This is a genomic window from Sinorhizobium sp. RAC02 (assembly GCF_001713395.1).
In the GTDB taxonomy this organism is placed as follows: domain Bacteria; phylum Pseudomonadota; class Alphaproteobacteria; order Rhizobiales; family Rhizobiaceae; genus Shinella.
Map to the genome: position 1 here is coordinate 57,672 of NZ_CP016451.1, position 56,379 is coordinate 114,050.

53 protein-coding genes and 3 pseudogenes (1 of these 56 cut by a window edge) are annotated in these 56,379 nt (G+C 59.4%); 30 read left to right on the forward strand and 26 right to left on the reverse strand.

The window, feature by feature from the left end; all coding sequences use genetic code 11:
- Window positions 1–195: 195 nt before the first annotated feature.
- Window positions 196–540 carry a hypothetical protein gene (locus BSY16_RS20115; protein WP_069061689.1) on the reverse strand — a complete coding sequence of 115 codons (345 nt, stop codon included), beginning with the start codon at window positions 538–540 and terminating at the stop codon, window positions 196–198.
- A gap of 75 nt (window positions 541–615) precedes the next feature.
- Between BSY16_RS20115 and BSY16_RS20120 the strand changes: the two genes are divergently transcribed.
- The 3 genes and pseudogenes from BSY16_RS20120 to BSY16_RS33275 all read left to right on the forward strand — a co-directional run.
- On the forward strand, window positions 616–969 hold the full coding sequence (locus tag BSY16_RS20120) for a EutQ-related cupin domain-containing protein (protein ID WP_069061690.1): 354 nt from the start codon (window positions 616–618) through the stop codon (window positions 967–969).
- A 5-nt stretch (window positions 970–974) separates the two neighbouring features.
- Window positions 975–1,460, forward strand: coding sequence for a hypothetical protein (locus BSY16_RS20125; protein ID WP_150130073.1), 486 nt, complete (start codon window positions 975–977; stop codon window positions 1,458–1,460).
- A gap of 40 nt (window positions 1,461–1,500) precedes the next feature.
- A pseudogene (locus BSY16_RS33275) lies at window positions 1,501–1,640 on the forward strand (IS110 family transposase); the annotation flags it as partial.
- Between the two features lie 230 nt (window positions 1,641–1,870).
- On the opposite strand, the gene BSY16_RS20130 reads toward BSY16_RS33275, so the two are convergent.
- The 5 genes from BSY16_RS20130 to BSY16_RS20150 are packed head-to-tail and all read right to left on the reverse strand — an operon-like array spanning window position 1,871 to window position 12,359.
- Window positions 1,871–3,808, reverse strand: coding sequence for a YehQ family protein (locus BSY16_RS20130; RefSeq protein WP_069061692.1), 1,938 nt, complete (start codon window positions 3,806–3,808; stop codon window positions 1,871–1,873).
- A 1-nt stretch (window position 3,809) separates the two neighbouring features.
- Window positions 3,810–4,952 carry a VWA domain-containing protein gene (locus BSY16_RS20135; protein WP_069061693.1) on the reverse strand — a complete coding sequence of 381 codons (1,143 nt, stop codon included), beginning with the start codon at window positions 4,950–4,952 and terminating at the stop codon, window positions 3,810–3,812.
- The gene (locus BSY16_RS20140) at window positions 4,949–8,929 is read right to left on the reverse strand and encodes a WGR and DUF4132 domain-containing protein (protein WP_069061694.1); all 3,981 of its coding nucleotides are present in this window, start codon (window positions 8,927–8,929) and stop codon (window positions 4,949–4,951) included. Before BSY16_RS20140 ends, BSY16_RS20135 begins: the two co-directional genes overlap by 4 nt.
- Window positions 8,930–8,965: 36 nt before the next feature.
- Complete coding sequence (locus BSY16_RS20145) at window positions 8,966–11,296, reverse strand: DUF5682 family protein (protein WP_069061695.1); 2,331 nt, start codon at window positions 11,294–11,296, stop codon at window positions 8,966–8,968.
- Window positions 11,268–12,359 carry an ATP-binding protein gene (locus BSY16_RS20150; RefSeq protein WP_069061696.1) on the reverse strand — a complete coding sequence of 364 codons (1,092 nt, stop codon included), beginning with the start codon at window positions 12,357–12,359 and terminating at the stop codon, window positions 11,268–11,270. The genes BSY16_RS20145 and BSY16_RS20150 overlap by 29 nt, the downstream gene beginning before the upstream one ends.
- 256 nt (window positions 12,360–12,615) lie before the next feature.
- Between BSY16_RS20150 and BSY16_RS31470 the strand changes: the two are divergent.
- Both BSY16_RS31470 and BSY16_RS33280 read left to right on the forward strand, forming a co-directional pair.
- Window positions 12,616–12,855 (forward strand): annotated as a pseudogene (locus tag BSY16_RS31470) (transposase domain-containing protein); the annotation flags it as partial.
- Window positions 12,856–12,924: 69 nt separating this feature from the next.
- Window positions 12,925–13,116: a hypothetical protein gene (locus BSY16_RS33280; RefSeq protein ID WP_150130074.1), complete on the forward strand. Its 192-nt coding sequence runs from the start codon at window positions 12,925–12,927 to the stop codon at window positions 13,114–13,116.
- Window positions 13,117–13,220: 104 nt separating this feature from the next.
- Here the strand turns inward: BSY16_RS33280 and BSY16_RS31475 are convergent, their stop codons facing one another.
- Window positions 13,221–13,643 carry a YcxB family protein gene (locus tag BSY16_RS31475; RefSeq protein ID WP_171902455.1) on the reverse strand — a complete coding sequence of 141 codons (423 nt, stop codon included), beginning with the start codon at window positions 13,641–13,643 and terminating at the stop codon, window positions 13,221–13,223.
- 241 nt (window positions 13,644–13,884) lie between these two features.
- On the opposite strand from BSY16_RS31475, the gene BSY16_RS20165 reads away from it, so the two are divergent.
- From BSY16_RS20165 to BSY16_RS20195, 7 genes are all read left to right on the forward strand, one after another.
- The gene (locus BSY16_RS20165; RefSeq protein WP_069061699.1) at window positions 13,885–14,349 is read left to right on the forward strand and encodes a hypothetical protein; all 465 of its coding nucleotides are present in this window, start codon (window positions 13,885–13,887) and stop codon (window positions 14,347–14,349) included.
- Window positions 14,350–14,642: 293 nt separating this feature from the next.
- Window positions 14,643–15,086, forward strand: a complete 444-nt coding sequence (locus tag BSY16_RS20170) for a DUF6389 family protein (RefSeq protein WP_069061700.1) — start codon at window positions 14,643–14,645, stop codon at window positions 15,084–15,086.
- Window positions 15,087–15,093: 7 nt separating this feature from the next.
- A complete protein-coding gene (locus tag BSY16_RS20175) occupies window positions 15,094–15,939 on the forward strand; it encodes an alpha/beta hydrolase (protein WP_286157254.1) in 846 nt (281 codons plus the stop codon).
- A gap of 196 nt (window positions 15,940–16,135) precedes the next feature.
- Window positions 16,136–16,579 carry a hypothetical protein gene (locus tag BSY16_RS20180; protein ID WP_083243021.1) on the forward strand — a complete coding sequence of 148 codons (444 nt, stop codon included), beginning with the start codon at window positions 16,136–16,138 and terminating at the stop codon, window positions 16,577–16,579.
- A 108-nt stretch (window positions 16,580–16,687) separates the two neighbouring features.
- Complete coding sequence (locus BSY16_RS20185; RefSeq protein WP_150130076.1) at window positions 16,688–17,188, forward strand: hypothetical protein; 501 nt, start codon at window positions 16,688–16,690, stop codon at window positions 17,186–17,188.
- A 119-nt stretch (window positions 17,189–17,307) separates the two neighbouring features.
- Entirely contained in the window at window positions 17,308–18,126 is an 819-nt protein-coding gene (locus tag BSY16_RS20190; protein WP_069061703.1) for a hypothetical protein, read from the forward strand.
- A 257-nt stretch (window positions 18,127–18,383) separates the two neighbouring features.
- On the forward strand, window positions 18,384–19,184 hold the full coding sequence (locus BSY16_RS20195) for a hypothetical protein (protein ID WP_150130077.1): 801 nt from the start codon (window positions 18,384–18,386) through the stop codon (window positions 19,182–19,184).
- Between the two features lie 477 nt (window positions 19,185–19,661).
- Here the strand turns inward: BSY16_RS20195 and BSY16_RS20200 are convergent, their stop codons facing one another.
- Window positions 19,662–20,153 carry a DUF6985 domain-containing protein gene (locus BSY16_RS20200; protein ID WP_069061705.1) on the reverse strand — a complete coding sequence of 164 codons (492 nt, stop codon included), beginning with the start codon at window positions 20,151–20,153 and terminating at the stop codon, window positions 19,662–19,664.
- A gap of 333 nt (window positions 20,154–20,486) precedes the next feature.
- On the opposite strand from BSY16_RS20200, the gene BSY16_RS20205 reads away from it, so the two are divergent.
- The 5 genes from BSY16_RS20205 to BSY16_RS20225 all read left to right on the forward strand — a co-directional run bounded on the left by BSY16_RS20205 (window position 20,487) and on the right by BSY16_RS20225 (window position 25,453).
- Window positions 20,487–21,260 (forward strand): SMI1/KNR4 family protein, encoded by a 774-nt coding sequence (locus BSY16_RS20205; RefSeq protein WP_171902456.1) that lies wholly within the window; start codon window positions 20,487–20,489, stop codon window positions 21,258–21,260.
- Window positions 21,261–21,481: 221 nt separating this feature from the next.
- On the forward strand, window positions 21,482–22,000 hold the full coding sequence (locus tag BSY16_RS20210) for a hypothetical protein (RefSeq protein WP_150130078.1): 519 nt from the start codon (window positions 21,482–21,484) through the stop codon (window positions 21,998–22,000).
- Entirely contained in the window at window positions 21,997–23,208 is a 1,212-nt protein-coding gene (locus BSY16_RS20215; protein ID WP_171902457.1) for a DUF1963 domain-containing protein, read from the forward strand. The genes BSY16_RS20210 and BSY16_RS20215 overlap by 4 nt, the downstream gene beginning before the upstream one ends.
- Before the next feature lie 265 nt (window positions 23,209–23,473).
- Window positions 23,474–24,610, forward strand: coding sequence for a hypothetical protein (locus tag BSY16_RS20220; protein WP_069061708.1), 1,137 nt, complete (start codon window positions 23,474–23,476; stop codon window positions 24,608–24,610).
- A gap of 135 nt (window positions 24,611–24,745) precedes the next feature.
- Window positions 24,746–25,453, forward strand: coding sequence for a DUF4166 domain-containing protein (locus BSY16_RS20225; protein WP_286157255.1), 708 nt, complete (start codon window positions 24,746–24,748; stop codon window positions 25,451–25,453).
- Window positions 25,454–25,547: 94 nt separating this feature from the next.
- On the opposite strand, the gene BSY16_RS20230 is transcribed toward BSY16_RS20225, so the two are convergent.
- Both BSY16_RS20230 and BSY16_RS20235 read right to left on the reverse strand, forming a co-directional pair.
- Window positions 25,548–25,829, reverse strand: a complete 282-nt coding sequence (locus BSY16_RS20230; RefSeq protein WP_069061709.1) for a hypothetical protein — start codon at window positions 25,827–25,829, stop codon at window positions 25,548–25,550.
- Window positions 25,830–25,973: 144 nt separating this feature from the next.
- A complete protein-coding gene (locus tag BSY16_RS20235; RefSeq protein WP_150130079.1) occupies window positions 25,974–26,297 on the reverse strand; it encodes a hypothetical protein in 324 nt (107 codons plus the stop codon).
- Window positions 26,298–26,882: 585 nt separating this feature from the next.
- Between BSY16_RS20235 and BSY16_RS20240 the strand changes: the two genes are divergently transcribed.
- On the forward strand, window positions 26,883–28,919 hold the full coding sequence (locus BSY16_RS20240) for a hypothetical protein (protein WP_069061711.1): 2,037 nt from the start codon (window positions 26,883–26,885) through the stop codon (window positions 28,917–28,919).
- 48 nt (window positions 28,920–28,967) lie between these two features.
- The gene (locus BSY16_RS20245; RefSeq protein ID WP_069061712.1) at window positions 28,968–30,092 is read left to right on the forward strand and encodes an MFS transporter; all 1,125 of its coding nucleotides are present in this window, start codon (window positions 28,968–28,970) and stop codon (window positions 30,090–30,092) included.
- A gap of 10 nt (window positions 30,093–30,102) precedes the next feature.
- Here BSY16_RS20245 and BSY16_RS20250 read toward each other — a convergent pair whose 3' ends face one another.
- Window positions 30,103–31,632 (reverse strand): DUF1963 domain-containing protein, encoded by a 1,530-nt coding sequence (locus BSY16_RS20250; RefSeq protein WP_069061713.1) that lies wholly within the window; start codon window positions 31,630–31,632, stop codon window positions 30,103–30,105.
- 149 nt (window positions 31,633–31,781) lie between these two features.
- Between BSY16_RS20250 and BSY16_RS20255 the strand changes: the two genes are divergently transcribed.
- From BSY16_RS20255 to BSY16_RS20275, 5 genes are all read left to right on the forward strand, one after another.
- Complete coding sequence (locus BSY16_RS20255; protein ID WP_069061714.1) at window positions 31,782–33,041, forward strand: hypothetical protein; 1,260 nt, start codon at window positions 31,782–31,784, stop codon at window positions 33,039–33,041.
- A gap of 143 nt (window positions 33,042–33,184) precedes the next feature.
- Window positions 33,185–34,636, forward strand: a complete 1,452-nt coding sequence (locus BSY16_RS20260; RefSeq protein WP_069061715.1) for an SMI1/KNR4 family protein — start codon at window positions 33,185–33,187, stop codon at window positions 34,634–34,636.
- A gap of 444 nt (window positions 34,637–35,080) precedes the next feature.
- Window positions 35,081–36,019 carry a tetratricopeptide repeat protein gene (locus tag BSY16_RS20265; protein ID WP_069061716.1) on the forward strand — a complete coding sequence of 313 codons (939 nt, stop codon included), beginning with the start codon at window positions 35,081–35,083 and terminating at the stop codon, window positions 36,017–36,019.
- A gap of 270 nt (window positions 36,020–36,289) precedes the next feature.
- Window positions 36,290–37,276: a DUF3396 domain-containing protein gene (locus BSY16_RS20270; RefSeq protein ID WP_150130080.1), complete on the forward strand. Its 987-nt coding sequence runs from the start codon at window positions 36,290–36,292 to the stop codon at window positions 37,274–37,276.
- Window positions 37,277–37,737: 461 nt separating this feature from the next.
- The gene (locus BSY16_RS20275) at window positions 37,738–38,157 is read left to right on the forward strand and encodes a hypothetical protein (RefSeq protein WP_150130081.1); all 420 of its coding nucleotides are present in this window, start codon (window positions 37,738–37,740) and stop codon (window positions 38,155–38,157) included.
- 378 nt (window positions 38,158–38,535) lie between these two features.
- On the opposite strand, the gene BSY16_RS20285 is transcribed toward BSY16_RS20275, so the two are convergent.
- The 5 genes from BSY16_RS20285 to BSY16_RS20310 form a co-directional block, all read right to left on the reverse strand.
- Window positions 38,536–38,841 carry a hypothetical protein gene (locus tag BSY16_RS20285; RefSeq protein ID WP_069061720.1) on the reverse strand — a complete coding sequence of 102 codons (306 nt, stop codon included), beginning with the start codon at window positions 38,839–38,841 and terminating at the stop codon, window positions 38,536–38,538.
- Entirely contained in the window at window positions 38,838–39,503 is a 666-nt protein-coding gene (locus BSY16_RS20290; protein WP_069061721.1) for a YcxB family protein, read from the reverse strand. Before BSY16_RS20290 ends, BSY16_RS20285 begins: the two co-directional genes overlap by 4 nt.
- Before the next feature lie 187 nt (window positions 39,504–39,690).
- A complete protein-coding gene (locus BSY16_RS20295) occupies window positions 39,691–40,494 on the reverse strand; it encodes a tetratricopeptide repeat protein (RefSeq protein WP_069061722.1) in 804 nt (267 codons plus the stop codon).
- Window positions 40,495–40,801: 307 nt separating this feature from the next.
- Entirely contained in the window at window positions 40,802–41,914 is a 1,113-nt protein-coding gene (locus BSY16_RS20305) for a hypothetical protein (protein ID WP_069061724.1), read from the reverse strand.
- Between the two features lie 450 nt (window positions 41,915–42,364).
- A complete protein-coding gene (locus BSY16_RS20310; protein WP_069061725.1) occupies window positions 42,365–43,306 on the reverse strand; it encodes an AraC family transcriptional regulator in 942 nt (313 codons plus the stop codon).
- Window positions 43,307–43,397: 91 nt separating this feature from the next.
- On the opposite strand from BSY16_RS20310, the gene BSY16_RS20315 reads away from it, so the two are divergent.
- Both BSY16_RS20315 and BSY16_RS20320 read left to right on the forward strand, forming a co-directional pair.
- A complete protein-coding gene (locus tag BSY16_RS20315; protein ID WP_069061726.1) occupies window positions 43,398–44,375 on the forward strand; it encodes an oxidoreductase in 978 nt (325 codons plus the stop codon).
- A gap of 282 nt (window positions 44,376–44,657) precedes the next feature.
- Window positions 44,658–45,146, forward strand: a complete 489-nt coding sequence (locus BSY16_RS20320) for an Rrf2 family transcriptional regulator (RefSeq protein WP_069061727.1) — start codon at window positions 44,658–44,660, stop codon at window positions 45,144–45,146.
- Here the strand turns inward: BSY16_RS20320 and BSY16_RS20325 are convergent.
- From BSY16_RS20325 to BSY16_RS20340, 4 genes are all read right to left on the reverse strand, one after another.
- Window positions 45,129–46,154: a mechanosensitive ion channel family protein gene (locus BSY16_RS20325; protein WP_069061728.1), complete on the reverse strand. Its 1,026-nt coding sequence runs from the start codon at window positions 46,152–46,154 to the stop codon at window positions 45,129–45,131. The two genes, BSY16_RS20320 and BSY16_RS20325, sit on opposite strands and share 18 nt — an antisense overlap.
- A 72-nt stretch (window positions 46,155–46,226) precedes the next feature.
- Entirely contained in the window at window positions 46,227–46,652 is a 426-nt protein-coding gene (locus BSY16_RS20330) for a cupin domain-containing protein (RefSeq protein WP_069061849.1), read from the reverse strand.
- Between the two features lie 32 nt (window positions 46,653–46,684).
- On the reverse strand, window positions 46,685–47,437 hold the full coding sequence (locus tag BSY16_RS20335) for an SDR family oxidoreductase (RefSeq protein WP_069061729.1): 753 nt from the start codon (window positions 47,435–47,437) through the stop codon (window positions 46,685–46,687).
- A 67-nt stretch (window positions 47,438–47,504) separates the two neighbouring features.
- Window positions 47,505–47,984, reverse strand: coding sequence for a carboxymuconolactone decarboxylase family protein (locus BSY16_RS20340; RefSeq protein WP_069061730.1), 480 nt, complete (start codon window positions 47,982–47,984; stop codon window positions 47,505–47,507).
- Between the two features lie 137 nt (window positions 47,985–48,121).
- On the opposite strand from BSY16_RS20340, the gene BSY16_RS20345 reads away from it, so the two are divergent.
- On the forward strand, window positions 48,122–49,033 hold the full coding sequence (locus BSY16_RS20345) for a LysR family transcriptional regulator (protein WP_069061731.1): 912 nt from the start codon (window positions 48,122–48,124) through the stop codon (window positions 49,031–49,033).
- Between the two features lie 241 nt (window positions 49,034–49,274).
- Here BSY16_RS20345 and BSY16_RS20350 read toward each other — a convergent pair whose 3' ends face one another.
- The gene (locus BSY16_RS20350; RefSeq protein WP_069061732.1) at window positions 49,275–50,261 is read right to left on the reverse strand and encodes an NAD(P)H-quinone oxidoreductase; all 987 of its coding nucleotides are present in this window, start codon (window positions 50,259–50,261) and stop codon (window positions 49,275–49,277) included.
- A 15-nt stretch (window positions 50,262–50,276) separates the two neighbouring features.
- Window positions 50,277–50,813: a hypothetical protein gene (locus BSY16_RS20355; RefSeq protein WP_069061733.1), complete on the reverse strand. Its 537-nt coding sequence runs from the start codon at window positions 50,811–50,813 to the stop codon at window positions 50,277–50,279.
- A gap of 118 nt (window positions 50,814–50,931) precedes the next feature.
- On the opposite strand from BSY16_RS20355, the gene BSY16_RS31480 reads away from it, so the two are divergent.
- Window positions 50,932–51,846: a LysR family transcriptional regulator gene (locus BSY16_RS31480; RefSeq protein ID WP_083243025.1), complete on the forward strand. Its 915-nt coding sequence runs from the start codon at window positions 50,932–50,934 to the stop codon at window positions 51,844–51,846.
- 136 nt (window positions 51,847–51,982) lie between these two features.
- Here the strand turns inward: BSY16_RS31480 and BSY16_RS20365 are convergent.
- From BSY16_RS20365 to BSY16_RS20380, 3 genes and pseudogenes are all read right to left on the reverse strand, one after another.
- Window positions 51,983–52,204: pseudogene (locus BSY16_RS20365) on the reverse strand (transposase); the annotation flags it as partial.
- Window positions 52,205–52,550: 346 nt separating this feature from the next.
- Window positions 52,551–53,300, reverse strand: coding sequence for a pirin family protein (locus BSY16_RS20375; protein WP_062609425.1), 750 nt, complete (start codon window positions 53,298–53,300; stop codon window positions 52,551–52,553).
- Window positions 53,301–53,371: 71 nt separating this feature from the next.
- The gene (locus BSY16_RS20380) at window positions 53,372–53,947 is read right to left on the reverse strand and encodes an isochorismatase family protein (RefSeq protein WP_062594212.1); all 576 of its coding nucleotides are present in this window, start codon (window positions 53,945–53,947) and stop codon (window positions 53,372–53,374) included.
- A gap of 139 nt (window positions 53,948–54,086) precedes the next feature.
- Here BSY16_RS20380 and BSY16_RS20385 point away from each other — a divergent pair, with 139 nt between their 5' ends.
- Window positions 54,087–54,977, forward strand: coding sequence for a LysR family transcriptional regulator (locus BSY16_RS20385; RefSeq protein ID WP_062609427.1), 891 nt, complete (start codon window positions 54,087–54,089; stop codon window positions 54,975–54,977).
- Here the strand turns inward: BSY16_RS20385 and BSY16_RS20390 are convergent.
- Window positions 54,974–55,303: a winged helix-turn-helix transcriptional regulator gene (locus tag BSY16_RS20390; protein WP_062609429.1), complete on the reverse strand. Its 330-nt coding sequence runs from the start codon at window positions 55,301–55,303 to the stop codon at window positions 54,974–54,976. The two genes, BSY16_RS20385 and BSY16_RS20390, sit on opposite strands and share 4 nt — an antisense overlap.
- 106 nt (window positions 55,304–55,409) lie before the next feature.
- Here BSY16_RS20390 and BSY16_RS20395 point away from each other — a divergent pair, with 106 nt between their 5' ends.
- A protein-coding gene (locus BSY16_RS20395; RefSeq protein ID WP_062609435.1) for an NADPH:quinone reductase crosses the window boundary here: on the forward strand, window positions 55,410–56,379 show its 5' portion. 17 nt of this gene lie beyond the right edge of the window; 970 of the gene's 987 nt are visible here — the first part of the coding sequence; it begins with the start codon at window positions 55,410–55,412; the stop codon falls past the right edge of the window.

Consider the following 56,379-nt stretch of genomic DNA (forward strand, 5'->3'; position numbering starts at 1 on the left):
GCGGATGTGATTTCACCATATTTACAAGGCATGGATCTTCGCAGTTTCCACAGGCCGGCCCGACTGGACGGAGATTACTCAGTCGCGGCGTCTGCATGGGGCTTTGGAAAGACCGTTCGGGCTGATTGAACCTTCCCTCTAAAATTGGGGCGGATAATGACGGTCAGTGAAAGCGCGTTCGCCGCAGGCCGTCGGCTAATTATCGGGTATGTTCAAGTCCCCAGAGCCTTTCCAGTAGTGATCGATGATGTGCCTACAGTTCCTGACGACGCGTTCGCCGATTTCGGGATCGCCGCCTTCGAGGGTATCAGGATTGCCGCCGCTCAGGCGCACGAAGGTCACCTGCTGGACGGTGAAGGTGAAGTAGTCGGAGCTCGTAGGCTCGAATTCCAGCCCGGCTTCGCGAAACTTGTCGGCCACTTCGGCGGCCGCATCCTCTATGGCTTTGAACACCTTTTCGAGCATCGTGCGCTCGGCCGCTTCTCTGATCGCGAGGGATTGCCGCTGTTCCGGTGTTGGAACGGAGCAAGTCTTGGTCATACGTGTCTCCATATCGGTCGCTCTTGGCGGCTTCGGCGTTTGCCCTACCTTCAATCTAGAAAAAGGGAGGAAGCAATGGTGGTTCAGAAATTCAGCCTGTCCGACGTCGAACTGGTCAAGTCACCAGGACAGGATGCCGATATCTATGTCGGAAATCTGGTCGACGAACAGCATGGCGGCCCGGTCACCATCGGATACGGACGCTACGCGCCCGGCCAGTCGCTCACCGAGACGATGGCCGTACACGACACGATGATCGTCCTTGAAGGTCGTCTGTCCGTTTCGACGGGCAATGGCACCGTGACGGCTGGACCGGGCGACATTGTCTATATGCCAAAGGGCGAATCCGTGACGATCACCACGGAAGGCGAGGGCGCGTTGACGGCCTACGTGACCTATCCGCATTGGGCTGAGGCGCACGAAGGATGATAGAGATGACCGCCTCACCAAAAGGCTGGGCGACATTCGCCTGGCAGTCCGACTACGGCCAATTCTACCTTGTGGACCGAGAGGACGAGGCTTTCGAGCCCCCCACGGAGATCACGCCCGAGATGGAGGCGAGATGCCTTTTCGTGATGCCATCAGGTATCACAATATATACGCAGTCCTGCCTGCAGCAGCATATCCGGATCGCTATCTACGACCACGAGCCGACGCACCCACTGACTGAGCCGATGAGCGACAAGCCTTGGACCCATACAGAGACGGTCGAGGTTCGATTTCCCTCGAAGAGCTTCGCGATCTCCAGCCCGTCGATGCCCGACCCTCTGCCGAACGGACCGATCTTCCTGGTCGACAGTGCCCTTTGCAGTCTGCGGATCAGCTGGATGGAGTTCGAAGGCGCCAGGGACGACAGCGTTCCGATCGAGCCAGATGTCATTGACATCGCGATTTGGCCGGGTCACCCGCCAGAAACCTGACGTCTCATGCAAAATTCCCTCAACAGCCTCATTTTCGCAAGGGCTACGCATGGCTCGGCGTGGCGGCTATCGAAAAGCAAAGGTAGCCGTGGCCCGAAAGCTGGCCGTGATCCTTCACGCAATGAGAAATCCGGTGAACCCTTCCGTTGGTCATCGCAAGAGCCGAGCGAACTAGCATGATTAGAATGATGTTCATGATAAGCTGAGATCAGCGAGATCGTCCGGTCAGGACGGTGGCGCAATCAAGCCCGATCCCGGAATGCGAATGCCGGCTCATGCAGGTAATCGCGAACACCACATTGGTCGACTGAGCCTATCCAACGCCACGATGACGCGACCAAGGTGTCGACCTCGAAGAGAACCATGAGCCTGACCTGTGACGACCTATGCGAGCCAGTTGACAACCGCGATTAGACGACGCGATGGGACACGATCTTCGTTTCTCCGAGTTCCCTGAGTGCAAGCAGCCAGATGGCCACGTCGTAGAAGGCGTTTGGTTCAATCGCGATATCCGCATCGAACCAGACGTCGAGGCGGGCGGCGAGCGAGAGAAAGCCTGCAGTCTCGATCCTCCTCTTCAACGGCTTGCCGATCGCCTCTCGACTGGAGCGCGCCCTGCCTCCGGCATGGATCGCGCCGGACAGCAAACGTTCAGTCTCATCCAAAATGTCAGACAGGCGGCTGACGGACGGGGGCGTTGCCGTAGCCGCGGCCTTGTCGAGGGAATCGAGGTCCGGAACGATGAAACGATCAGCCGAGAGCGACCAAGGTTCGCAGATCAAAAAGCCACCCTGCATCCGCACCGGCCCGGCGACCCGATGGATAGCGCCCCAGCGGCCATCGAGTGCCGCGGCAAGAGTTGCGGTTGCGGCCGGCGCACCAGAATCGAATTCCCGTTCGAGATAAAGCGTGCCGCCATCATCAGTAAGTTCGACGGCGCCCTCCCATGACTGGGTGCCGGCCGACCAGGTCTGGCCAAGCACCGCCTCGATCTTGAACACATGCACGTCGTCGACGCGTTTGCGCGGCCGCACCAGCGAGATCGGCCGCTCGGTGAAGTCCCCGGCGATCGTCTCGACACGTCGTGCGGCAACCGGGGGCGGGAAGGAAAAATTGCCGTCGCGCGGCATCACCTGGGTCTTTCCGCCGGCGCCGCTGCCGAGCGCCAGAAGTCCGTCGGCCCGCCGGCGTGCGACGCTGGTGAGAATTTGTCCCCGTCCAACCGCCTGGACCGGCAGTCCTTGTCCGAACTGCCGGCGCAGCACCGAGGCATGGAACTCCGTTTCATTGGGTAAAGGAGAAAAAAGCTTTTCCATCAGCATGGTGGCGCCGGTATCGCTGTCGGCCAGAAGGACCGACGCGCGGATGTCCTGCCCCTCCTGGCGCAGCCGGGCGCCGAGCGAAACCAGGCGCGACTTTGCCATCGCGGTCTCGAACGGCTCGCCCATCCCGAGCGCCATGGCGGCATCGCTCGCCCTGGTACGGGCGATCAGTTCGACCGCAAGACGAAAGGCTGCATGCTCATCATGGCGCGCGCTACGTGCCTCATAGGCTTCGATCTGCTCGGTAAGCGCTTCGATGACGAGCAGCGCCTGGGAGGCGCCCAGAAGCTCCGCCTGCCTGCGGCTTCGTTCCAGCGGTTGCGCGTGCGCCGACATTCCGGCTGTTACGCCGGCGTCGAGCAGATGCCGAAGGAGATCGACGCAGGCGGCAGTCAATGATGCCTTGTCGACAGTCTCGGTCATGCCGCCATTCCCGCCGATCGTTACGTCGGAGGCACCATCCGCTGCGCGGAAAGCGCGGATGGCCAGGGCCGTGTGAACGCAGCCGCGTCCCTGGGCGCAGTCGCAGCGCGCATAGCCAAGATCGTTCGGCACGAGAAAGCGAACGCTCGCCATCGGCAGGCGCGCCGCCGGAACCTGCCCGTAGTCGAGCCTCACCGTATGGCGGGCCGAAAGCAGTCGGGTCAGTTCCGCCTTGGCGGAGGTGCCAAGCGCAGTCTCGAAGCTGTCGAGGTCGAGAGAGGCAGGGGTCCAGCTTTTCGTTTCTTCAGATACGGCATCCGTGCTTCCGGTCCCTGCCGCCCGATAGGTGATCGCCAACAGGATGCGATGGCGACAGACCCCGGACGAGGGGCAGGTGCAGCTTGCTTCGGCAAGTTCCTTGCCCGGCGGCAGACGCGTGAACGTCGCGTCGGCAAAGCGTGCCTCGATCGTCCCATCCTCAAGCTCCCTGATCTCCGGCCCGGCGCCAGCCGCCAGCTCCCGTTGCGCACGTTTGACGATGCCGGCATTGGAAAGCTGGGTCAGCCCGTCGTCGGTGAGGGCCAGAAGGTCGGACCTTGCCATGCTACCGCCCGATCTTTGCAGCCAGCCAGCCGGCCAGCTCGCCCGGCGTCATCGCCCCCACCTCCGCACCGGCTGCCACGAGTTTGCGCGCCATATCGCGGTCATAGGCCGGCTCGGCGGTGGAATCGAGCGCGGCAAGGCCGAGCACCAGCGTTCGTTGGGCGGTCAGTTCCGTGACGCGCTGGATCAGCATCGCCGGGCTCGCACCCTCGTAGAAATCCGAAATCAGCACGACGATCGCCTGTTCCGGCTGGCTGATCAGCTCGGCGGCATAACCGACCGCTTTTTGAATATCGGTCCCCCCGCCAAGCTGAACCTTCATGAGAAGTTCGCAGGGGTCGTCGACGTCATGGGTGAGATCGACGACATTGGTGTCGAAAGCGACCAGATGGGTCTTCACGCCCGGAAGCGCCCAGAGGCATGCGGCCGTGACCGCGGAATGAATGACCGAATCCAGCATTGAACCGCTCTGATCGACCAGAAGGATGATCTGCCACTGTTTCATGTGTCGCTGGTTGCGGGCGAAGAAGTGCAGCTTCTCGACGGTCAGGCGCCGAGTTTGCGGATCGTAGTGCTTCAGATTGTCCTTTACCACCCGGCGGAAATCGAGATCGCTGGCGATCTTGAAACGGCTGTGGCGCCGCCGGTCGACGACACCGGAAAAGGCCAGTGCCATTTCGCGCGACAGCCTCTCCATCAACTTTCGAACCACCTCCTGCACCAGCTTGCGCGCCATCACCAGAATGTCCGGCGACATCAGATGCTTGGTGCGCAGTACCGCCTTCAGCAGCGTCTCGTTCGGCTCGGCGCGCGAAAGTACGTCGGGATTGGTGATGATGTCGTCGATCGCATACTGCTCGATCGCGTCACGTTCAATCCGTTCGATGGTTTCCTTGGGGAAGAGCCGATGGATGTCGTTGATCCATTGCGGCGTCGTCAGGGCGGAATCGCCGCGCCCGCCCTGACGGCTGATATTGCGGGAACCGTCCTCGTCGTCGCGCCCGTAGAGCCAGTCAAGCGCCGCATCCATGGCGATGGCATCGGCCGATAGGGCGCATCCCGCCGACCGGCAGGCGCCGTCCGAAGCCTCGCCGAGGATGAGACGCCAGCGCGTCAGCGGATCGAGACCGGTCACCTGGCTCATTTGACGGCGGTCTCGGCCAGAAGCGCCAGGCCGCGCAGCATTTCGCTGGCCGTCACCGGATCGAGCTGGCCGAATTTCGGCCCCTCGCTCTGATTGCGGCCATAGGGTGGTTCGAACGTCAGCTTGCCGAGCGTCTGCTGCTTGTCCTCCCAATCGCCGCCGCCGGTGAAAATGCCTTCCCCGAAGTAGAACATGGCGTCTTTGGTCGAGCCGTCGAGGAAGCGGACGGGCCGCTCCAGCCACCAGATGCAGCCGCCGTCCTGGGGAGAGCCGAGCGCCCAGCCCCGCGAGGCCATGCCGCGCAGGCGGGGCGTTTCCACCTTCAGGCCATCGAAGCGCCCGATCTCGTTGGTGTTTTTCTCCGCCTCCGTCAGTTCGTAAATCTCGCGGCCGAGCTGTGGGAAGGGCTGCGAGATTTCGTAGTCACCGAACAGCGCGCCCCAGGCATCGAGCCCCCCGGCCGGCAGATGCAGCGGATGGATGAGGCCGATCACGCCGCTCGCCTCGGCGGAAAAGTCGAGGTCCAGCGTGTCGTCCTGTGCATCGGTGACCGAAAGATCATCCGACACCCGGAAAATGGTGCTTGGGGCCGTGCGGGGATCGAGATCGGCATAGACGCCCCAGACGAGACGCTGGGTGAGATGGCGGATCAACGGATGGCTGGCGAAGAAGACCCAGAACACCTGCGGCGTCACCCGGCGCGAATGCGAGAGCATGTTCTCCAGCCGGCTGATCTGGATGCTGGCGACGGCGCGTGCGTCCTTCTTCAGGGCCGACCAGCGCTTTGTCGCCTCGCCGGCCAGTTCCTGATCGTCGGACTTGTTCGGTTTCGGCAGATCCTTCAACCGCTTGCCGGTCTCGTCCTTGGCCCAGGGCTTCAGGAATTCGTCGAAGCCGACGCGGAATCGCCGTTCGCCGAACACCAGGTCCATTCCGCCGCGGTCATCGAGATCGAGATCCGGTGCTAGGCGGTCGGCCAGCTCTTCCGGGGTCAGTTCACGCGCCTCGGCCAGCTGCGCGATCTTTTCGCGCGCTTTTTCCTGAAGGCCCTTGAACTTCAGCTTTTCGGCAATACCGTTCAGGTTCATCAGCGCCACGTCCGTGCCGATGTCGGCCAGCACATCGAGACCGGTGACGGCGCGGGCATGGGCCGCTTCGCCCGGCCACTTGCGGATCAGGCGGGTGAGCTTGCGGGCGCATTCATCGTCGCCCAGCCAGCCGAGCCCGCGCAGCGCCCAGCCGTCCTTGGAGGGTGCGCCTTCCGCCAGCCATGCGGCGAACACGTCCCAGGCCAATGCGGCCAAGCTCTCGGCGGTGGTGGCTTCCTTGACGATGTCGATGCCGGCATAGATGCTCTCGGGTGTGCTGAATGACAGCATTTCGGCAATCGCCACCATGGCTTCGTCGGAAAGTGCGCCGCCCTGCTTCAGCACCGGCCGCGTCAGCGAGGCGGGCTTGAACCAGCCCGGCACTTTGGCGATGCGCGCCGGATAACGCTGCAGCGGATCGCGGTCGAGCACTTCCGCCACCGCGTCCGGCGCCTTGGGATCTTGACTTGCATAGGAGCGAGCGACCGCCTCGATCATCGCGCGGCCGTCCTCCCGGTCTTTCGCGAGCCAGCGCAGGGCATGTTCGGCGGCGTCGCGGGCCGGTCCCATGGCCCCCGTTGCTTCCGGAACGAGCCGGGTGACGGCGGTTTCGCGGTGACGGCGCAGCCACTGCATAGCGGGAAGGCGCGCCTTCTTGAGCTTCAGCAGTGCGCGGGCCGCGTGCGGCGCGATCTCGCCGGCATCGACATCCCTGGCTCGATCGAGCATGCCAGTCGGATCGCCCTCGATCTGTTTCAGGAGGCCCGGCAGGCCGCGTTCGCCGAAGCGGGCCATCATGCGCGGATAGACATCGTCGGTGAAATAGCCGGTGGCCACGCCGGGGCAACTCCAAAGCACCAACGCCAGTGAATCCGGCTGGCGGTCGATGCCGGCGAAGAGCTTGTTCCAGCCGCTCGAACTGATGGCATAGGAACGAGCCCGATAGATCTGCATGACGCGCTCGTACACAAAGCCGAGCACATTTTCCTGCTCGTCGCCGCGCTGGGGCAAGGGGCGGGAACGAGCCGGCACGCCATACCAATCGGGCAGGGGCGTGGCTTCGAATTCGGCGATCAGTGCGACCAGTTCATCAACGTCGGTTACGACCTTGGCTTGGGAAATCCGCCAACGGTTTTCCTCCCCCGGCGGTTCGTCGGGTTCGTAGCGGAACGGGGTAGCAAGCGGCTTGAGGGCAAGAACGACATCCTCGGTCTTTTTCGCCTTCTTGCGCCATGGCGGGTCGGTCAGTACTGGCGGAACGGCATCACTGGCAGCGATGGGGACATTTTGCGTTTCCAGCAAACGATCAAGATTGGCAAGAGCCTTGGCATTGCCGTGAAGCCATCGTCTCAGCGTCTCCTCGGGATATCGCTTTGTCATATCCATGACGCGGGCGCGGATAACCGGCTCGTTGCGACCGGCGGCCTGCGCGGAGACAAATTGTTGGAACATGTTGTCTGGACTTTCTTCGGTCGCCTCATCGAGCGCCGCCCGGATCCATTTTTCGTGCAGGAAGGGTATCAGCAGGCCAAGCGCTGAATTGTCGCCCGTGGCCAGCATGATGCGCGCCATCGCCCTGCGCTGGTCGTCATTGGCGTAGTGCAACAGCCATTCGAGCGTAGGCAGGGATGTCTCGCCGTGGTGACGGGCGGAAGCGACCACCGTCGCGGCTATGTCCTGAAGCGAAACGTCGAAATACGTGAAATACATGAAATAGGTGCGCTTTGTGCGCCAGCGGGCGACGGCGGACGGCGGCGCCTCGGCAATCAGGGGCACCATTTCCAGGATGGCGCCGACATCCTCGCCGGCAGATGCCGCAGCATTCAGCACGGCAAGCGGTTTCAGGTCGTGCTCGCCTGTACGGTCGTCGCCGAGGACGAAGGCGAAGTAGGCGCGGCGTTTATGATCCACCTGATCGTCGCAAGCCAGACTGAAGACATCGACAGCCTGTTGGTATTCTTCGTCCGATACTTTGACCAGAACGTTGCGCAGAGCGAGTGCGAGCGGTGAACTCCAGGCAGAATGTTCGTAGCCGTATCGCGGCCGGTTCGCCGTGCCGAGGAGCGGCAAAGCTGCTTGCGCCAACGCCGCCGCACCCGCTGTTTGCGCCAGCCAATGAAAGAAATAGGACAGGCAGAGCAGGCTGGCCGTACGGCGGTCTTCGTCGGAGCCGTCCATCGATACGGTCAAGCGTTGCGTCGCGGCCTCGATCTTGACGATCCAGTTGCGGGCCTCCTCCATGTCGATCGATGGGTCGCTTTTGCCGGCGAGCTTCGATTTCAGCCACCCGACCGCGCCCCCGCCGGGCATCTTCGGCCCCTCGCTTCCAAGCCGCTCCTGCAACCAGTCTACCGCTTCCTTTCCTTCCTCGACGGCCTTGGGAAGAAGCATCTGCAGCGTGCCGGCGAGCGCCTGCCAGGCCGCGGCGGCCTCATAGAGTACGCCATCCGGGTAGGTGCGCGTTGCCAGGGGCTTGCCAAGCAGCTTTCCCAGCTCGTTGGAAGGTTCGATAGCGACAGGCCCCTGCGCCGGCTCGGAATCCGGCGCGGCAGTCAGCGTTGGCGCAACGGTATCTTTCTCCAGGGTTGCGGCAAGCGGTTCGGCCGGGGTCGGCGCGGCAGCCTGCTGCACCGGTTGCCTGGTCTCCTCCTTTTTTGTCGCAGGCTCGGGCGTGGCGGATGGCGCGCCGGCGGGCACATAGCCCTTTCCGGTCTTCTCCTTGACCAGCCTGTTCTTCTCCTTAGTCGCGGCGTCGGCGCTGTCGAATTGCTTTTCCTTGGTCTGACCCTGGGTGCCGATACGTCCGTATGTGACCGTCAGGGTCGTTCCATCGACCGAGGCCTCCCAGAATTTCGATGACGTGCCTTCGATAAGTTCGTAGCGTTCCATCTCTATCTCCTCATCTTTGGATCAGACAGACCCTAATCAAATCAATCCGTCACGGGAAAGCCGTTGCGCCACTGTTGCTTCCAGCGCCATGGCTGCAGCCTGGTCGGCGATGTCGGTACGCTGCCGCATCCATTGCAGCGCTTCGATCTGCGCTTGCGCGTCGCCGCGCCCCAGCGCCCGTAAGAGGATATGGGCTAATCTTTCCCGCTCGCGCGGGGGGAAAAAGGCAAAGGCCCGCCGCAACGCTGGCAGCGCCACCAGAAACTCTTCGTCGCTCCAGGCATCGACCACTTGCCCCACGGCATCGGTGACCGGCAGGTCGACGGCAATTTCCTCGCGCGACAGCGCAAAAAGTCCGGCCAGGAAATCGCCGAGCTGGCTCGGCCGGCTGAAATGGTCCACGCGGGAGACGATGCCGCATCCATCGTTGCGGCCGCAGGCGATCAGCGTGCCGAGCGCTGCACCGGCAAGGGCCGGTACGGTATCGCGATCGTTCAAGCATCTGCTGAGCGCCACCACCAGCGCCGCACGGTCGATGTCGAGATCCGGGCAATCGCGGATCATGTCACGGCAGGCGGCGAGCGCATTGATGGTGCGTCGACCCTCGTCCTCGTTTCGTATGGATTCGATCAGCCACAGAACCCGTGCGAAGATGCGTTCGCACAACTGGCCGAGGCCCTGGCGCGCCTGTTCGCCGAAAATGTGGCCGAAGCGATGAAGCCGCACCGCCTGCAGTCCGGCGCTGCCGATCTCGCCGATCTCATGCGAGCGGGCAACGCCGGCGGCGATTTGTCGGGCCAGATCGCTTTCGAGACCGAGCAGTCCGGCAAACAGCGCATCGGAAAGGCACACGGACAGGATATTCAAATCGTCGCCGGCGCGCGCCACACGATCGGCCAACAGCCCGGCGGCCGCCATCGGCAAGGTACCGCCCCAGCGGGACGCCTCGATCAGCACCCCTTCGGCATCGCGGTGGCGGATCAACCGGAAGATATCGCGCGGCGCCCTGGTTTCCGCCGTTAGGGAACCTGCCAGACGCTCCAGCCCGGGCAGGCGCAACAGCCGCAACGCATGAAGCATCTGGCTCCGCATGCGATCGCGTGGCTCGTTCCAGTCCAGTTCCAGCCGCTTGGCGACGGGGCCGGGCGTCATATCCGCCTCGAACAAGCGGGTATCGACATCATCGAGGAGTGGCGGTCGGCGCGTGCCGGGCGCAATCTTTCCGCGACGGTTTCCTGTCATCGCCTTCAGCATGGCGACAAGAGCCGGGTGCGTGCCAGGCTTCACGGAGCCGGCCTGCGCCCAGGCGGCCGGGGCTTCCAGCTCGTCCTTGACCAGTGTCGCAAGCGCTGCATCGAGAAGGTCGGCTCTGAGGATCGCAACATGGCCCCGAGCCCGCGCCAGCGCCAATGCATGGGTCTGCCAGGCGATGCGGTCGGCGGTGGACACCACTTGGCCCGCGTCGCGCAACCCTTGCGAAATTGCATTGGCGGCCCAGTCGGCGGCAGGAGCAAGCCCGCGTTCGCGCACCTGTTCATAATAGGCGGGCGAGGGCATTCCCGAGGCATAACCGGTGAAGCGATCGAGCCTTTGGTAGTCGTAGGGCAACACATAGCTGCCGACGCGCTCGTCCTCCCCCGGGATCGGCATCGCCGGTTTGTTGCCATCCATTTCCTGTGACATTCGGCGGATCGCTTGCGCATGCCAGCCGCCGCAGACCAGTACAACATCGGCGCTTTCGGTTTGATCGAGCGCCCAGGCCGCATGGGCCGCCATGAAGCGTTCGCGGGCGAGTTCAGCCGGGTCTTCTGCGCCTTCCGGGCGCAAGAGGTCGAAATAGCGATCGAGCCGCGCGCCAAGTTCGGCCTTCGGTGCCTGTTCTGCCAGAGCATCCCAGACGGCATCGAGCCCGTCTTCTCCCAGCGCCTTGCCGAGCGCCGCTTCCGCCGCATTGGCCCGCACCGTGTGCGGATCGGCATAGCGGTTGGCGCGGTCGCCGAAATCCGGATGCCAGGCGGGCAGGTCGCAGAACATCGGGGTTGCGCCGACCTTCCACGCGGCCTGTAACGCTTCCCACTCCGGGGAATAGCTGCAAAACGGCGAATAGGACGCGAACGTGCGCTCCGCCTTGGCGTGATAGCTGAAGATCGCCAGCGGCAGTATGTGCGGCAACCGCAGATCATCAATATGCGGATTAAAATCCGCGGGTCCTTCGATCAGCACGAAGGAGGGCCGCAATGTCTCGATCGTCTCCGCGACCATCCGGGCGCAGGCCGGCGAATGGTGGCGCACACCGAGAACGGTCAGTCTTTCGGTTTTGTCCCGCGCCTGCGCTGGCTTAGGACGTGAGAAGATGCCGAGCCTCATAGAGCGCCTTCCATGCTGCACCGGGCCGCTTCGACGCCTTCTGCTCCAGATAGCGTGCGAGCTTCTTCAAGTCTTCCGCATTGTCCTTGGCGGCGGTGCCAGCAAGGCACTCGACGATATCCTCGGGGCGTCCGCCGTCGCCGCGCAGATAATGGCCGCGAACGCCGATCGCGTGGGCGACGCTGACGGCTTCGGCCGTGCTCATGACCGAGCTCAGTTTTTCCATGCTGCCTTCGCTCGAAAGTCCCTCGCGCAATTCGCGGAAGCAGGTGACGAGGACCTCCAGTACCTCGTCGCTCGGCATTACCGGTACGCCGGAACGCGCCAGGAGCTTGGCGGCCTCGCGCTTGACGAGATCGAGTTCCTCGTCGGCATTGCGGATCGGGAAAACGGTCTCGAAATTGAACCGACGTTTCAGCGCCGCCGACATATCGTTGACGCCGCGATCGCGCGTGTTGGCGGTGGCAATGATGTTGAAGCCTTCCCGGGCAAAAACCATGCCGTCGTCTCCAGAGAGTTCCGGCACCGCCAGCACCCGGTCGGACAGCACGGAGAGCAGGCTATCCTGCACTTCAAGCGGGCAGCGGGTGATTTCTTCAAAGCGCACGATACGTCCGCTCGACATGCCCTGATGAAGCGGCGCGGGAACGAGCGCGCGGCGCGTTGGACCTTCGCTGACCAGAAGCGCGTAATTCCAGCCATATTTGATCTGGTCTTCGGTCAGCGATGCGCCGCCTTGGATGGTGAGTTTGGAATCCCCGCTGATTGCAGCGGCGAGCAGTTCGGAAAGAAAACTTTTTGCCGTACCGGGTTCCCCGATTAAGAGCAGGGCGCGCGAGGTGGCAAGGGTCACCATCGCACGTTCGACCAGCGAGGGAGAAGCGACCAGCTTGGCGGCCGCGCCCTTACCGCCAAGGATAAAGGATTTGACCGCCGTCAAAGACAGGAGCCAGCCGGGCGGTCGTGGGTCGCGGTCAGCACGTCTCAACGCTTCGAGTTCGTCAGCATAGGCAATTTCGGCTGGTGGGCGCTGGATGGTGGCAGGATCGTTTTTTTCGGTCATGAGGGCCTGTTGGTCGCATCTTAGAAACACAAATCTAGGACACTGCGCCGCTAAAGCCATAGGCGGCGCCTGCGACCATTGCGCGGTTTCTCTTCCGCAAGGCTGGCATCCCAAGATGACGTTGTTGTGTCGACGCGGAGGGGATAGGTCGATGCCCTGAACATGCGGGTGTCAATTCCAGATTTACCAGAGGTTGTGGGCCACCATGAATTCATAAATGGGCATTGAGTCTCTCAAGGAAAGAGCGCTACGCTGAGTAGCTTGCGGCAGAACGGCCTGGCTCTTCGCCGGTTCCGACCGCGGCGCCGACCGGGCGTCCGCCATGCGCTCCCTTATCATGACCGCACGGCTGAATGACATGGATCCCAAGGCCTGGCTCGCCGATGTCCTTGCCCGCATCGGGGACCTGCCTACGTCTCGCCTCCCGGAACTGCTCCCATGGGAATGGAAGCGCCACTGTCAGGCCGAAAACTCGTCTCATCAGCACGCTGCCTGAAGCCACATCCCTGCATCATAGCTCAGGCGAACATCGCGCGGGGCGTTCTCTGCCCGCGTGGCTGCTCGGATGCTTACGGTTATCAGCGCTATTTGGCACCCCGATCACGAGGACGGATCAAGCCGCTTCCACCACATCATCCGTGATCGTGTCGAGTTCATTAATGCGCAAGATGCACTCGATTTGGACGAACAGGCGATGAACGAGGCGGAAGTTGCCGCTGGTGATCTGGACGACCATGGCAGCCCTTGGCGCCTGTAAAGTCAACTCATCGAGGTTGAGTCCAAGCTGCCGCCAGCGTCGGGTTTGAACAATCCGAAGGCACGCAACACATTTTGCGACTGAAACTCGTGACGTAACAAGTTTTAGGATTCCTGCGGCGTTGCGGACGCCACCTTGGATCGCAGAAACTCCCGATCGGTTGGCGATATGGTTTGAACGGGCAGCGTCATGAACTGGCTTGGGGCAGTAAATATCATCCAGTAACCCGGTTTCTCCCAAATCTCGGTGACGCCGGACCACGGAATTTTCGCTGATCCCAATTCGGAGACAATCTCTAATCCTTCACCGAGAAACGTGAACTCGGCCTGATGGCTGGACATTCTGCGGAATTTTCCGACTGTGTTGCGATAATGTGCAATCCACACCGTGATAATCAGGCAAGGGGGAAGAAGAACTACGACGCTGATGACACCAATAAGCCATCCTTGTTCACCTCGCCAAAGCAACCAAATGAGGAAGGCAATCAACACGGCTTCTGCTGCCCACAATGCTTTCTGGCCAGTCATACCCCGCCGCCAAACGAAAGTCCTGACAGCACCGCGTACCATTTGTTCAGTGTAAGTGATTTTAGCAGTTCTTTTGTACACTAATCCCCGCTGTGCTCCGCCTTGTCGCAAAAATCCCGAGTCTTGGATCTGAGAGTACGCCGACTTTTGCGACGCATCAAATGTCAGGCAGATCGTCTACCCAGGGCGCTTCCTGAACTGGGCAGTGCATGGTAGTGCAAGCTCATAGGTGGAGAATGACATGAATTGGATCATCAGACCTTTTGAAGGTGCTTTCCCACTACGATTTGGGATGAGTTCCGAAGAAGCAGAAAATAAGATTGGCCCAAACGAACATTTTATCATCAGACCGAGTGGCAATCGTCAAGAATACAGGGGAGATAGATTTCCCGTTCTCACCTTTGATCCTGAAAATCAGCTGAAGGAGCTCATTTTCAGCAGCCATTGCGACCCCCTAATGCTGGATGACGTGTCACTATTCGCCATGAATCCGGAACGCATCCTGAAAAGAATAAATGAAATCGGAAAAGAGCTATTTAAAGACGATTACTCTGTTTACGCTCCTCAGATCGGTCTTGCCTTGGTGGGATTTGAGGGCAAGGACGGCGATGAGAAATCGGTTACGCTTTTCAAAAGGGGAGCTTTGGACAGCAGAATTCCCGATGCTACGCCATGGAGCTGGATACAATGGAACGCCGCTGAATAAGGCCAGCTTTGGGGACGCGGTCTCCATATCGCGCTTCCACTCCTTCCTGAGTAACCATTTTAAGGCTGCGGGCACGCCAGCGAATCTAAAGCTCGTTATCGTCAAAGGGCGATCCACCATTGCGTGAACTCCACCGCGTCAACGCCGTGGGGTACTCAGTGCGCCCACGACAACGCAGTGGATTTCACCGCAAAAGTCCATATCCTGCGACGGTGCAAAACTCGGTCGCAATCAAGCTTTAATCGGGATTTTGCGACATAGGACGTGAAGGACCGGAAATGAGACAAGCTGGGATGACAGCGGACGAATATAAGACTGCGCTTCAAAGCATCCTGTCGGCTCACGTCCAGCCAGCCCTGGCACGTCTCGCCATCATAAAGCAGTCCCTTCCGCAGAAAGCGCGACAGGTCATGGTGGGAGTTCATCCGGGACAAAGCGAGGAAGGTTTCTTCGATATTGTCGTCCACCTGGATGGGCCGGACCTTTATGTTCTTCAAAAGGCGATAGCGCCATACCGGTTCTTATTTGAAGTTAAGTACATCGACGGTCAAATGCAGCCCGATGTTCCCATGTTCGATCCGAATGAAGCCGCCTTCTCCGTAAACGATGCCATCGTGGATACCTGCACGGAGTGGGTTGAATGTCTTTGGCAACAGCTCGGCGGTGTCGGTCTTCCGGCCCTTGTTTTTGGAGAGGACGGTTATGGAACTGTGGGTAGTAAACCATTGCTCCCCTGAGACCCTGATGAAGCGGGTCTCGCAGCGCCGCAAAGGTCTGGGTGATATATCGAGCAAGATCCGGAATTTTCGCGATAAAAGCACGCGAGACAGGTTCATGCGTCTATTCAGTATAATTGTCGCTATCCTGGCCATTTTCTCTTTTCCAGCAGGAGCGAGCGCTCAAGCATCTCGGCAAAGCTTCACCGTGTCCACTCACAGCGGCGGGGTTCTGGTCGAGAGCTTCGGAAGTTGCGCGAACGCAATCTGCCCGGCCGTTCTGATCTTGAGCGGCAGCAGGGGCTTTGAAGCACCCGTTTATGACGAGATCGGCCAGACGTTCCGGGCGGCGGGCTTGAATGCCTATCTCGTTCATGTCCTGTCGGCGACCGACCTCGACGCCATCGCGAAAGCGGGCAGCGCGCGAGCGCGCATCGCCTATTATGCGCAGCGTTTGCCGGGCTGGATTTCCGCCGTTCAAGGTGTGGCCGCCCATTTTGACGAGCAATCGCGCCACGGCGGCAAGATCGGCGTTCTTGGAATCTCCCTCGGCGCGCAAATCGCCTCTGCGGCTTCGACCGGGCGAAGCGACATTGACGCCCTGGTGCTGGTCGATGGAGGTTTCCCGAACGGCTATTCGCAGCCTGTTCGCTCATTGCCGCCCCTGCATTTAATTTGGGGCAGCGCCGATCAGACTTTCCCCCTGTCGATTGGCCGGGAGTTTCAAAGGATGGCGCAGCAGCTTGGCGGAGCTGTTACCCTTGATGCTTACGAGGGTGGCGAGCACGACTTTTTCTTGAGATCTGGAACCCGGAACGCTGGTGCAGCTCACCGGAGCGCCGCCGATTTTCTGGCATCGTATTTGTTGCGATAATCCGGAATTTTTCTATGTTGCAAAAGTCGGGTTAACAGGTTGAGCTAAGCTCGGGATTTCTGCGACGGTCTATCTCAAACCCTTTGCGTCGGCGAGATCACTAAGACCAGTTGGAGAAGAAAGATCATGACCGAGGAATCTCGAGGTTCAGTATGGACAGGCCTATATCGAACTGGATGGCTCATTTGAGGGAGCGATGGACGATTGCTTCGTCGGCCAGAGCAATGGCCTGTGCGGGGCACAGACGCCAGCAATATTGTTTCTGATGACCGGCCTGCACACCGGCATTATTGGCATCACCATACGTCTGTTCGATGCCGATCCCGGTATCGATGAAAGCTGGGAGGAGATTGTGGAGGTCTCTTTTCAAGCACCCAAAGGGGAAATTACTTTGATGGAATGGGCGGCCGATCAAGGCGTGGGCATGGCCGTGCCAGCCGGGTCCTATCGGGCGCGGTACCAAGGCAGGGCGATGCAGACCGCCAATGAACTGGACACCAATGTCAATGACACCCCCGTTGATACCTATCGGCTGGACTTGTGGACCGCCCCGCTTGCCCCTGATCGTATCGTGAAGCAAACTTCAGCCGTCGCAGCTTACTGGCATGACTGGGCAAGTAAGCTCGTGGCTGCCGGATAACTTCCGGCGGCCTCCCATGTCGCGGAAATCCTAAAGCCTGTTACGTGACAGGAGTTAGTTGCTAAAGTCGTCGCAGGATTCGAGGTTCTTTTGAATGGGCAGCACGTATTGAGCAAGTTTGCATGGTCTGAACGGGCGAAAGACGCCGAGGAAGCACGAAGAGCTGTCAATACTTCTCCGCCAGCGCCCGAATTGGTCGAACGCTTTTACAATGCCATCAAAGCGGCTTACCCGCCAGGCTTCGGGGAGCATTATGATCGGCTGAAAAACGGCGACGCGCGCGGTGTGGAGATGGCCATCGAATTCCTCGAAGCCGACCCGTGGTTCTTTCGATCCGGCTATATCAAGGCGAACCTCGCAAGATTTCTAAAACACGTTACCTTATCGAACCAGCAGGTTCGCCGATTGGAGAAGGTCTTACTCAAAATCGTTGACGAAAGAAATACGCAAGAATTTCGCAATTATTGCCGTCTCGCCCGCATTGTTGCCACCCCAACGTTGATAGAAGCCCTGAAAAAACGCCTGACAGATGACAATATCCATCACCGGCTCAGAGCAACGTGGATGCTTTTCGCCATCGAACAAGATAACATTTCGCGAAACCCCTGACTTTTGATGCCAACCAATGGCGAGGATGGGTGATAGCGGCTCGTCTGCTTTTGGCTAGTTTGCCGGTCGGTATAGCCGCCGCGAGCTATGAGTGTGCGGATGCGAAGTGGAGGGTTTTCATGAGGGCTGTTGCCATCAGCGTCGCCATAATCCTGCTGATTGGGAGCGGTCTGGGTGCGACGGCTGAAAGGGAGCCGCTTATCGACTTCATTGTTGCGCAGGGGTGCGCAGTCGGTCCCGCGACCCGCGTACTCGCGAATGATGCGGGATACGGGGATGATGAGATTGATGCTCTCATCGCCCAGGCGGACGCCCTGGTGGGAACCATCCGCACAGGGGACTGGATCGTCCTGCCCTCCAGCGTCTGCCGTATCCGGCCGCCCCAGGTGCGCAGCGAAATCCGGATTGACGACACGGACGTGGAGGCACTGACCTCGCCAATCGATGCTTACGCCGAGTTCGGCGATCGCGGCTGCTTTCTCGACGGATCCGGGCTCATGGAGCGCACCCAGAAGACGAGGGGTTGGAATTTGGAGCGGGCGCACCTGGAATACGTTCGCTTCCTTGCCGAAAACCTGCGTACCGGCGACCTGGCATTCTACAAGAACGACCCACTAAGCACGCCGGCTGGCTTTCAGATCCTGACGGGCCCTTGTGCGGACGTGCCGGAGATCGACGCGATCCGGCACTCGCAAGCCCTGCGTGACCGGGAGTTCGACACACTGATCCGGGCGGACGCTCCCAACGTCGTTTGCGGACGGGACAGCAGCCCGAGCTACCTCTTCCCGGAAATTGTTCAAGAGCGAACCGGAGGCGAAAACACCAATGCCTGGTTGTCGGCTGAGGTGAGGTTCATCGCAATTGGCGCCGGTTGGTATATTGGAAGCGGTGCCACGCAGAAGGGGATACCGCGCCCGCCTCTCTGCCATTTCGAGTAATGTCTGCTTCTCCGAACGGAACCAGAGGCTTTGAATCGCCGTCATGGGTCGCGTCGGTGGATCGGAAACTTCGCAACCGATTTTTTGCGACAGAACGTCCCCTGAACTTTCAGCATCGCCGCGGCCACCCGTCAAGCATTTGAGGCGTCGCAATGCTCCACCGCGTAAGCCTGATCTTGTCGAGCGATCTTCCAATTCCACGCCGCCACATTTATATAGTGATCATATTACGCAAAGCCGTAAATAAGGGAACGTGCATGAGCAACTCGACTGCCAACCCCTATCAAAAGGCTTTCATAGGCGCGGCAGCTATTGCGTTTCTTTACACACTCTTGCTGGCGTTTGCCGCGACGCGCAGGGTCGAGAACGAGTTTGAAGCAGACAATTGGGGCTACGTGCTTGGGCTGTTTGTTTTCACAACACTGATCGGAACGCTGGCCGCAGGCTACTGGGCGCAAAAGTCATCAAAAGATCTGTCGTTCGTGCGTGTGGCGCTGCGGGGAGCCGCCATCGCGTTCTGCCTGCTACTTCTGCAAGGGATCGGCAAATTTGCCGAGCAGCGGGAGATGTTGGTGGCGAGGACCGAGGCAATCGCCCAATGGAAGCTCAAGCCGATGCCGGTGCAAGCAGCCTGGCCTGAAGGCTGGCGCGTGCAACCGGTTTCGTTCAACGATCAACTGTCGGGCTTTATGCAGGTAGCTGAAAGAGAAACTGCTAATACGGTTAGCTTCGCGTCGCTTGCCTGTGCGTATCGTTCGACACTCTCGGCCAACCGGCGATTTGACGAAGTGCTTAAAGGCACCGCGGATGGTTTCTTTGCCAAATTCAAGGCACAGGGCATTGAACTTGTCTCCGGCGTGACAGGCGACGGGGCGATAGGTCCGTATGCAGGGCGGCGGCTGGAATTCGACAACAAGGGCGGCGCGGTCGCCCTCCACGGAGAGATTGTGACCGCGGACGCGCCGGCCTGCCGCCTGCTCATAATCGTCTACCACGCGGGGGAACCATACGACGCGATGAAGGGGGTCATGGACAGATTCAAGGCGTCAGTCAAATAGCTCGCTTATCGGCTTTATCATAAGCGCTAATTTCCCAGCACCTTTTCGCGTCGAGGTCTCTGCCGAATGAAGTGTCCACTTAAAATAGGTGGACATCAATAGACGAAGAGCAGGACTGCGTGCGCGGTTGGTGGGACGTGACGGGCGACGCCGCTGTGATCCACATTGCTGATAGCGGCTGTCCCACTCGGATTTTTGTACGCGTCCAGTGGAGGCGAAAAGCTATATCCCAACATGCCCACAGCAGCGCAGCGCTGCTGGCCGAACGCGCCGCGTGGCTGTCAAAGCGTGGGCCAACGAGAACGCCGACAATATCAGCAAGCGGGCGGCGATCGGCCATGGCTGCGAACGTGCGTGTTTTCAAATCCTCGGCTACCGGACCAGCTATTCCACACAATCTGGCAAGTCATCGTGATCTGAATATGACCCGAGACGGGGTGACCGACCGTCTCCGTGCCGCGGCCCCCGATTCTTGCTTCAAATCGAAGACAAACGGGTTGTGTATTCCGGGTTCGAAGCCGCGTAGACCACGTCAATCAGGCTGGCGTCAGCATAGGCATTTCTGTTGGTGAGATGCCCGTCATAGCCGCCGACCTTGGTGAGCGTAGTGCCATTGCGCCAGACCAGCATGAGCCCGTGCTCTTCCTCCCAGCCGCAGTTTGCCTCCATCACCACATACCAGTTGTCATCGTCCTTCCGGCCTTTCTGCACATCGATCTCGCCGCCCGGCGTGACATATTTCCAGATATCCGCTGGCGTCTCTGGCACTCCCATCTCTTCGTCCAGCCAATCCTCGCCGCCAACGGCTTCGTGGTAATCCCTGTAATAAGCGAAGACGTGATGGGAATCGCTGATGCGGTCCGCCCTGGTCAGCGCGAGAAACGAGGCCAGTGCCGCGGCGGCGCCCTCGTTGCTTACCTCCTCAAGCACCTCGACTTCGGCATTGTCAAAATAGGGCACTTTGAGCATTGATCACTCCTTGGGCTGCGTCACTGCCGCCGAAATCCCGACGTTACCAGATTTTTATAGCTGATTTTTGCGGCGGCCAAAATTCCGGATTTCTGTAACACAGTTGCCTTTGTCGGTGGGCGCACGGCTGAGTAAAAACAGGCAGTACAAAAGACGATTGTTGCCTCAAAGGTGGGGCAGGTGCCACGTCAGCGATTGTCGTGGGAAAGACATGCGGTGGGCGGCAGAAGATGTTGCTGGGTTTGCCACCACAGGAATCTGTCAGGTACTATCAGCTTCGTGAATCGTTGGGGATTCCGCGATAGGTGACGAGCAATGTGGCATGGGGACGAAATGGCAAGTCATCGAGAGACCAGCTCACCCCAGCAGACCATCCAGTCTTCTCCTTCCTCTCCCTCTAAAGACGACACCGAGGAGCTGTTCCGCCACCTGTTGAACCAGCGCGAGGCTCGAGCCGATCTGACAGACCGCGAAAAGAATCTGCTGAGACAGCCCGTCACCTCTGTGAGCGTGGACAACATTTTCACCTGGCATCTGAGCCAGCACTCGATCATCGAGAACGAAACGGATCCCGAACTCATCAGGCGACGTATCTGGCAGAGACGTGTTGGCGTAAAAGAGTGTGGGCGACTGACCGAGGAGCAGATTACCGTGCAGGAAAAACGGCTGGGCGTTCGTCTGCCGGCTCTATGGCGTGATGTCTACAAGCATTTCAACGGCGGCTGGGTCGATACCCTGCGTTGGGGAGATATGGATAACCCCGGAATCGATGACATTGTGCCGGTCCCCCAGTCGAGCCATCAATATCTGGCGCTGGAGGACGTTGCACGTCTGCGCGATATCCTGCCTGTGGAATGGGAAGAGCTTGAATATGGCATTCTGGATTGCAGCGGCCTCGATTCACGACTGATCGCAATTGCTCTTGCGGGTAGCGAGGCGGTTCTGCTGGACTATCGGGAAAGTGACGAACCCCGCGTCTGTCTCGCGCATTTCGATAAGTACGATGATAATCCGCTGGCTGGTTGGGAAACGGATGAGTTCACCTTCTGGTGGCCGGACATGGAGGTATTCTTTCGCGGCCTTTACCAGCAAAGCCGGATCGTATGATGCCAGCATCGATGAGCTCAGAGCGTAGTATCGGCGTTGAAAACCGCAAGATCCTATGCTTGCCGCCTCGCGGATTGCGGGCGAAAAAATGCACCGCGGCTTGCAGTAATTTTCCGGCAACTACGGACGTGATCGATATAATCACTCTCCAGAGATTAAACGCCACAAGACGAGGCATCCATTTGAATCGCCGCACCCTACTCGCAATAGGAATGCTTGGGTTGACAGCGCCCTTAGCCGCTCGGGCAGCCACGTTTCAGATTCTCTATCAGGGCAATCTCCTGGCCGATTATTTCCAGATCTATCTGCGCGACGAGGCACATCCCGGTCTACCCGACGACTACAGCGACGAAGTGATCGCCCGCCGGCTTATGGTCGGGCCTTATGCGGTCATTCTCCATACGGCGCGCAATATGACCGTGCCGGTCCGCGTCGAATGGCACGACCAACGCCCCACCTTCGATCTCGACGCCTACCAGCACGTTGTCGAAGCTTGCTTCGATTGCCCCTCGGGTCAACTCGTGCTGGCTGGCATGACGGATTACGAACCCACTGCTCCGCGGCTTTCGGTGAAAGCAGGTCCGCTCGGCGTCCGCGCCAGCCTTTCCGGCCTCGATACCCTCAGCGAGGATGGTCTCGTAGGAGATGATCGCTACGTGGTGCAGCTTTGGCCCGGAACAGAACCGGAAGCCGTTCGCGTCCTGAAGGCATGGCCCGGCAGAGGAATGATAGAGCAATGAAAATGGGGATGGCCTTGGCCTTTGTGATGGCCTTCATGGAGGTGGCTATGGCGCAGCAGATCGGAGAATTCCATGTCCACAAACAGGGATCGTTACCTTTGCCAGCCGTCTCGTTGGAAACAGTGCCGCACGCGGAAGCGTCTATTCCGCTCGGCGCAAGCAAGATGGGTGGGGCCGCCGATCTGCCACACGGCATGCCCTGGCCAATGCGCCCGCCTTATGCAGATGCCCAGATCAAACTAGAACACTATCGCTCGCTGATTGGTGCGACGTTGTCAAAAGCCGGAATCGCACCTGACTGGATGGCGCCGGACGAGGGCAGACATTTCGTCGAGGAGCAAAGGCGTATCGAAAAGGAGGTAGTTGAGGGAACCCTGGCGTTGCTTCCGAAGGAACAGGCAGATGAGATGCGCCCGCTACTTGAATCCCAGACCACCTACACGCCGGAACGCGCCCGCGAAGAGGCGCGTGATCCCATTCTGCAGGCGCAGATGGTCGGAAAGAGCTTTCCCTTATCCTTCATCGCACAGCTCGACCTCGGTACACTCTCCGCTCAGCCCGGATTCGACCCCGACCTGCCGAATAATGGGCGGCTGATGCTATTCTATGACCTGCTGGAAACACCCCCTGGCTGGGAGCCGAGTTCGCGTGTCGGGTTCCGTCTGATCTGGGATGATACGCCGGCGGCGGATTTGATACGAGCGTCGGTTCCAGCTACGTTGAGCGAGGTTCAATACCGGGAGAAACTGGTTCTCAAACCTGCACTTATTGTTCCCCACAGCGTCGTAACGCCCATCTCGCCGAGCGTAAAAGCATGGGACGCAAATCTGCTCGATCAAGCATCATCGCAACAATTCGGTGAGGGACCTTATTGGTCCTATATGGCTTGGCTGTCGCGTTTCGGTTCGTCGGATGAACCCGGGCGCGCAAACCATCAACTGGGGGGCTGGCCGCAGCCACAGCAGAACGGAATGCAGGCACGCGCTCAACTCGCCTCGAATGGCGTTTCTGCCGGAACGGCCGACGCATATGACTCGTCAGAGGCCAAAGAGATTCTAAAGGGCGCGGCGGATTGGAAGCTCGTTTTGCAGGTGGGCGTTGATGAAGCGGTTGGTCTGCGTGGCGGAGCCTACTATGTCCTGATGCGCCGCGACGATCTTCTGGCACGTCGTTTCGATCAGGCCTGGGTCGTTCACCAATCGGATTGAATGCGACTTGCGCCCGCCGTTGTGCGGAAGCCCACTTCAACGGCTTCCAAACAGAGTGACGTTCGAAATGCCCCTTGCCCTGGACGATGAGAGTTCGAAAGCCAATACGTTTCGCAGGCCTTGGATGGGGAAGGCGCATGAAAGAGGTTAATGCCGTGCATTCGGCGCAATTTAAATTTCGTTTCTGTCATGATCTCCAAACCGGCGTGATCATCAGACGCCGCACAAGGATCAATCGGCACATGCGCAAACGCGAGGAATGACAATGTCTGTACTGGCACGAACCGCAAATCCCCTGATCGGAGCGTGGCTTGCACTCGCGGTCACGACGGCACAGCCGAGCGCGGAAGAGGCCAGCTCGACCGATAAAGGCTGGGTTACGAAGCACTTCGATTTCGGAGCAGAGAATCTCGCTTTCGAGGCCGCCGTTCCCGCCGATGCTTCGGTCGAAACGACCACGATGCCGCCCCGCGAGGCGGGCACCTTGGGCAGGATCATGATCGTGGGCAAGATCTATCCCGCAAAGGCCGGCACGCCCGTCGAGGTCACGATCCAGGCCCTCGATCTCACCGCGCCCGCGGCTGCGTCGCGTGTCTGTAAGCATGAGGCTGAGATCGCCGGCTATACGCTCCGCGCCAGGCGCGCTGAGCCCGACCTTTCGGACGCGGAGCTGTTCGCAACGAAGTCGGATGGAAGCCGACCGATCGGTGGTGTCTTCAGCCGATGCATGACGCGCGGCAACAAGATGCTCGTCACTCATTTCCTGTTCGATGTCAGCGGCGTGATGGACAAGGACGAGCTCGACGTCCGGGCAAACCAGGCGCAAAACTACTACGAGACCTTCATTTCCAGCATCGTCTTCGCCGATGGCCATTCGCCCGGCTATCGCAATATGATGCGAGAGATCCCTGTGACGATCGGCACGGACAACATGACGCTGAGCGTCCCCGACGTCTGGCAGGTTCCGATCAACGATCTTCGCGGACCTCTGCCGGCCGAACTGCACCTGCTTCGCAAGAACAGCAGCGGCGAAGACACGGGGCTCCTTTGGCTCGCAGTACAGGAGAGGAAGGAGCAACCCGATCTGGAGAAACTCGGCCCCACGCTCATCGGTGACTACTTTGTCCAACAGTCGCCTGATGCCGAACGTCCGGTGCTGCTTCAGGGCAGCGAGGATCCGGACATGCGCGAATCTGGCGTCGCCTCCCGCAGCTTCCGCTTTTCCACGAAGAACAAGGCAGGTGAGGATGTAGGAGAGGTTCTTGCTGCGCTCTTTTGGCACGATGGACGTCTTTATGTGCTCAGCCTATGGTCACGCTGGTTGCCGACGGCTGACCGCAACACGTTCTTCTCGCGCCTGCCGGGGCTGACGGCCTATGACCTGATCAGCGCAAACTCGTAAAGATGATGACGGAGGACCGATAGCTGCATGTCCAGGCTGGGATTCCCGTTCCTCAAGCTTCAGCGAAAACCTTGGCCCAAGCCGTCCGTTTTGATGGGCGCGCAGGCGCAACACTGAATATATATGAGACTTGACATGACGAACATGGCGCAGAACCGGCCTATTGAGACAGCTCTACCGAACCGTCCGATCCGTAAGCCCGTCTTTCAGGAGGTGCTTGGCGAGGACTGGCACCACCTTGGCGAGATTGTCAGGCGTCACTACTTCTTGCGCGCCTTCAGCGACGATTATATCTGCGTGAAAGGCACGATGCACGAGGTATGGCACGGTGCTGTAGCCAGGCTGCTGATCCCATTCGCCCGGATATTCGGTGCGCTGGTACCTTATCGCGGTAAAGATGTTCCGGTAGAGGTCCACTACAACGTAAAGCCCAACGACGGTGCCATTCATTGGGATCGGGTGTTCCACTTCGCCGGGCGTCCACCCTTCCATTTCCGCTCCCATATGCAGCATGCCGGCGGCAACAGCGTGATCGAGTTCGTGCGTTTCGGAGTGGGAATGCGACTGAAAGTGACCGCGGAGGACGGCGCGCTCGTGTTCCGCGGCGAGGGCTATATCTGGCGGCTGTTCGGCGTCGATGTGCCCCTGCCGATAGGACTCATGCTCGGTCGCGCCTATGTCGAGGAACGACCGGTGGATGCCGAGCGCTTCAGCATGCGCATGACGTTGACCCATCCCCTGCTCGGCGAATTGTTCCGTTACAGCGGCAGCTTTGCGCTCGGCGACGAAAGCGCCGCATTGTCGGGTGCACCGGAGACCATGGGACCGAGCGTTCCGCGATAGGCGGAAAGCAACCCGATCCGTTGATGCGCGACCACAACGCGAAGCGACAGAGGGCACCCGCATCCTCCTGATCTGCGGGTGCCGGCATCTTTCCTCAGTCCCCGGACGCATAGAGAAGTGAGATGTCGCGATGGTGCGATTGGCACCGCGCACCCTCAGACTTCACCACTGCGCGTTTTGGCTCAAGCACAATCACACACCCATTTTTATAGCTGTACGCCCTATCGCCACCGCTAAGGATTTTTTGCACCGGCACCTCATCCATTGGCCTCTGGTCTGTATCGGCGGTACCAACGGCGGTGATGTTCGGTTCGGCTGAGCAGGCCATGAGGGTTGCGATGAGCGGCAAAGCGAGGGTTGCGGATCGGGACTTCATTGGCTTCTCCTGAATTTAAAATCAGGTTGACACCAAGATAGGTCAAAACCGGGGCAGGGGAAGACGCCCCTTCGAAGCATCGATGCGAACGAGCTCATGCGTGCATAGATAAAAAGCAGGTATGAAATCGCGAGATGTTTAAGTTCAGGTCGATGTGCTGAAATAGATGGCCGCTACGCCGGCGAGCAAGGCCAGAAGGAAGCTGCCGATCACGATATGCGAAAGCTGGCGGGCCGTCAGCCCCATCCCCCAGCGGCCGCCAATGAGGCCGATGGCGAGCAGATAGACCAGGGAGGAGACGAGAGGCTGCTCAATGTCCGCCAGTTCCCCGATAACGAACTGTATGAGCGAAGCAATCGCTGCAAGCAATGCACCCTTCCAGACTGGAGCTTTTGAAAGGCGCGCACCCAGTGCGCCCCCCACGATACCGCCGACGGTGCCCGCAGCCACGATTACGTACTCATTCATCGAAACCTCGCTGCTTAAAGGTCAACGCCCCTGCGCCTTGTCGTCAACGACACGACTATGGGATACCTTCGTCGAGAAATGCAATGCGGAAGATGCCGAAGCCTATTACCGACGCCGCGGCGCCGGCGGCCACCTCTCTGTCCACCATCATCCCGCATCCATGCAACCCAACGCCGGTCAGTGCGACCAAGGACGCCCGCGAAGGAGGCCGCCCAACATCTGGATGTTCCGTCCCCCTCAAGGCCACATGCAATGACGGCGCCGAAGCCGCATGTCGGCCGACCTATCGAGAAGACCAGTCGGTGGGCGCAATTTTTGGGTTAGCTTTGACGTATGTATCACCTTCGGGCAAAACTGGGGCCAAAGCGGTTCATGCTGGCCCTGCGCGGATGAGGCGGTCCGTCGTTGCATCGAGCGAGGAATTTTACATGACCTTGGATCAATCCCACACAAATGCATTTGTCTTCGGGCGTGTATCCTCGATTTTCGCGATAGGGGACTGTGGCCGAGAGAAGGTGTTTGCGTTCAGAGTTGTCTTGCAAAGCAAAGACTGCGTCGGGCTTCGTGCCATGGGAAGGTGAGCGTATGACCTCACTCGACGGGCTGGTGAAAGCCCTTTCGGATTGCCTCGAAGCAGACGCGACGGACGAAGCCCTGATCGCCCTGATCGCCCGTCCGTTCGAAATCGCCTCGCTCGAGACCGGTCAGCAACCACAGCTGGCACTCGGTGTCGCGGCCACGTTGATGGCCGGGGCCCTGCTCCGCTTAGGTCGGCACGGAGAGGTTGCCCCCCTGTTCATCAGATTGAACGATGAGCTTTCGCCGCCCGGCCGGAAGGGCGAAGGCTATTGGCGCCTGCTGAATCCCTTCCATTTCCTGCCTGCGCCGCTGATCGACGCGGCCCTTGCTCTTCAGGACCAAACGCTGGCCGTCAGCCTGCTCAACGGAAGTGTCAAGGAGTTGACCCGGGCAAAGCCCGTCTCCGATCCCCTCGTGTCACAGCTTCTGGCGCACCCGAAGGCGGCAAGCTATGGCCCGTTTCACATCGATGTCGCCTGGTTGCTCGACCGGCATGAGCATGCCCTGGGTCTCGGGGAACTGGATCATAGACTTGTGGACGTGCAGAAATTCCATGCGGGCTATGTGCAAAGCGCGCTCCTCGCAGAGGCGCCGCAGCGTGCCATGCCGCTGATAGAGCAAGAGCTGGAGTGGTATCTGTCGTGCCCGGTCCTCGACACGAGCCATTTCGAGTTCAACGCCATCTGCACGCTGGCTACGCTCGGCCAATTTGACGAGGCTTTGTCGTCGGCCAAGCGGCTTGTTCGTCGGGGTTACCACCTGCCGTGGCGGTTTTCGCTGGAAATCGCTGAGCGCATGGCGTGGACACAGGCGATGCGGCAGAACGACTGGCTGGCGGAGTTGGCGGAAACTCCTGCCTATCAGCGCTTTCTGATGGAAGACTCGCCCGGGCCTCTGTTGGACGAGGCCCCCGAGGGCAATCCGCTTTGCCTGGTTAAGGACGGCGTGTGGACTGGCAAGAAGGATAAACGCTGCGTCCTGTCGCGAAAGCCGATCAAGCCCGGTGAGCCTGTCGTGCGATTCCGGAAACTGTTCTGCCGCGCCTCCGATGGAGGTTTGGAGATGGCAACCCGGGAGGTCTTCGAGGCGTCGGCCTGGCAGACGGCGCGGGAACAGTTCGAAAACGATGCCATACCGCTCCGGCTGCTCTTTCCGCGCAATGCGACCGTGGATGCGAAACTCGACGGCGCACCATACATCCATTCCATCGCCCACGATCTGGCGCGCGATCCGGGCTCTCTCAATATCGCACAAGTGGTGGCCGCCATCGCGGATCATGCGCCCCCGCCGATCGCTTACAGCTGGGACAAGGGCAATGGTCTGGATCGATGGACCCCGGCATTCCCACCGCTCGCGGGCGCCGACGGTCATGGCGATGCCGTCAATATGACTTGGCGGCTGATCAAGGCAGGCTTTCGCGAACAGATCATCGAGGCGGCTCAAGCGCTACCTCAAGCGAAGGCAGACAAGGTGTTCGCCATGATCGCGACTTTCGACGATTTCCGCCTGCGGCAGGCGGCGGCCACCCACTTCGATCTTCCCGATCTACCTCGCATAATGGCTGTAGCGTTTAAGGACCGTCTGGCGTTGGAGGATCACGAGGTGCTGGCCGTGTTCGGTTCTGACAATACGCGTTATCGCGTCGGACTGACGGCTGCGATGCAAGCCTATGGGTTGCACCTCTATTCAAACTATCGGCCTAAACCCGACTGGTTTCTTGCTGGCCTTAGGCATTACGTCAATGCCGGTGGTTCTGCTTTGCTTTATTTTTTGATCGATCACCCCGAGGAGGATCCGGTTCTCGACACCATTGTCGTAAAAGGTTGGCTACCGGACAAGTGTGGTGGGAACACTGACGAATACGCCAACACCAGGCCGTTCTATCTGCGGGCCGCCCTGTTCCACCTTGCCCGGCACAAACCCGAGCAGCTCGATGCATGGCTCACGCCGGTCGCAGTCGCGCGCTGGAGCGGCATGGCTTACGATCGGGAAACATTGCGCCTCATCAAAAAGCGTCGGCGGAGTGGTCATGATGTCCTCTGACAAATTCGGTTCAAATGCAGTCACACTGAATAGAGAAAAGGTTTGACGATGGATAAGATGGCACCCACGTCTCACGAGGTGGAATGGACGCTGGCTGATTTCCTAAGCACGTATCGCTACTGGGCCGTCTTTCTATCTTCCCTGTTTCTGGCGATTGCCGGAGGAGGGTTTGGCGCAATGCTCCCTTTGATCTTACAATCGAATGGCAGCAGCACCCAGGCGATCGGGATCTTCTATTTCGCCTCCACAGTCGGCTGGATTGTCGGCGCGTTCCTCGCTTTCGTCGTCGCGAGCCGCAATGGTCGCCCGGCGTTGATTGTGCCTTTAGTCTTCTGCGCTGTCTTTGCCGCCGGTTTGGTCTCAGCGCCCGCGCTGTGGGGATCACCAATGTTTCTGTTTGCGTTTGGCTTAGTGTTGGGCACTGTTCGGGCGGTTTATCCGCTTGCGATCGCCATCTTTCTGGCCGGAGGGCGTCCAGGCAAAATCGACTTCGGCTGCGCTCTGGCTCTCATGTCAACGACGATACTGGCCTCAGGCTTTGCTCCGATCGGCGCGTCGTTGCTGTATGCACTCGACCAGGGGGGCCTGCCTCTCGTCCTGGGTTTCCTCGCTTGCCTGACGCTTGCTGTCATACTCCTGCTGCCCGCCGGACAGCTCGCCTTCGACGAACCGCCGGTTGCGCGACATAAGCCGCTAGCGCCCCGGCGGCGCCCACCTCTCCTGGTCGCAATCATCCTGCTTTTCCCGCCGATCCTGATACTTGTGACGGTGCTCGGCGTCTATCTGTCTCAGGCGAGTGGTTTCGACGTCACCTATTCTCCGGTGATGCTCCTTGTTTCCATTCTCGTCCTCGGCATTTGCATTGCCGCCTTTATCTATCTTTCCTATTGGGTCTATCGCATCCACGGCGAGCTGGCCGGCGCTCGACCGTCCCGGCGTTTGCTCACGCCGCTTGCTGCCATGTTCATCGCGATCCTGGTGCCGCTCGGATTGCCGATCCTCATCATGACTCTCGGCGATCTTCTCAACGATCGCGCGCGCGAAAGAGGCGAAGGACGGCTGGTCTCCATCGCCTGGCTCGCCGTCTGGAGCCTCATCCTGCCGCCGGTTGCCATCGCAATGATCCAGAATGCCGCAAATACCAGCTATGGCATGGGCCCGGACATGGCTTAACGCTTTCTGCCTAACCTGAGAGAAGAACACAGCGGTCGAACCGCCCGGCTGCAACGTCGATGGCGGGAGCCATGATGACAAGGTCGTCGGCATCCCAGAAAACGCGGCCGGTCGCCGATCCTGCGCGCAGCCGGACAAGAACGATCCATTGGGATGGGTCGCTGAGCTCCGGCAAGTCCATGGAGACATCGGCAGTTACCGCCTCGTCTCGGCAGTCGATACCTCCGCGGATCGTTGCGTGACCGAGCATCTGATGGATTTGAGGCGTTCCCGAGCCTGCAAGCGGGCCCGTCAACGCACGCTCGAATGCCTCATGCGTATCAGTCAGGTCGTCGAGCGAACCAGCCTTCGTTTCCTCGATCCTCGTTTCGGCAACCGCGGCATTGAAGGATCGGGTTCGCCGGGGTCTCAAACGCGCATATGCCGTCGTCGCCCAGCGTTCGTCCGACAGCGCGTCGAAGGTGGATCCAGGTTCGCCGACTGCCCACACGGGATCAGGCGTATGCGCAAAGCTGAGCGTTCCGTCGGCTAGCAATTCCGCCGTGACAAGGTCTCCTTCGGTATGCGGCAAGGGACCGGCCGGTGTATCAGGGTCGAGATCCGCGGCAATCGCGACCGCGGCGGCAGAGGCCTCGATGAGGGCTTCCGTCATTGGATGACGCACAAGAGACGCGCCGGGCGGCGTGTAGACGACATCGAGAAGCAGGGCATCGTCGTGCACGAAAAAGGATAAAAGACCCTCGTCCGGCAGAGGCTGCATCGGCCCGCACATAGCCTTGATCTCGGCGAGATTGATCTGCATCAGAAACGGATGGCGCATTCCGCGCTCATTGCTCGGCCACATGTCCGCCGGCAGGTCAGGCCCGCCGCCGATGCGGCTGGCAGCCAAGGGCGCCTCTTCGCCGAAGGGCTCCTCTACCAGCGCCAGGGCGTCCATCCAGAACTGCGACACCGCCGACGGCCCACTTTCTCCTAAAGCTGCGGCGAAGCGTTCTTCCCAGACGATATCCCCAGCATCGGGATCGACAGTTTCCGATCCCTGTCCTGCATCGATGGCCGCTAGGGTCGCTTGGCGGGCCTTTTCCTGGCCGTGAAACTGCGACCGAAGCGTTTTTTCGCCGATGCGATCACTGCGCGCCTGCAGACCTTGCATAAGCGCCATGAAACCAGTCTCGACGGCGTCTCTTTCGCTTGTTGACGAGCGCCAGCCGAATGCCCACACGCGGTTGTCCCGACCCCGAACGATGGTCACACCTGCCGTCACGGACGGTCCGGTCCCCGTGCCGTAGCGTCCTTCGCGTCCAAGCACTTGAACGGGGGTTAGAGTCCATTCGTCTGGACCGTTCGGCCCGATCAAATCTGCGGAAACCTCCGCGAACATCGCTTCGGCTTCCCATGGCTTGTCAGCATCTCGTGCGAACACGAAGAGCAGCGGTCGCTCCGACCCGCTCGGATGAGGGCGCAGATCGAAGCGCTCGAGTTCACGTGCAACGACGTCCGGAAATCCGAAAGGTGCTGTGAAAACGAAGTCGCGTGTCATCCATCTGTGTGGTCGTAAGGCCATGGCACGTCCTTCTTCTTGCAACATTTCGAAGCTAACACACCTATGTTTCGTGGGTCCACGCCGTGCGATCTCGATTGTCTGTCCGGAGTGGTTCCATCCACCATACGCTTGAGGGACGATGTTTCATGACGGAATTTTCAAAGACCTTGATGGTTTCGACCGATGTTGCCCATATCGTGCTCTTTCACCCGGACGATCTCGCCCATGCCAGTGAATGGCCGATCGCCTGGTATTCCGAATCCTTTATTTTTCCGGCTGAAAGCACAAAAGGGCGGCTGATTGCCTGGTGCACGAACAGCGACGGAGGATTTGCCGTGCGCGTCACGAATGGCGCCATGACGGAGCGGGAGCAACATTATGCCGGCCCCAGCTGGACCTTTCCCTACACCGTGCGCCATGGCCAGGTTTTTCTCGACAACACCGATGCCTTGCCGGGCGCGGAGCAGATGACGCAGACGTCGGATTATCCGGAATACTGGATCGACGTTGCGAACGGCATCTATGCCGTTACGGTGACCGCGATTGAATGGATTGCGGAGCGGGGAGCCAAAGATGATGGTGCCGACACCTTACCGAATTATGTGGTGCGGTTTCAGCCGAGTCCGTCGCAGGTTATAAAGCCGGCGAAACGTCCGCCCGATCTCGAATGCCTGACGGATGCCGTTGCCACCGATGAGATCTACATCCATACGCCAAAGCCTGCGAAACCGATCGATTTCGACCGTCACTATCCGGCGTTCGCATCCGTCAACGTGTCCAGAGCCGGTCAGAGCTTCTCGACACAAGGCGAAGCTCCAATCGAAGCGGCGATGCCTACAGACGGTGATAAGTTCGCCATTTTCGACCAACCCTTCGTCGTGGCGGCCGAACTCATCCCCGGCGCACCGGCGGTCATTGCCCAATGCCACGGAAGCGGAGGGCGCCCGGGCGAGGCCATGCGTTATTCGTTTCTCGCCCGCCAGATTGTCGAAATATCCGAAGTCGCGGGATTTTTCGTGGAGGGCGCGTATGCCAAACTTGGTACGACCGGCTTCTTTCGAAGGCAGCCAAAACCTACTCCGCCGAACGCAATTGCCGCCGTCCGAATCCGCCCGCTTCCCTCAACCCCCGATACGGCGCTTTCCGTCGCGGTGACTGACCTGCGGAGCAAGGTCCTGGAAGATCTGCGAGGCGGAGGCCTGCTCGCCCGCCAACTCGGTGGCCTTGCCGGCTACGAAGCAATGAGGCTTGAAGCCTCGCCGGACGCCGGGACATTGACGGACTGGCTGATCGATACTCTACCCATGCCCGCCGACCAGCGCCTCCGTATCAGCGCTCTGCCGCCAAATGCCCAGACTGCCGCATTGAGCGCCTTGTATGCAGAGGCTGGTTCACGACCCGAATGACCGCGCTGCCTTCCGTAGGAATGACGAGGAGAGCTGCCTGGGCGGAGGGGCTCACCTCCTTGGCCATGCAGTGAACTGGCCTATCTGATGATAATCGATTGGGCTACCGTTCGGAGCGCCTAAAGAGCGAAAGGACCTGTCGCGTGACGAAGATTGAAGAGGCCGTAGCGAAGCTGCCGTTCGAAAAGGACCCGTACTTTCCCTATCAATATCCCGAGGAAGAGATCGCAGCCTGCGAGGCGCTGATCGACCGGCCGTTTCCGGACGAGCTCCGCTGGTATCTGACGAATGTCGGCTGGCGAAAGATTGACTACGATCATCGCTCGATCCTCGTCAAAAATGGGGAGTATATTTATGAGCTGATGTTCGAAGCGGCTGAACATGAGACCTTTGCCCGGAGCGGCTACGCAAACTACCTGGAGCGCAACGAAGGAGGCCGGCTGCCTCACGGACCAACGCTCTATTTTCCGATCGGAAAGATAGAAGGCGAGTTCAATCCGTCCGTCTCGTTGCGGCTGCTCGTGAACTTAAACCACCCAGATTACGGTTCCATCTGGGGCGTTCGTCCGATCGGTTATTTTGGTGACCAAACGCCATCCGAGCCGATCCGCCTTGCCGCTGATCTCGCCTCTTTCCTTGAGCAGATCGGGCCGTCCAGGAAGCTCCAGCCGATTGCCGCGAAAAACAATGCGGCTCTGTTCGACCGGTTGTTCTCGCACTACATCGCCGCACCACCGATTGAACCCACGGTCATGGACGATCCGGCCGCACTGCTGCATTTCTTCTTCGACAATCGCGAGACAACCATTTTCGACGGGGCCCGCAATATCGAGAAGCAGCGGCACACCCGATCCACTCGTTACGAGACCGCAGAAGGCATGACGGAGGCTGGCCGTTCGATGGCTGAAGACCTGCCGACCAATCCCTTCCATGGTTCAACGCCTGTCAGGCGACGCGACGTCAAGATCGGTACGCCGGCGAAGTATGACGGCATCTATGGCGCCGAACGGCTGACGCCCCACTATATGGTCGTGTCGGTGGATAGCGTCGTCGGCGAGAATCTGAAGCTGAAGGAGGAATATCTTTTGTTTCACGATCAGGCGACAGGGAACTGGTCGATCGTGCATCGGTTGAATTCGACGATCCCGGGCGTGAAGGTTGCCGGGGTCGGTACGTTCGCCTTCGACTCTACCTACAAATGGCAGTCGAAGAAAAAGGTGACGCCGGCCTGGAGCGAGTTGAAGGCCGAACTCCGCGTTGAGGGCGAAGAGGATGCGCTGACAGCGCATCGCATCGGGTTCGTCAAGGAGATTATCGAGAATGCCGATTTCCGGCCTGCCTTCGAAGCCTATGTGTTCAAGCTCTACCAGGAGCGGTTCTATCCCGAGTTCGAGGCGATGGGGCTAAACGAGCGGAAAGATTGGGACAAAGCATTTCCAGTCGTTTCAGACCCTGCCGAAATCTGGCGACTGCTCGGCAAAAAGGCGACGGTTCACGTTGAGAGCGATGCAGTTTTTGAATTCCACGTCGAAGCGGGCTTCGATCCCGAGCACGGGGTATCGGTGAGAGTTCAGGACTGGGAGATCAAAAGCTAAAGGCTCAGTTCGCCTATTCACGCAGCCTTCCAAGTTGGGTCTCGAAAGATGGCGTCACGGTGACCCTTCCAAACCGTGTCGACGAGCGCGGCAGAGACGAAGTGGATGGCTAGTGCTCGTGTTCAGGTTTCTTCGGACCGGGTTTGCAGACTTTCGATCTGCCCCGCTGTCATCGCATTGAGGAGTTAAAGCAATCTATAGGTGTCGTCGCTGTAACCATCGATAACCAACTCCGCCCTTTCATCAGCAGCGCCCGGGAAGTCGAAACGGACTTCGGCCGATAGTCCGCCTTCAACGGAACGGTTCTCAAACGTTTCAGTCAATGGGCCCAACGACCAGACCGCTGCCTCCTGCATCTTCCGGCCAAACCATCATGCGTGTTTGGCGATGAAGATGTACCATTCGTTCATCGCTAGTGTAAAATCTTGAATCTCGGAGACAAGCATGAGCTCGGGTCTGCTACATTACCTCAAACGCCTGTTCTCGTCCGACATAGCGGCTGACGCGTCCTTGCCTGCGCAGGGCGCAGGACTTCGGCTGCCGGCAGGTGTGGAGCACCTGAGAATAAACAAGGCTGCAGGACTCAGTGGCTACCTCCCGTTAGGTTTCGTAACCTTTGAGGCCCATCAGCTCGGCAATGGCGATTATTTTGGTTTTTACTGGCCGGTAGGTCGGGAGAACAGGGAGCCGTTGATTGCGGAAACGCAGCATGACGGCGGGAGACTTGAGCCAGGCTTTAGTGGCTTGCAGGCGTTCCTGAGGAAGACCGAAGGTATCGACAGTCATGACTGGATAGAGCTGCCGACTGTTGAAGAAGACCCGGATTCGCCGAGGAATTGCTTTTCAATGGCGCGTGAACTGATTGCTCAAAAGGCGTTTGAGCCGGCCGTTGCACAACTTGAAAAGGCTGTGGCTGCGTTGCCGGAATATACAGAAGCGCTGGCTGCGCTGGCCGGCCAGTACTTGAGAATAGGGCGTACCGAAGAGGCTTGCCGCTTGGCCGTTCAGATGATTATTTCTCCACCGAGCTTCGGTTTTGGTGGGCCGGTCGATAATATTGCGCGCTGGTTCTCTCGTCTTGATACTGGCCCGGTGGATCTCGCGGAAGATCCGATCTGGAGGGGACGTGCAAAACTTGCCTCGATTCCGACGGGAGGGACAAAAGTCAGTGAGGCCTACCCCGTGTTGCGCGAAGCTATGGATGTCTACGCTGAACGGGGCGAGCTCGTGAAGGCGCTGACATTGATGCAGACCTATTCGGACTTCATGAACAGCGAAACAAGGTCGTTTCAGGAACGACAAGGCTATGATTTCGCGACACACAGGGCGCGGCAACGAGACCTGAGTCAAAAGTTACCGAACGGTCCTCGCTATCTGAGCTGACCAAAACTCCAGCAGCCGTCAGACCGCTATGCCGGGGCCGCGAAGAAGATTCACGCTTCGGCGCTAACCGGCGGCCGGATCAGACCGGGAGACAGCACCTATAAGAGTAGGTCAGATCTCTCTCTGCCTGCGACGAAGGCGAGCAACTGCTGGAGGTTCTGTGCTTCCTCCTCGGCACCCTTCCTTCACGGGTGGAGAATGAAGAAATGACATAAACGCCCACTAAACCGGACTGTGCCGATGAAGGGCGGGCGGATGCGGGAGGGCACATTGATCGAGTTCCTTACTTACGAAGGCGCACCCATTGCGGTACCGGCATTCCGGATCATCGCCGTGCTCGAAGGTGATATCCACGATGAAGCGAACCGACCGGGGCTGACCAGAGCCTACGGAATGTTCGAGGCGGCTTTCGACGAGGCGGCCGACACGGCTTCCTATAATTTCCCCGGCCACAAGGGCAAGCTTCGCAAAATCACGGCCTCTCTCAAGAAAGACGGCCGGGCCTTTTTCGCCCGCGAGGAAACCAGCTATGGCGAAGGCCTCCGCCGCTATAGCCGTGCGTTCGCTGACTTCGAAGAGCCGGCCCTACCTTTTTTCGGTGTCGAGCAGCGCAGCTACGAATGCTTCCTCGAACTCGACCTTCCAGCCGATGATGCTCGCATCCTCAGCCTTGCAGAAGACATTGCCGGGGAATTGGGCCGCACACGCACCATCTGGGCCGTGATGGGCATGGGCTTCTTCCTCCCGCCCTACAAGAGCAGCCTTGCCTTCATGCTCGGACGATCCATCGGGCGCTATCGCACTGGTATCGACATCTCACCGTCTATGGTGACCGATGGACTGCGCAGGGAAGGCTCGGCGCACCGCTGGAAAGAAGACGAGCAACCGGGCATTCCGGATCTCGGCTGGAAGACATTCATCGGACGCGAGTTCTGGCCACGCATCCCCGATGTCGCTGTCGCGCTCAAGGCGGAACCCGATATCACCGTTGAAGAGCTCGACAACGCTCTCGTGATCACGGCGGGCGACAGGCCGATTTGGGGCGACGTCGATCAGGGTGAGGATATTTCCGCTTACTACACGGTCGCGAAACATCTTTCGCCCATCGCCTATCCGGTGGAAGCCGGCAAGGCTTTCATGTTTGGCGGCGACACCTATGATGCGGGTCATGTCGCTCGGGTCGAGGCCTACCTCACACGCTACATGCAGGCGTACAAGAAAGAAGGGCGGCAGGCACTAACGCCGAAACCGCGCTGACACCCGTTCTATTGATGCAAGTTTTCGCGTGAACAGAGAAAGAAGCAATGGAAGATTTCGCCTCCCGTTTCGCCAATTTGAAAACGTTTCTGGACGACCCGGACGCCTTGTTTCCCGGTGCCGAAATGCGCGATGAACTGCTTGGCCGAGCCGCTTCTTCCTGATCGTGCCTCGGAAGCAAGGTTGTTTTGCGAACTCGCATTGCTTGAAGGCAAACGCGGTGACTTGATCTGCCTCGAGCACGCCGACCGTGCGCTTGCAGCGCATGCCGAAACCGGCGTCCTTCCCCACATGAGCCTTTACTTCATGCACTTGGTTTGCGCGGTGCCGGAACTGCCTGGCGCGGCGGACCGAGGACAGCGATGCATCTCGAGCGCGCCCTGGCTCTCCATCCTCAAAGTGGACGCCCCCCCGCAGAGGCCTTTGCTATCCGGCTTAACCGGGGCGTCTACGAAGACACGATGGGCACAGCGCGCATGGGGCTAGATTGGTATGAGCCTCTATTGGCCGATGCTGAGCGCCACTACGGCAACGATAGTGAAGAACTGAGCCACCTCCTTGGCCTTATGTCCGCAGCCGAGGAGAAGCGGGGCAACATGAAACAGGCGCTCGCCTATGGCGAACGCAGCTACGCCCTTGTAGATGACCGTGTAGATCGAGGTCGCCGCGTCAGCGCATTCGTGACCTTCGCCAAGCTCAATCATCGCGTTGGCAAAACGCGAAGGTCTCGACAACTCCTTGATGAGGCCGTCGCCTTTGCCGATGCCAACTGCTCCTCCGCTACCCAAAGTTTTGCTCGCAGCGAGAAGCTGAGCCTATTTCCGCGCCACGGATTGTCTTTGCTGTTTCATCGGATCCGCGGCATGTTCAGACGAGTCTGAGTCAGCGCATGATCAGAGACGACATGCTCAAAACGATCATGGCCCTGGCGATTGCCGCTATGGGCCCCGCCAACCACTCCACGGCTGGCGAGGCCCATCGCGGCCATCGCATCAGGTTTGACACGCTCCGGGCATCTTGAGGCTCTAGACTGGGCTGAACGTTTGAGGTCAAGTGCTGAAGCATTCGAGAGACTTTTCAGGAGAGCCGTCCCCGACCCAGCAAAAACGCTTGGCGCACTGAAGGACACAACGGTAGCGGATAGAGGAGACGCTGTCGGGTTTGTCTATGCCCCCTTCAGGCCACTAGGCGATGCCGTGGGCATACGGATCCTGGGCCTCAACAGCAATTCCGATAGCTACCATTTCCAAAGGATTGACCTAAAGACTATATTCGGCGACCAGATCAAGTAGATGGTGGCCGTGCACTTCTCGTGCTGCAAGATCGACGATGAGGACGAGAAAAAACTCGTTGCGGTTGGTGCCGATCAGAATATGTTCGAGTTGCCCGTCAGCGCTCCGGTAAACGCTAACCACGTCGTAGACCTTGATCCCCAACGGCATAACGATGGCATCCACATGAGGCCAGACATCGACGGCAGCTTCGGCGCTCGCCGTAACGTCCTGCATCGGTTCGGCAAAACACGCGCTGAACTCGTCCCTTGTCAGAAGGCGGGTGGGCTTCATCGCTTATCCGCCGTCGTCAGGTCCTTTTCAGGAAGGTTTGCTCTTCCTGCCGCCCCCATCCGAGCGAGGATCGGCTCGGACAACAACCGTCTTGACCAACGCGAAACGTTGTCTCGGAAGTTCTGGCGCTCCTCCTCCGAGATGAACACCCGTGAAGGCCATGGGTGGGACACCGTCCTGGACATCCAGAAATAAAAAGTTCCGGCGTCTTCTTCGATCGCGTAAAGCGAATCCCAGGTACAGGTAACCGTCTGACCGAGGACAGTGTAGCTGATACCGGCTGCGTCCACGGTGGAGTCGACCGGCTTTCCAATAAGGCCTGCTTTCGCCAGCCGTCGGCGATACATGGATCTCAGCAAGGCTCGGCCGGGCGGAAGCAGCAGGTAGGTGAGGCCAACGCAAATGATGACCGTCGCTCCGACATAAAGGGTCAACTTAATGATTTGGCCAGTCTGCCAGTTATCGAAGTTGGTAATCAGCGAGACGAAAAGAGCTGCCAGCCCAACCGATCCGAGAGTTACGTCAGCAGGTAGCAGCTGACGCGATTGGTGCAAGATGTCGAGATGATCATCGAGCTCCAAAGTGAAGCTCTTGCGAAAAGCGGCCGACGCAGCCGACTGCCAGATCTTCGGAACCGAGCTCGGGGGCCGCTGTCCAGACATGTCATCCCTCCAAATTCTGCTGCAGCGGCCGGTTTGCCCATCTCCAGGTGCCGCTGCTTTGCCCTGTCGAGCCAGGCATTATAGGCCGGCCCACCGGGTCGGCAACCGCTGGGTGGCTCTTTGGCGCCATTGACGAAAGGTCTAGTCGCATTGCCGAACACTGCGACTTGACCTAGAGCTCATCCGGTCATTGTTCAGCGAACATCAACTCGGCCATCCTTGCTTCGTCTGCCTTGGCTCCTTCGTGATCGCCTGCCTCGCGCCGAGCAGCGGCCCGGAAGCTATAAAGTCCGGAATCGCTTGGCGAGAGTTGGAGCGCGGCGTCGAAGTCCGTCAGCGCGCGAGCCGTGTCGCCTTCGTTCAAGTAGAAAAGGCCACGATTGGTCAGCGCGTGCACGGATCTTGGATCATAGGAGAGTGCCTGGTTGAGGTCAGCAAAGGCTGCGTCGGGCTCTCCAAGCCAACTCGAGATAGACGCACGGGTGACATAAAACTCCGCTTGCGAAGCGTCGAGACGTATCGCCTCGTTGACGTCTTTTAGAGCTGCGGGAAGGTTGCGACCATATAAGATGTTCGCCTTGCCGCGCCGCCAATAGGCATCAGCGAAGCCTGGCGCGACTGCGATGGCACGGCCATAGTCTGCCAATGCGGACCTATAGGCCTGGTCTTCGCCCGGCGCGTTCAAATCGGCGCGGTCAAGCAAAGCTTCGGCGAGATCGCGGCCTTGAAGGCCAGCAGCATCGACCAAGTGGTCACAGGCTGCCCGCGCCTTCTCCTGCTGTTGTAAGATTGCGCTCGCATCGATCTCCTTTTCTGGGGACGTTCCAGCGCTGTTGCTGCGGCAAAGCTGGCGTAACGTCGCAACCGGTATTTCGGGATCTTGTGCGACACGTCGGTCGGCATCGCTCTCGGCGAGGGCGGCGGACATGTCAGCGAATGCCGCGAGGCCGGCTGCTAAAAGCATCACAAATCGAAATTGAGGCACTATCATTCACCCTTCCTTTCCAGCAGATCGCTATCACCCCGCAAACTTAAGCTGACCCGTCAACGCGCTCGTGACCAGCATGATGCCGACGGATGTGACTGCCGCGCGGAGGGCAAAGATCAGCAGTCTGCGCTCCGCGCGAAACAGAGGATCGGTCATCCATCGTGTATTTCTCGAGAAGTTGCGGCCGGCGCGTTCACCTAAGCGCAGGTTTCTGGTGTCGTCGCGCTCAATGCTTCGCATGCGGAAAACAATGCGGACATTCGCGTAACCGATCAGGAGGCAGCTAGCGACGAAGACGCATACGAGGAACTCAAAAAAATATCTTGTCATCGGCGGACCTTTGACTCCGTTGCCGGGTGTGGCCGGAGGCAAGAAAGGTTGTGACGACAACGATGAGCAGAACGCCGTTGACGCTCAGGGGTAGGTCGACAATTTCTATCAGGAACGACCCCAGCAGGAAGAGCAAAATTTCGAGCGCTGCGATAATCGCTGCAGCAGAATAGATCGCTGATCGACTGAGAGCAGGATCTTGAAGTGCTTTCAGATACAGTCGCGCGTATCCAAAAACGAAAACCGGGATGAGAACGGCGATCGTTAGGCTAGCAGTTGCTTTGAGTGCTATTCCCGAAAGCTGCCAGTTCCCCTGCGTCAGAAGTATCAACAGCATGAGCACATAGCCACCAGCGTAGCTGGAGAGGAAGATCGGCCATGCAAAGATCGACAGTTCATCTAAATTTAGATGTGGTCCCCAGTTGCCGCTCGCACGGACGCGTTTGATCCAAAAGAGATTTACCGCCACGACCGCAGCAGCGGAAAGGACAATGTAGGCAGCGCTCAGCAGCCAGTTGACCGCTGGCATGGCACCGACCCGAGTGGCCTCGACCGGTCCAGCCAGATTTCCTGGAAGCGAAAGGAAAAAGGTTGCGCTCCAAAGGAGCCACAGCCCATGGCGCAGGCCTGGAACCCTGACACGCTCGCTCAGCCAGAGAAGAACAGCTGTGCTTGCAACGAGGGTAAAGACGATCACCGGCTTGGCTGCCGGCCCGGCGGCTTTCAAAGCACTCGAAGCCTCCAGACCTTCTGCGAGACCATAACCCTGCAAGGCAGCGACGGTCAGCACAACAAGCCGCGTCAAAATAGTTGTCCAGGGAGCTGTCGATTGGCTGGCATTATTCGGCGCTGGGGACCACTGGAATATAATTCGGCAGATCTCACCGATCGCCAAGCCATTCAAGATCGGCGTTAGGCCGAGCGCCAGAATAGAAAGACGTTCCATTGCTCGGCCGGTATTGCCCGAGGCCTGGCGTGCAATGAATTCCGGGTCGATACCAGGAAGAGGGATATTGCTACCCGCCACCAACACAACCGCAGTGGGCACAAGCAGGCTCGCTAGATGTTTCGCAAGAGAAAGCAGCCTGTCCATGATTCAACGCCCTCGCTATGATCCATCGAACCCAAATAGAAAAGTCCCTGCAGTTGACAACTCTCCGAGCCAACTCCGGTGGGCCTCGCCACGCTTCGGGTTTATGAAAGGCCCTATTCCATATCGAGCTGAGCAACAATGCATCAAGCCATGACACCGACACCGCTGGATGATGACAATCGTGGTGCTCGCTAGGCGGCGAACGGCAGGTGTTCGACTATTGGTGATGCAAAACGGGCATTCTGCGGGCAGCCCCATACGGCCATACGAAGCGCAAGTAGCTGATCGAATTTGAAAACGTGAATCCCTGGCTGAAGAGTGGCGTCGCTGGTTCGGATCCGTTCAAGGCGTATGATGCGGGTGCAGACCGGATGCGGTCACAGATAGTGGCGAATTGCTTTGCCGTTGTATCTTCCAGAGCAGTCGACGGGCCGATAGGCGAGTCAGCAATCAGGAGTTAACAACCTCACTCCGTGTCTTGTCGCGATACAGGCCACGATAACGTGCAGGTGACTGGCCGAGGACGCGCCGGAAGCTGGCGGCAAAAGCGCTGTCAGACGCGTAGCCGAGCGACTGTGCAATCCGTGGCAGCGGCTCGTTGCCACGCCGTAGCCGAGCGGCGGCAAGCCGCATCCTCCAGTTCGCGAGATAGTCGATCGGCGATGCTCCGACAGTGGCGCGAAATTTCTCGGCAAATCCGGAGCGGGACTGGCCAGCAAGAGACGCGAGTGCCTCAACCGTCCAGCGGTGCGACGGATCGGCGTGGATGGCCCGCAGTGCCGGCGCCAGACGGGCATCGGCAAGTCCGGCGAGCCAGCCGGGATGCTGAGATGTCTGGCGCGCCATATAGGCACGCAGAACATGGATAAACACCAGCCGCAGCAGGTCGTTGCAGGCAATGCGAGCACCAGGTGCTGCGCTGTTCCACTCCAAGTCCAACTGTTCGAGCAGCCAGCCTATCGGTCCGGCCTCTTCGCGGTCGATCACGACGACAGGCGGGAGGGCGTCGGTGAGGAGTGATCCGTCGACGGTGTCGAGGTTGACGCTGCCGCCGAGCAGAACGAAATCCCGACCATCGCCCACTGAGACATCGAGACTGCCCCCGGCGAACACCTCTGCCGCCGCTATCGGCTTCACGTTGGGATCGCTGCAAAGCATAAACGCCTTGCCGCTGACCACCAGACAATCGCCGGCTTCAATGCGCAACGGCGCCTCTCCCTCCGAGATCAGCCAGGCACCGCCTTCGCGGACCGCATTGAACTTGAGGTAGCCCGGAGGAGGAAAAGCAACGGACCACGAGCCGCCTGCCGCGAAACGCACAGAAAACAGCGCCCGCGCATCGATGGCGCTAAGCACATCGGATAGAGGATCATGAATATTTTGGACGATCACGACAGAAATCCGGATCCTGCAGGCTGGGGGCTCCGAAAACCTAACCGATATAAGGGGCGGACACCAGAGCCACAAATGAAGGAGTTACAACATGTCCGAACAGAAACCTATTGGATCTCGTTTCAGTGCGGCCAGCACGGCGCGCGAGGTCACCGAGGGCATCGATCTTTCCGGCAAGACGGCAATTGTCACCGGCGGCTATTCCGGTCTCGGCGTCGAAACGACGCGGGCGCTCGCAGGTGCCGGCGCTCGTGTCATCGTACCGGCCCGCAATCGCGAAAAGGCCGAACGTACACTTGCCGGTATCGACAATGTTGTTATCGAAGCGATGGATCTTGCGGATCCCTCATCGGTCGCCGCCTTTGCTGGCAGGATCGTTGCGGCGGGCATGCCGATCTCAATCCTGGTCAACAGCGCCGGCATCATGGCAACGCCGTTTGCCCGGGATCAGGCTGGGCACGAGAGCCAGTTTGCCACCAATCATCTCGGCCATTTCCGGCTGGTTGCAGGTCTGTGGCCAGCACTTGTCAAGGCAGACGGCGCGCGGGTGATCTCTGTATCGTCGCGCGGTCATCAAATCGGGCCGGTCGACTTCGACGACATTGATTTCAAGGCTCGCCCTTATGACAAGTGGCAGGCCTATGGCCAGGCGAAGACGGCAAATGCGCTGTTTGCGCTTGCGCTTGATCGGCGTGGAGCCGCGCTCGGCGTTCGGGCATTTTCATTGCATCCGGGCGTAATTCTGACCGATCTCGCCCGCCATCTCAGCGAAGACGAGATCAATTCTTTCGATGTCTATGACGAGAATGGCAATCGCCGGGTCGATCCATCGCGCGATCTCAAGACGCCGGAACAAGGGGCAGCAACGAGCGTCTGGGCAGCAACGCGGCCCGAACTCGACGGTATCGGCGGTGTGTATTGCGAAGATTGCGAGGTCGCCCTGCCGCAAGCGGAGACGGACGGCACCAAAGGTCTGGCGCCTTGGGCCATGGATCCACAGGCGGCGGAACGGCTCTGGCTGGTTTCGGAGCAGTTGACCGGCTTGTCGCTGGGTGGTCGTCCGGGCTGAGCAGGCAACTTACGGCCATTCCCCTGGGGATGGCCGTATCTCCGAAGATCGTCAGCTATTCGAAGATGCCATCAATCAATTCTGCCGCACCATTTCACCAATAAATTCGAGTACCGTTCCGACACGGATCGGTGCGATGCATCGGACCGAAATCGATCGATAGCCGTATGATGGACATTTAGCATGCCAGGCCAAATGGTCCATCCAGCAATCGCCTGTATTTACAGCGATTCAAAATAGGGATATCATATATCCTTAATTTCAATCCAAGGTCCCCATCGCATGATCCTCAAAAGCCAAGTCGAATGGGCACTCCACTGTTGCGCCATTCTCGCCGGCCTGCCTGACGGGCGCTATCTGTCGACCAAGGCGCTGGCAGAACTGCATGGGCTTCCAAAGGAATATCTTTCAAAGGCACTGCAGAGCCTGTCGCAGGCCGGACTCGTCCATACGACACTTGGCCCTTCGGGCGGCTATCGTCTGGCAAGGGCGCCGGCAGAGCTGAATTTCCTTGATGTCGTCGAAGCTGTGGAGGGGAAAGGCCGGACCTTCGTCTGCCAGAACATCCGTGCCAACAATCCCTGCCGACCCAAGGACTATTGTGAGAGCGGTTCGTGTGCGATTGCGCGGATCATGTGGGAGGCCGACGAAGCCTGGCGCACTGCGCTTCGCAAGGTCACGTTTGCCGACCTTGGGAAAACGCTGGAGCAGGAAGTCGATCCGGGCATCTGGGCGGGAACGTTCGATTGGGTGCTAAAGCGCGCGGGGTAGAGCGCGGACCGATCCGGGTTCCTCCGTCTTGTCACCCTGACTAGCGACGACAAGATAGGCGTGCGCCGGCATTGCAAAGCCGAGACCATGGGTCGCGCAGTGTTGGCTGACGACGTCGATGATCTCATTGCGCGCCGGCACTCGGTTGGCAGGGCTGGTCACGCGGAACAGCAATTCGACATCGATTGCGATCGCATCGATCCCCTTGAATGCCACGATTGGCTTCGGCTCCTGAACAATGAACCGGCAATCCTCCAGTGCAGACAACAAAATTGCTTCGATGGCGGATGGCTCTCGGTCGGCCGCAATGCGGATGGCCAATATGACGAGGTGCGATTCATCCGGTCGCGTCAGGTTGGTAAGACTGAGTTTGGCGAGCGCGCTGTTGGGAAGAACAACAACGTTATGTGCCGGCGTCAGGATTTGCGTCGAGCGCCAGTTGTTCTGGACGACGCGTCCTTCTGTGCCGTCGGCTAACTGGATCCAGTCGCCGATCGAGAACGGTCGGCCAAGTGTGAGGGCCACGCCAGAGAACAGGTCGCCCAAGGTGTTCTGGAGGGCAAGCCCAAGGATGATGGCGACCACGCCGGAGGTGGCGACGAGCGTGCTGATCGGTGCGCCGAACACGAAGCCGATGATGGAAAGCGTAACGCCCAGATAAACGCCGGCGACGATCAGATCCTGGATCAGTCGTGCCTCCTGCGGCCGGCGGTCGAGCGCAATGTAGAGGCGTACGAAGCCGATCGTTGCCCAGGCGAGGTGGACCCACCAGAGAACGCGCGCGGATTTCCCGAGATAGGCGGTCAGGCCTTCAAGCTCTCCCGTCGTCACGCGAAACGGAAGGATACCCTGCGACAGGAACGTCGCGGTCATTGCTGCAAAGAACAGGATCTGGACGATGAGGCGCGCCGTTGGTCGATCCTTGCCCTGAACATGCCAGACAAGGATGCCGATCACGCCCACGATATCGACGATTGCGAATGCCAGTGCGGAAAGGTCAACGGCCATGGCAGGTCACTCCAGACTTAAAGGGCAAAGGGGACCGGATGCGGCGACGGCATCCGGTCCTTGTCGAGATCTCTACTTCTTGATCGGGTAGGTCAGTTCCTTTTGATTGGTATCGACCACGAAGACGGCGAGAAGCTTGGCGGGTTTCGTGTCGCTGCCATTCTTGCTGACACCGTGGCGGTCGCCCGGCAGTTCGGAGAAGTGTTCTCCAGCCTTGTATTCCTTGACCGGATCGTCATTGACCTGGCTGAGGATCGATCCTTCCAGCACGGTGGCGTAGATGAAGGCGCTGTCAGGATGCGTATGCGCGTCGGAGTACCCACCTGGGCCGTATTCTACCAGGACGCCCTTGATGCTTTTGCCCGGCACATTCGGCAGCTCGTGTTCATAGACGAGGGTGACCTTCGATGCTGAACCGCCACCCGGTGCGTCATGCGCAGTCGCGGTTCCCGAGGCAAAGATTGCGATTACCATTCCTGCAATTGTGTGTCTGATCATGATGTTGTCTTTCATATCCGCGGAGAGGTAATTTACTTGCGAGGAGCGGTGGCGAACCACTGTTCGAAACCGATCTTGCCGAGCCGCGGATTGTTGTCGGAAACCAGCGTGCGGTCTTCCAGTCGGGCGCCGAAGTATTCGGCCTCGGGATCGGCAACGACCTGTCGGGTGTCACCCGTTGCTTCCAGATAGCGGGCGACCAGTTCATTGAGCCGGAAACGCTCTGGTCCAGCGATCTCGATCAAACCGTTGACCGGGGGGCCAAGCGCCACGTCGGCCATCGCATCCGCGACATCGTCGGAAGCGATGGGCTGCACGAAGGCCGACGACAAATGAACCTTGTCCTCAACCAGGGCGGACTGCGCGATGCCGCCGAGGAACTCCATGAACTGAGTTGAGTGGACGATCGTGTAGGGAATACCGGCCTCGCGGATCAGCTTTTCCTGCGCCAGCTTGGCGCGGAAATATCCGCTTTCCTGGAGCTTGTCCGTTCCGACGACGGAGAGCGCGATGTGGTGCTTCACGCCAGCCGCCTTTTCCGCGGCGAGCAGATTGCGACCGGAGGTCTCGAAGAACTCCATAACGGCCTTGTCCTCAAAGGATGGGGAATTGGCGAGATCGAGAACCACTTCCGTTCCCGCCAGCGCTTCGGCCAGCCCCTCGCCGGTGATCGTGTTGACGCCGGTATTGGGAGAGGCGGCGATCACTTCAATGCCTTTTGACCGAAGGCGTTCGGTGGTCTTCGAACCGATCAGGCCGGTTCCGCCGATGATGACGATTTTCATGCTCGTTCCTCCGTCAGCCGTGCTGACATCGTGTGGTTGTCGGTGAAATGCGGGTGTCTTTCGGACCTCAGCTGAGGCCAGCCTTGTCGAGGCCGTAGAGCTTGTCGGCCGAGCCGGGCACGGCCTTGAAGGCAATGCTGACGCGGTTCCAGGCGTTGATGGTCATGATGGAGAAGGTGAGGTCGGACACTTCCTTCTCCGAGAGCTGGCCGCGGACACGCTCGTAAAGCTCGTCAGGAATGCCGCCTTTAGGCAGCTCGGTAACGGCTTCGGTCCAAGCAAGGGCTGCGCGTTCGCGGGGAGCGAACAGGTTGGATTCCCGCCAGATCGAAACGTGATAGAGGCGAAGTTCACTCTCGCCGTGGATCTTGGCTTCCTTCACATGCATGTCGAGGCAGAAGGCGCAACCATTGATCTGCGAGGCACGGATATTGACGAGATCGCGGATCGTCTGCTCGATGACGCTGTCTTTCAGCGACATGCTGAGCTCGGACACCTTCTTAAAAAATTCGGGGGACTGGGCGGCGTAGTTGAGGCGTTGTGTCATAGCTTTCTCCGTTATTAAGGACTCTAAATATCCTTATGGATACGTAATATCCTTAAGAACTGGACAGGCAACCAAAACCGGCCTAAGCTTTCGGCATAACGCCTATTCCAAATGGTATGGGGCAGAGGGGGAGCAGGATGGACGTCGTTTCAGCGCTGAGGACATTCTTGCGCGTGGCCGAGACAGGGTCATTCTCTGCGGCGGCGCTGGATCGCGGCCTGACCCAGCCGGCGGTGTCGCGGCAGGTCTCGTCGCTTGAGGAACACTACAGCACACGGCTGTTCCATCGCTCGACCAACGCCCTTTCCCTCACCGTCGAGGGCGAGCAGATGATTTCGATGGCGCAGACAGTTATCGATGCGGTGGATGCGCTGGGCGAAGCCGCGTCGGCTGAGGGCATGGCTTTCGGAAAAGTCAGGATTAGCCTGCCGGCGGCGCTCGGTCTCTACATCAGCGATCGGCTTCCCGCCTTCTTGGCGAGCCGTCCCGGTCTGTCCGTCGATATCGTCTTTTGCGAACAGTCTTCGGACCTGGTCGGCGAGGGGATCGATCTCGAAGTGCGCCTCGGCGAGGTGTCCGACAGCAGTCTGATCTGTCGCCGGATCGGCTGGACGACAGCCTTCCTTGTTGCCGCGCCCAGCTACATCCAGAGGCGGGGTATGCCCAGCCATCTGCTTGAGATCCCCGACCATGATTGCATCTGCTACAATCGTGGCGGTGAGGAGCGGTCCTGGAGTTTTTTGAATGGCACTAACATCGAAAGGGTCAAGGTCGCCCCGAGGATGATCTTCAACAATACCGGAGCGGTGCATCGCGCCGTTCTCGCCGGCGGTGGACTGGCGGTGCTGTCTCACATTCTTGGCGGCGATGACATCGCTGCGGGACGCTTGGTCAAGGTGATGCCGGCCTTTCCGCCCGTGCGGTTGCCGATCACCATTGTCTACGCCTCACGCCGCAATCTTCCGATGCGTGTCCGTGCTGTTCTGGATTTCCTGGTCGGTGCCGTTGGTGAGGATGTATTGATGGGTACGGCCGAGGCGTCTGCTTGACCTCACGGCAGACCGGTCAAGGCTGACTAACCGCGATGTGGGATCAGCTTGACGGCGGGCCGTGGCGATACGTTTTTCCAAGACGGGGTACGAAAATCGCCGAAGCCGAGTCTCTACCCGCGCGATGGCTCTGGCACAAAAGATGCGCCGAAGATGAGAGCGTGGAATTCTCCTTGAAATCGCCTCGAACGAGGGTCGCCGCTTCAGGTTCCTTCAAAAGCAATGAACAAAGTTTTCGACATCACTCATGGAAATCGCCAAGAACGATTTTGCCGAACACACCGCCGGCTTCCATCCGGCGATGCGCATCCGATGTAGCTGAGAGAGGATACAGTGCTCCGACAACGGGCTGAAGTTCTTTGCCCATCATTGGCAGCACATCGTCCCTGAACCGGCGGATCATCGCTCTTTTTTCTGATCGAGATCTGGATTTCATGACCGTCCCCAGCAGTTGCAGATGACTGTGAAGAACAGTCCCGAGAGGAATGATGGCATCGTCATCGCGGCCTAACAGGCCGACCTGCACAAGCCGGCCACCAGGCGCAAGACTTCGAATATTGCGGGCGAGATAGGACCCGCCGACAAAGTCGATGATCAGATCGGCACCACGTGAGGCAGTCACGTCGATGATCTCAGCCTCGAAGTCGACGCGCTTGTAATCGAAGACGGCATCGGCGCCGAGGGCGAGTACGTTTTCGACGTTGTTTCCGGATGCAGTGGCCAGCACAGTGGCTCCGACGGCTTTTGCAAGTTGGACAGCAGCCGATCCGATACCGCCTGCAGCAGAATGGATGAGAACGATCTCTCCCTCCGCGACCCGCCCGAGATGTGCCAGCGCCTCCCAGGCTGTCACAAAGCTCTCCATGACTGCGGCTGCGTCCGTGAACGACATGCCGGCCGGGATGGCTGTCGCCATTCCGCTGTCGAGGCGCGCATACTGGGCATAGGCGCCGCCACCGACGATCCCCATGACGCGATCGCCAACAGCAAAACCGCTAACTGCGTTTCCCATGGCTATCACCTCTCCTGCGACCTCAAGGCCGAGAATGTCACTGTCGCCATAGCTCTGCGAGCCATAGACGCCTTCCCGTTGAAGAAGGTCGGCGCGGTTGAGACCTGCCGCCATGACCTTCACCAGAAGGTCGTCGGGACGCACTTCAGGCATGGGTGCTTCGGCAAGCCCAAGAACATCCGCGCTTCCGAATTCATCAAAGACGATCGCTTTCATCGCATGGTTCCTCCCTTACTTCGAAAGCGCGCGCCGGGCGATGCTGGCAGCGAACAGTGGCGTTTCGCGGCTGTTGTGGTCACCGCCTGCGGCCTGACGGGCGGCTGCAGCATCTTCGTAAGCGACCCCATGGTCTTCGATGAACCTCATGAACGCATCGGTTGGATGCGCTGTGACCTTGTTGGTGTAGCGGGTCCTGCTGTCGTCGATCTTCTCGGCGATCAGTTCCCAAACGACATTGACCTGAGTTCTGCCATTGGCTGTGAAGACATCCGAGATTGAGTTCATCCGGCAATAGGTTGGTTCGGCGACCTCGGCGACATAGTGCTGCACTACGAGGCCCGAGCCAATCTGTTCGACATTAATCGACATGCGACGGCCGTCGTCTGTCCAGGTGACGCCGGCCGCGATGTGGTCGGGCGGGCAGCAGCGAAGATATTCCGCTTCAGGCAGGTTGAAGAGCCAATCGGCGATGTCGATCTTTTCGAGCGGAACGCCGATCTCGGCGGAGTAGGCGGATTGGGAGAGAATTGTATCAAGGACCTTGACCATGGGTGTGTTCCTTCTGTTTGGTGAGCAAAACTGCCCGTTGACGAGAAGGAATGTGCTTCTGATGACCTTGGATGATAACCAACTGAATGGTCGGAACGGTTTTGCGTCGTAGGCAAAGATGAGGGATCCACGCTTTGCCGAACATCTGGCGGTTTACGTGGACGTCGTCCGCGCCGGCAGCTTTTCAGCTGCGTCCAGGCGTCGGGCTGTCACTCCCTCGGCTGTTGTGCGACAGATCGATGCGCTCGAGCAGGATCTGGGGGTGGCTCTCCTTGTCCGCTCGACACGGGCACTGTCGTTAACGGACGCGGGCCGTCATCTCTTCGAGCGTGCGCAGCGCCTGCTCGACGATCTGGCCGATACGCATGCCGAGGTGACGGCTTTCGATAGTGAAGTCAGTGGCACTTTGCGTATCGCCTGCTTCCCGACCTTCGGAAAGCGGTATGTCATTCCTGTCTTGGCATCGCTTGCACGGCAATATCCAGGCTTGCATGTCGAGCTGGACTTGACCGAACGACTGGCCGACCCGGTCGCGGAGCGACTTGATTTGGTGGTGAGAATGGGGGAACTGCCGGACAGCACGTTGATCGCAACGAAACTGGCACCCCTCGATCGCATACTTGTGGCAAGCCCTGCCTATCTTGAGCATCACGGCGTACCGGAAAGCGAAGACGAGCTTCGCAATCATCGCCTTCTCGACAAGCTCCATGGCAACGATCTTCTTGAGTGGTCCAGCATTCTTGGCGCGCCGACAGGGGAGGCGTGTGAGCGCGTTGTATTCCGATCCGATGATTTTGAAGCGCTGAACGGGGCCGCATTGTCCGGGATGGGTGTGGCGTTTCTGCCGAGCTGGGTTTCGGGGCCTTCTGTGAAGGCGGGTGATCTTGTACGCCTAGCGCTATCGGGCGAAAGGTGGAATGAAGCGGCCACCGGAATATATCTTCTACGCGCGCTTCAGGTGCCATCTGCCAAGGTCAAGGCATTCACACTAGCGTTGAAAGATCACATTGGGACGCCACCGTGCTGGAGCTGAGAGGCGTACAGGCGAGAAAAGCGATCGTGTCCCTCGGCGTGGTGTAGCTTTCGACATCCACGGCGTATTCCGGGCTTGGCCGGAGTGAGCATCAGCGTGCCACAGCAGGCAAGCTGATGAGCGGAACATCGCTCATTTATCCGATGGTTTCTAGCGTCATGTATCGAGCCCGTTGAACGGCCCACTCATCGTTCTGTTCTCGCAGCAACGCACAGACGAGCAGGATGATCGCGTCCTCGTTGGGAAATGTGCCGACGACCTCTGTGCGTCGCTTGATCTCGCCGTTGAGGCGCTCGATGGGATTGGTCGAATGCAGTTTCGCCCAATGCTGCTTGGGAAAGCTCATGTAACCGCTTACATTGGGCGACACTTGTGCCCGAAACCAAATCTTCTCAGCGCATCCTTGTTCGCGACCTTGCCCAAATGGCGGAAAGGATTGTGAGCGAGGCTGATGTCCTTGTTGCAGAGTTGGCAGACGGGGGGATCAATCATCCCATCCTGGGCGCAATTCGCAAGGTCATCGCAAGCCGGGCTGGTTCGTTGCAGAGAGTCACGGAGCAGGTGTCTTAAGTATTTGAATGGTCTCGGATGTCCAACGATTTGTCCTTCGACCAACGGGTCAGTGGTTCCAATCCTTTCAAGAGCAAGGAGAAACAGGATGATGTTCTCTCCACGCCGATATTCATCAATGCGTCATTTCCAGTTTATCCGATGCGTTTCTGGTTCCCGCTGAACATGCCGCCACGAAATACCTCGGGTTCAGGATCGAACACGAACAGAACGACATCTGAACCCGCCCTGGCAGTGAGCTGATGATCCAGCGAGCGCGAGAACGCGCTCTCGCCGGTTGCGATCATGACATCGCCAAAATCTATCGCCCCGTCGAAGACATAGAGCAGAAATGCCGTCCGGGGATCGGCCGCGGCGGGCAGGCTCAGCTGGGTACCATTCGTGATGCGCGCATCGAACACGCGGACATCGGATCGCACGGTCAGCGGCGCCTCCTGGGGCCCGGCAATCAATCGCCACTCGTTGTCACTGTTCGCGTCAACGAAATCACGAAACTGCACCATCGGCTCAAGATCGGGAGCGTTGGGCCGCAGGAAGATTTGCAGCGCTCGAACCGGGCTGTTCCCGAGCATCAGCTCTTCGTGCTGGAAGGTATGGCCGGCATTCATCATCATGAAGTGCGTCTTGTCGAGCTTCTTCTCGTTTCCGACCGTATCGCGGTGAAGCATCTCGCCGCCGCGGATGTAGGTCAGGATCTCGTCGTCCTTGTGCGGGTGCATGCCAATGAGGTGACCGGGTTGCACCTGGGCGCGATCGATCCTGCCGATCGGACCGATCCCGCTATCATCGGCCGTTAGGGTGAGACCCGGATACAGGATTTCGACGCCGAAGCCTTGGCTTATGTTCCCGCGCATCCGGCCTGCCGAGATTTTGGTGATCGTCATTGGAGTTTTTCCTTCCATCTCGGGCGCGGGCGATTGTCGCCCGCGCCGATGAACTCAATATCGTTCCGACATCAGTGATAGTTCAGGATGCCGACCAGCTTCTGGCCAAGCGGGCTTGTCCAGTCGACGGCAAGCTCGGAGATGATCTGGTCGACGGTGGTGATGATGGCTCCGGCCTTTTCCATGCGGCGCAGAGCCAGGTCGTCGCCGTACTTGGTGTAGGAGGCGGAAGCGTCCGCCGAGACCTGCACCTCGTAGCCTTCGTCGAGCATCTGCAGGACCGGGAAGGTGACGCAGATTTCCGTCGTCACGCCGGCGACAAACAGCTTCTTGCGGCCGGTCGCCTTGACCGCCTGGTTGAAGCCGTCATGGTGCATTGCGTTGACAATACCGGGGCGCTTGATCCGGGCGTCAAAGGCCTCGGGCAGGATTTCCTTGAGTTCTGGCAGCAGCGGCCCCTGGATCTGGTCTTCCATGCTGGATGTCAGGATGGTCGGGATGTTGGCGGCCTTGGCGATGCGGGCGAGCTTCAGCGCGTTCTGCTTGACCAGGTTGATATCGTGCGAGTGGGTCCAGGCCATCGTGCCGATCTGATGGTCGATCAGCAGCATTGCGGAATTTTCGGGGGTGAATACTTGGCTGTGCATTGTCGTGTTCCTTTTTTTGTCGGCGGCGGGTTGGTGAAGTTCGTTTCGATCCGCTCGATGACTGGAATTTAGCGTTGCGATGAATGGCACGGTAGCTCTATGGTTTGCCACTCTGTAGAACGGAAAATGGAACGCAAGAATGATCAGCTTCGAGGACATGCAGATCTTCGTTGAGGTCGCAGACGGCGGCGGGATTACCGTTGCGGCACGGCGTCTGGGGCTACCGAAATCGATCGTCAGCCGGCGGCTCGTCCGCCTCGAGAGCGAGCTCGGCGTTCAGCTTCTGGCGCGGACGACCAGAGGGGCATCACTCACAGAAGCCGGTGTTTCCTTCCGCGAGCATGCTGCCCGCATGTGCCTGGAAATGGACGTCGCTCGCGAAGAAATGCTGCCGACCGGAGAGCTGCGGGGACGATTGCGCGTGGCGGTTCCTTCGTCCTTCGGTCCCGGACACTTCGCGCCGGCGCTGGCCGAGCTTGCCCGCCTCCATCCGCTCCTGCAGCTCCACGCGCACTACAGCGACCGGTACGTTGATCTGGTCGCGGAAGGGTTCGATTGCGGGATACGGGTCGGTTACCTGCAGGACTCGAACCTGACGGCGCGCAAGATCGGCGCCTTTGCGGCGGGGCTGTTCGCCAATCCGGACTACCTGAGTGCCCACGGCGTCCCGAAGAAGCCCTCGGACCTGCTCGAACATCAGGCCATCCTTCAAGGGACCGAAAGCTGGAAGGTGTCGGACGGCAGTAGGACGGTTGTCGTCAACGGGCAGGGAAGGTTCAAGGCAGACAGCGCCGTGGGCATCGCCGAAGGGACGGCGGCCGGGCTGGGCGTTGCGGCCCTTCCTGTCGTGATCGCGCAAAGCTACGTGACAGCGGGCACGCTCGTGCCGATCATGGCGGAATACAGTCTGCCGGAGATCGGCGTTTACATCGTGCGGCCGCCGGGATCGCACGTCTCGCGGAAGGTCAGGGTGCTGATCGATTTCTTTGTAGAGCGCTTCTCGGCGAGCGCCAGACGAGACGCGACCTAGCGCTGCGCCTCGCTCCTCCGCTCCTGAAACGCGACGCCCCAGTCTCGCATGGCGATCAACACAGGCGCGAGTGTCTGGCCGAACGGTGTAAGCGAATACTCCACGCGCGGCGGGACTTCAGCGAAGACTTCGCGGGCGACAATCCCGTCGGCCTCAAGCTCCCGGAGCTGCATCGTCAACGATCGCTGGCTCGGATCGCCGACCAGGCGACGCAGTTCCCCGAACCGGCGCGGCCCGTCCAACAGCCGGTAGATGATCATCGGCTTCCACTTGCCGCCCGTCACATCGACGGTGGTCTCGACGGGACACTTCTGGCGGAGGCTCATCCTGGTCTCCAATGGTGTACTTTCTATCCCTATAGGCAGAACTGTTGCCTACTTGCAAGATCGCCTGTGGCGCGCGTAGTTGGAACGAGTTGATTGGAGGTGTGTCATGCGCGCTGCGTTTTACGAGAAACAAGGAGCTGCGAGAGAGGTGCTTGTTGTCGGTGACCTGCCCTATCCACAGCCGGGCGCCGGTGAGGTCCGGGTGAGGGTGATCGCCTCGGGTATCAATCCTTCCGACATCAAGACGAGAACCGGCTTCGGCGGCAAGGCCATGCCATTCCCACGGATCGTGCCACATCAGGACGGCGCGGGCGTGATTGATGCCGTCGGCGCGGGCATTCGCGAGACGCGCATCGGCGAGAGGGTCTGGATCTACATGGCGCAATGGGGCCGTGCGTTCGGGACTGCGGCGGAATACGTTGTCGTACCTTCCGTGCAGGCCGTCACGCTTGCCGACAACGTGTCCTTTGAGATCGGAGCATCGCTCGGCGTTCCGGCGATGACGGCGCATCGCTGCCTGTTCGCCGATGGAGACCTGCGCGGCAAGCGGGTTCTGGTGCAGGGTGGTGCCGGCGCGGTCGGCAATGCGGCGATCCTGCTTGCAAAATGGGCAGGCGCGTGGGTGGCGGCGACAGTCAGCCGCGAGGAGCAGGCGGAGGTCGCGCGAGTGGCTGGAGCCGATCGTGTCATCAACAGGCGCCAGGAGGACGTCCCGCAGGCCATACGATCGGCGACGGGCGGCCGTGGTGTCGATCGTATCGTGGATGTCGATATCTCCGCCAACATCGAAGTGGCGCTCGCCTGTCTCGCTCGCGACGGCGTCGTCTCGGCCTATTCGACGGAATCACCGGAGGCTAAGCTCACAATCCCGTTCTTCCCGGCGCTGCTTGGAGGCTTCTCATTCCGTTTCGTCTACGTGTACACCATGCCGGAAGCGGCGATGCGTCAGGCAACCGAGGAGATTTCAGCCTGCGCCGCGTCGGGGGCATACGTTCCGCAGATTGCGAAAACATATGCCCTTGATGCAGTGGCCGATGCGCACGAGTTCCAGGAGAGCGGCAAGGCTGTCGGCAAGA

Coding starts and splice junctions, on each gene's coding strand:
- BSY16_RS20115 (WP_069061689.1), bottom strand. CDS start 540: ATGACCAAGACTTGCTCCGTTCCAACACCGGAACAGCGGCAATCCCTC.
- BSY16_RS20120 (WP_069061690.1), top strand. CDS start 616: ATGGTGGTTCAGAAATTCAGCCTGTCCGACGTCGAACTGGTCAAGTCA.
- BSY16_RS20125 (WP_150130073.1), top strand. CDS start 975: ATGACCGCCTCACCAAAAGGCTGGGCGACATTCGCCTGGCAGTCCGAC.
- BSY16_RS20130 (WP_069061692.1), bottom strand. CDS start 3,808: ATGGCAAGGTCCGACCTTCTGGCCCTCACCGACGACGGGCTGACCCAG.
- BSY16_RS20135 (WP_069061693.1), bottom strand. CDS start 4,952: ATGAGCCAGGTGACCGGTCTCGATCCGCTGACGCGCTGGCGTCTCATC.
- BSY16_RS20140 (WP_069061694.1), bottom strand. CDS start 8,929: ATGGAACGCTACGAACTTATCGAAGGCACGTCATCGAAATTCTGGGAG.
- BSY16_RS20145 (WP_069061695.1), bottom strand. CDS start 11,296: ATGAGGCTCGGCATCTTCTCACGTCCTAAGCCAGCGCAGGCGCGGGAC.
- BSY16_RS20150 (WP_069061696.1), bottom strand. CDS start 12,359: ATGACCGAAAAAAACGATCCTGCCACCATCCAGCGCCCACCAGCCGAA.
- BSY16_RS33280 (WP_150130074.1), top strand. CDS start 12,925: ATGCTTACGGTTATCAGCGCTATTTGGCACCCCGATCACGAGGACGGA.
- BSY16_RS31475 (WP_171902455.1), bottom strand. CDS start 13,643: ATGACTGGCCAGAAAGCATTGTGGGCAGCAGAAGCCGTGTTGATTGCC.
- BSY16_RS20165 (WP_069061699.1), top strand. CDS start 13,885: ATGAATTGGATCATCAGACCTTTTGAAGGTGCTTTCCCACTACGATTT.
- BSY16_RS20170 (WP_069061700.1), top strand. CDS start 14,643: ATGACAGCGGACGAATATAAGACTGCGCTTCAAAGCATCCTGTCGGCT.
- BSY16_RS20175 (WP_286157254.1), top strand. CDS start 15,094: ATGAAGCGGGTCTCGCAGCGCCGCAAAGGTCTGGGTGATATATCGAGC.
- BSY16_RS20180 (WP_083243021.1), top strand. CDS start 16,136: ATGGACGATTGCTTCGTCGGCCAGAGCAATGGCCTGTGCGGGGCACAG.
- BSY16_RS20190 (WP_069061703.1), top strand. CDS start 17,308: ATGAGGGCTGTTGCCATCAGCGTCGCCATAATCCTGCTGATTGGGAGC.
- BSY16_RS20195 (WP_150130077.1), top strand. CDS start 18,384: ATGAGCAACTCGACTGCCAACCCCTATCAAAAGGCTTTCATAGGCGCG.
- BSY16_RS20200 (WP_069061705.1), bottom strand. CDS start 20,153: ATGCTCAAAGTGCCCTATTTTGACAATGCCGAAGTCGAGGTGCTTGAG.
- BSY16_RS20205 (WP_171902456.1), top strand. CDS start 20,487: ATGGCAAGTCATCGAGAGACCAGCTCACCCCAGCAGACCATCCAGTCT.
- BSY16_RS20215 (WP_171902457.1), top strand. CDS start 21,997: ATGAAAATGGGGATGGCCTTGGCCTTTGTGATGGCCTTCATGGAGGTG.
- BSY16_RS20220 (WP_069061708.1), top strand. CDS start 23,474: ATGTCTGTACTGGCACGAACCGCAAATCCCCTGATCGGAGCGTGGCTT.
- BSY16_RS20225 (WP_286157255.1), top strand. CDS start 24,746: ATGACGAACATGGCGCAGAACCGGCCTATTGAGACAGCTCTACCGAAC.
- BSY16_RS20230 (WP_069061709.1), bottom strand. CDS start 25,829: ATGAAGTCCCGATCCGCAACCCTCGCTTTGCCGCTCATCGCAACCCTC.
- BSY16_RS20235 (WP_150130079.1), bottom strand. CDS start 26,297: ATGAATGAGTACGTAATCGTGGCTGCGGGCACCGTCGGCGGTATCGTG.
- BSY16_RS20240 (WP_069061711.1), top strand. CDS start 26,883: ATGACCTCACTCGACGGGCTGGTGAAAGCCCTTTCGGATTGCCTCGAA.
- BSY16_RS20245 (WP_069061712.1), top strand. CDS start 28,968: ATGGATAAGATGGCACCCACGTCTCACGAGGTGGAATGGACGCTGGCT.
- BSY16_RS20250 (WP_069061713.1), bottom strand. CDS start 31,632: ATGACACGCGACTTCGTTTTCACAGCACCTTTCGGATTTCCGGACGTC.
- BSY16_RS20255 (WP_069061714.1), top strand. CDS start 31,782: ATGACGGAATTTTCAAAGACCTTGATGGTTTCGACCGATGTTGCCCAT.
- BSY16_RS20265 (WP_069061716.1), top strand. CDS start 35,081: ATGAGCTCGGGTCTGCTACATTACCTCAAACGCCTGTTCTCGTCCGAC.
- BSY16_RS20275 (WP_150130081.1), top strand. CDS start 37,738: ATGGGCACAGCGCGCATGGGGCTAGATTGGTATGAGCCTCTATTGGCC.
- BSY16_RS20285 (WP_069061720.1), bottom strand. CDS start 38,841: ATGAAGCCCACCCGCCTTCTGACAAGGGACGAGTTCAGCGCGTGTTTT.
- BSY16_RS20290 (WP_069061721.1), bottom strand. CDS start 39,503: ATGTCTGGACAGCGGCCCCCGAGCTCGGTTCCGAAGATCTGGCAGTCG.
- BSY16_RS20295 (WP_069061722.1), bottom strand. CDS start 40,494: ATGATAGTGCCTCAATTTCGATTTGTGATGCTTTTAGCAGCCGGCCTC.
- BSY16_RS20305 (WP_069061724.1), bottom strand. CDS start 41,914: ATGGACAGGCTGCTTTCTCTTGCGAAACATCTAGCGAGCCTGCTTGTG.
- BSY16_RS20315 (WP_069061726.1), top strand. CDS start 43,398: ATGTCCGAACAGAAACCTATTGGATCTCGTTTCAGTGCGGCCAGCACG.
- BSY16_RS20320 (WP_069061727.1), top strand. CDS start 44,658: ATGATCCTCAAAAGCCAAGTCGAATGGGCACTCCACTGTTGCGCCATT.
- BSY16_RS20325 (WP_069061728.1), bottom strand. CDS start 46,154: ATGGCCGTTGACCTTTCCGCACTGGCATTCGCAATCGTCGATATCGTG.
- BSY16_RS20330 (WP_069061849.1), bottom strand. CDS start 46,652: ATGATCAGACACACAATTGCAGGAATGGTAATCGCAATCTTTGCCTCG.
- BSY16_RS20335 (WP_069061729.1), bottom strand. CDS start 47,437: ATGAAAATCGTCATCATCGGCGGAACCGGCCTGATCGGTTCGAAGACC.
- BSY16_RS20340 (WP_069061730.1), bottom strand. CDS start 47,984: ATGACACAACGCCTCAACTACGCCGCCCAGTCCCCCGAATTTTTTAAG.
- BSY16_RS20345 (WP_069061731.1), top strand. CDS start 48,122: ATGGACGTCGTTTCAGCGCTGAGGACATTCTTGCGCGTGGCCGAGACA.
- BSY16_RS20350 (WP_069061732.1), bottom strand. CDS start 50,261: ATGAAAGCGATCGTCTTTGATGAATTCGGAAGCGCGGATGTTCTTGGG.
- BSY16_RS20355 (WP_069061733.1), bottom strand. CDS start 50,813: ATGGTCAAGGTCCTTGATACAATTCTCTCCCAATCCGCCTACTCCGCC.
- BSY16_RS31480 (WP_083243025.1), top strand. CDS start 50,932: ATGAGGGATCCACGCTTTGCCGAACATCTGGCGGTTTACGTGGACGTC.
- BSY16_RS20375 (WP_062609425.1), bottom strand. CDS start 53,300: ATGACGATCACCAAAATCTCGGCAGGCCGGATGCGCGGGAACATAAGC.
- BSY16_RS20380 (WP_062594212.1), bottom strand. CDS start 53,947: ATGCACAGCCAAGTATTCACCCCCGAAAATTCCGCAATGCTGCTGATC.
- BSY16_RS20385 (WP_062609427.1), top strand. CDS start 54,087: ATGATCAGCTTCGAGGACATGCAGATCTTCGTTGAGGTCGCAGACGGC.
- BSY16_RS20390 (WP_062609429.1), bottom strand. CDS start 55,303: ATGAGCCTCCGCCAGAAGTGTCCCGTCGAGACCACCGTCGATGTGACG.